The sequence below is a fragment of the Huintestinicola sp. genome (assembly GCF_051882455.1).
Lineage (GTDB): Bacteria > Bacillota > Clostridia > Oscillospirales > Ruminococcaceae > Huintestinicola.
Map to the genome: position 1 here is coordinate 1 of NZ_JBJERV010000039.1, position 43,017 is coordinate 43,017.

The 43,017-nt window shown below is 48.8% G+C and carries 39 protein-coding genes; 7 read left to right on the top strand and 32 right to left on the bottom strand.

Features of this window, described 5'->3' with window-relative positions; all coding sequences use genetic code 11:
- Window positions 1–107: 107 nt before the first annotated feature.
- From ACI4J0_RS05405 to ACI4J0_RS05450, 10 genes are all read right to left on the bottom strand, one after another.
- Window positions 108–1,121, bottom strand: a complete 1,014-nt coding sequence (locus ACI4J0_RS05405; protein WP_439764792.1) for an NAD(P)H-dependent glycerol-3-phosphate dehydrogenase — start codon at window positions 1,119–1,121, stop codon at window positions 108–110.
- A gap of 18 nt (window positions 1,122–1,139) precedes the next feature.
- The gene (gene plsY, locus ACI4J0_RS05410) at window positions 1,140–1,847 is read right to left on the bottom strand and encodes a glycerol-3-phosphate 1-O-acyltransferase PlsY (protein WP_439764793.1); all 708 of its coding nucleotides are present in this window, start codon (window positions 1,845–1,847) and stop codon (window positions 1,140–1,142) included.
- A 19-nt stretch (window positions 1,848–1,866) separates the two neighbouring features.
- Window positions 1,867–3,198 (bottom strand): ribosome biogenesis GTPase Der, encoded by a 1,332-nt coding sequence (der, locus tag ACI4J0_RS05415; RefSeq protein ID WP_439764827.1) that lies wholly within the window; start codon window positions 3,196–3,198, stop codon window positions 1,867–1,869.
- A 31-nt stretch (window positions 3,199–3,229) separates the two neighbouring features.
- Window positions 3,230–4,525 (bottom strand): DUF512 domain-containing protein, encoded by a 1,296-nt coding sequence (locus ACI4J0_RS05420; protein ID WP_439764794.1) that lies wholly within the window; start codon window positions 4,523–4,525, stop codon window positions 3,230–3,232.
- A 76-nt stretch (window positions 4,526–4,601) separates the two neighbouring features.
- Window positions 4,602–4,784 (bottom strand): 50S ribosomal protein L32, encoded by a 183-nt coding sequence (rpmF, locus tag ACI4J0_RS05425; protein ID WP_178724691.1) that lies wholly within the window; start codon window positions 4,782–4,784, stop codon window positions 4,602–4,604.
- A 100-nt stretch (window positions 4,785–4,884) separates the two neighbouring features.
- Complete coding sequence (locus tag ACI4J0_RS05430; RefSeq protein ID WP_439764795.1) at window positions 4,885–5,328, bottom strand: YceD family protein; 444 nt, start codon at window positions 5,326–5,328, stop codon at window positions 4,885–4,887.
- An 86-nt stretch (window positions 5,329–5,414) separates the two neighbouring features.
- The gene (locus tag ACI4J0_RS05435; protein ID WP_439764796.1) at window positions 5,415–5,825 is read right to left on the bottom strand and encodes a hypothetical protein; all 411 of its coding nucleotides are present in this window, start codon (window positions 5,823–5,825) and stop codon (window positions 5,415–5,417) included.
- A 150-nt stretch (window positions 5,826–5,975) separates the two neighbouring features.
- Window positions 5,976–7,316: a glucose-6-phosphate isomerase gene (locus ACI4J0_RS05440; protein WP_439764797.1), complete on the bottom strand. Its 1,341-nt coding sequence runs from the start codon at window positions 7,314–7,316 to the stop codon at window positions 5,976–5,978.
- Window positions 7,317–7,459: 143 nt separating this feature from the next.
- On the bottom strand, window positions 7,460–8,611 hold the full coding sequence (locus ACI4J0_RS05445) for a D-alanyl-D-alanine carboxypeptidase family protein (protein WP_439764798.1): 1,152 nt from the start codon (window positions 8,609–8,611) through the stop codon (window positions 7,460–7,462).
- A gap of 128 nt (window positions 8,612–8,739) precedes the next feature.
- Window positions 8,740–8,970 carry an HPr family phosphocarrier protein gene (locus ACI4J0_RS05450; protein ID WP_439764799.1) on the bottom strand — a complete coding sequence of 77 codons (231 nt, stop codon included), beginning with the start codon at window positions 8,968–8,970 and terminating at the stop codon, window positions 8,740–8,742.
- A 221-nt stretch (window positions 8,971–9,191) separates the two neighbouring features.
- Between ACI4J0_RS05450 and mtaB the strand changes: the two genes are divergently transcribed.
- A complete protein-coding gene (gene mtaB / locus ACI4J0_RS05455) occupies window positions 9,192–10,523 on the top strand; it encodes a tRNA (N(6)-L-threonylcarbamoyladenosine(37)-C(2))-methylthiotransferase MtaB (protein ID WP_439764800.1) in 1,332 nt (443 codons plus the stop codon).
- A gap of 17 nt (window positions 10,524–10,540) precedes the next feature.
- Window positions 10,541–14,248: a phosphoribosylformylglycinamidine synthase gene (locus tag ACI4J0_RS05460; RefSeq protein WP_439764801.1), complete on the top strand. Its 3,708-nt coding sequence runs from the start codon at window positions 10,541–10,543 to the stop codon at window positions 14,246–14,248.
- A 108-nt stretch (window positions 14,249–14,356) separates the two neighbouring features.
- On the opposite strand, the gene ACI4J0_RS05465 is transcribed toward ACI4J0_RS05460, so the two are convergent.
- Genes ACI4J0_RS05465 through ACI4J0_RS05480 form a run of 4 tightly spaced genes read right to left on the bottom strand, consistent with a single transcriptional unit; the run spans window position 14,357 to window position 19,179 of the window.
- The gene (locus tag ACI4J0_RS05465) at window positions 14,357–15,424 is read right to left on the bottom strand and encodes an ABC transporter permease (RefSeq protein ID WP_439764802.1); all 1,068 of its coding nucleotides are present in this window, start codon (window positions 15,422–15,424) and stop codon (window positions 14,357–14,359) included.
- A gap of 10 nt (window positions 15,425–15,434) precedes the next feature.
- The gene (locus ACI4J0_RS05470) at window positions 15,435–17,354 is read right to left on the bottom strand and encodes an HlyD family efflux transporter periplasmic adaptor subunit (protein ID WP_439764803.1); all 1,920 of its coding nucleotides are present in this window, start codon (window positions 17,352–17,354) and stop codon (window positions 15,435–15,437) included.
- 17 nt (window positions 17,355–17,371) lie between these two features.
- Window positions 17,372–18,277 (bottom strand): carbohydrate ABC transporter permease, encoded by a 906-nt coding sequence (locus ACI4J0_RS05475; protein ID WP_439764804.1) that lies wholly within the window; start codon window positions 18,275–18,277, stop codon window positions 17,372–17,374.
- Window positions 18,274–19,179 (bottom strand): carbohydrate ABC transporter permease, encoded by a 906-nt coding sequence (locus ACI4J0_RS05480; protein WP_439764805.1) that lies wholly within the window; start codon window positions 19,177–19,179, stop codon window positions 18,274–18,276. Before ACI4J0_RS05480 ends, ACI4J0_RS05475 begins: the two co-directional genes overlap by 4 nt.
- A gap of 212 nt (window positions 19,180–19,391) precedes the next feature.
- Here ACI4J0_RS05480 and ACI4J0_RS05485 point away from each other — a divergent pair, with 212 nt between their 5' ends.
- The 3 genes from ACI4J0_RS05485 (at window position 19,392) to ACI4J0_RS05495 (ending at window position 21,663) form a co-directional block, all read left to right on the top strand.
- A complete protein-coding gene (locus tag ACI4J0_RS05485) occupies window positions 19,392–20,201 on the top strand; it encodes a helix-turn-helix domain-containing protein (RefSeq protein ID WP_439764806.1) in 810 nt (269 codons plus the stop codon).
- A 77-nt stretch (window positions 20,202–20,278) separates the two neighbouring features.
- Window positions 20,279–20,749, top strand: coding sequence for a hypothetical protein (locus tag ACI4J0_RS05490; protein WP_439764807.1), 471 nt, complete (start codon window positions 20,279–20,281; stop codon window positions 20,747–20,749).
- Between the two features lie 2 nt (window positions 20,750–20,751).
- Window positions 20,752–21,663, top strand: coding sequence for a hypothetical protein (locus ACI4J0_RS05495; protein ID WP_439764808.1), 912 nt, complete (start codon window positions 20,752–20,754; stop codon window positions 21,661–21,663).
- Window positions 21,664–21,731: 68 nt separating this feature from the next.
- On the opposite strand, the gene tsf is transcribed toward ACI4J0_RS05495, so the two are convergent.
- The 18 genes from tsf to ACI4J0_RS05585 form a co-directional block, all read right to left on the bottom strand.
- The gene (tsf, locus tag ACI4J0_RS05500; RefSeq protein ID WP_439764809.1) at window positions 21,732–22,655 is read right to left on the bottom strand and encodes a translation elongation factor Ts; all 924 of its coding nucleotides are present in this window, start codon (window positions 22,653–22,655) and stop codon (window positions 21,732–21,734) included.
- 105 nt (window positions 22,656–22,760) lie between these two features.
- The gene (rpsB, locus tag ACI4J0_RS05505; RefSeq protein ID WP_439764810.1) at window positions 22,761–23,495 is read right to left on the bottom strand and encodes a 30S ribosomal protein S2; all 735 of its coding nucleotides are present in this window, start codon (window positions 23,493–23,495) and stop codon (window positions 22,761–22,763) included.
- Between the two features lie 162 nt (window positions 23,496–23,657).
- Window positions 23,658–23,945, bottom strand: coding sequence for a YlmC/YmxH family sporulation protein (locus ACI4J0_RS05510; protein ID WP_439764811.1), 288 nt, complete (start codon window positions 23,943–23,945; stop codon window positions 23,658–23,660).
- Between the two features lie 57 nt (window positions 23,946–24,002).
- The gene (gene spoVM / locus ACI4J0_RS05515) at window positions 24,003–24,095 is read right to left on the bottom strand and encodes a stage V sporulation protein SpoVM (protein ID WP_432649392.1); all 93 of its coding nucleotides are present in this window, start codon (window positions 24,093–24,095) and stop codon (window positions 24,003–24,005) included.
- A 68-nt stretch (window positions 24,096–24,163) separates the two neighbouring features.
- Window positions 24,164–24,790, bottom strand: a complete 627-nt coding sequence (locus ACI4J0_RS05520; protein ID WP_439764812.1) for a thiamine diphosphokinase — start codon at window positions 24,788–24,790, stop codon at window positions 24,164–24,166.
- Entirely contained in the window at window positions 24,769–25,650 is an 882-nt protein-coding gene (gene rsgA, locus ACI4J0_RS05525; RefSeq protein WP_439764813.1) for a ribosome small subunit-dependent GTPase A, read from the bottom strand. The genes ACI4J0_RS05520 and rsgA overlap by 22 nt, the downstream gene beginning before the upstream one ends.
- 58 nt (window positions 25,651–25,708) lie before the next feature.
- Window positions 25,709–27,970: a Stk1 family PASTA domain-containing Ser/Thr kinase gene (pknB, locus tag ACI4J0_RS05530; RefSeq protein WP_439764814.1), complete on the bottom strand. Its 2,262-nt coding sequence runs from the start codon at window positions 27,968–27,970 to the stop codon at window positions 25,709–25,711.
- A gap of 47 nt (window positions 27,971–28,017) precedes the next feature.
- Entirely contained in the window at window positions 28,018–28,737 is a 720-nt protein-coding gene (locus ACI4J0_RS05535; RefSeq protein ID WP_439764815.1) for a Stp1/IreP family PP2C-type Ser/Thr phosphatase, read from the bottom strand.
- Window positions 28,738–28,769: 32 nt separating this feature from the next.
- Entirely contained in the window at window positions 28,770–29,804 is a 1,035-nt protein-coding gene (gene rlmN / locus ACI4J0_RS05540) for a 23S rRNA (adenine(2503)-C(2))-methyltransferase RlmN (RefSeq protein ID WP_439764816.1), read from the bottom strand.
- A complete protein-coding gene (gene rsmB / locus ACI4J0_RS05545) occupies window positions 29,794–31,122 on the bottom strand; it encodes a 16S rRNA (cytosine(967)-C(5))-methyltransferase RsmB (RefSeq protein WP_439764817.1) in 1,329 nt (442 codons plus the stop codon). The genes rlmN and rsmB overlap by 11 nt, the downstream gene beginning before the upstream one ends.
- A 21-nt stretch (window positions 31,123–31,143) precedes the next feature.
- On the bottom strand, window positions 31,144–31,824 hold the full coding sequence (locus ACI4J0_RS05550) for a zinc metallopeptidase (RefSeq protein WP_439764818.1): 681 nt from the start codon (window positions 31,822–31,824) through the stop codon (window positions 31,144–31,146).
- A 24-nt stretch (window positions 31,825–31,848) separates the two neighbouring features.
- Window positions 31,849–32,772 carry a methionyl-tRNA formyltransferase gene (gene fmt, locus ACI4J0_RS05555; RefSeq protein WP_439764819.1) on the bottom strand — a complete coding sequence of 308 codons (924 nt, stop codon included), beginning with the start codon at window positions 32,770–32,772 and terminating at the stop codon, window positions 31,849–31,851.
- Between the two features lie 91 nt (window positions 32,773–32,863).
- The gene (gene def, locus ACI4J0_RS05560; RefSeq protein WP_439764820.1) at window positions 32,864–33,403 is read right to left on the bottom strand and encodes a peptide deformylase; all 540 of its coding nucleotides are present in this window, start codon (window positions 33,401–33,403) and stop codon (window positions 32,864–32,866) included.
- A gap of 28 nt (window positions 33,404–33,431) precedes the next feature.
- Window positions 33,432–35,864: a replication restart helicase PriA gene (gene priA / locus ACI4J0_RS05565; protein WP_439764821.1), complete on the bottom strand. Its 2,433-nt coding sequence runs from the start codon at window positions 35,862–35,864 to the stop codon at window positions 33,432–33,434.
- A gap of 7 nt (window positions 35,865–35,871) precedes the next feature.
- Entirely contained in the window at window positions 35,872–36,102 is a 231-nt protein-coding gene (locus ACI4J0_RS05570) for a DNA-directed RNA polymerase subunit omega (protein ID WP_432649403.1), read from the bottom strand.
- 67 nt (window positions 36,103–36,169) lie between these two features.
- Window positions 36,170–36,772 carry a guanylate kinase gene (gmk, locus tag ACI4J0_RS05575; RefSeq protein ID WP_439764822.1) on the bottom strand — a complete coding sequence of 201 codons (603 nt, stop codon included), beginning with the start codon at window positions 36,770–36,772 and terminating at the stop codon, window positions 36,170–36,172.
- Between the two features lie 27 nt (window positions 36,773–36,799).
- Complete coding sequence (locus ACI4J0_RS05580; protein WP_439764823.1) at window positions 36,800–37,066, bottom strand: DUF370 domain-containing protein; 267 nt, start codon at window positions 37,064–37,066, stop codon at window positions 36,800–36,802.
- A 14-nt stretch (window positions 37,067–37,080) separates the two neighbouring features.
- Window positions 37,081–37,959 carry a YicC/YloC family endoribonuclease gene (locus ACI4J0_RS05585; protein ID WP_439764824.1) on the bottom strand — a complete coding sequence of 293 codons (879 nt, stop codon included), beginning with the start codon at window positions 37,957–37,959 and terminating at the stop codon, window positions 37,081–37,083.
- 282 nt (window positions 37,960–38,241) lie between these two features.
- Here ACI4J0_RS05585 and ACI4J0_RS05590 point away from each other — a divergent pair, with 282 nt between their 5' ends.
- Together ACI4J0_RS05590 and ACI4J0_RS05595 are read left to right on the top strand one after the other, a co-directional pair.
- Entirely contained in the window at window positions 38,242–40,185 is a 1,944-nt protein-coding gene (locus ACI4J0_RS05590; RefSeq protein WP_439764825.1) for an NAD(+) synthase, read from the top strand.
- A gap of 23 nt (window positions 40,186–40,208) precedes the next feature.
- Window positions 40,209–42,878, top strand: coding sequence for an ABC transporter permease (locus ACI4J0_RS05595; protein ID WP_439764826.1), 2,670 nt, complete (start codon window positions 40,209–40,211; stop codon window positions 42,876–42,878).
- Window positions 42,879–43,017: the final 139 nt, after the last annotated feature.

Here is a 43,017-nt window from a genome sequence, read left to right on the forward strand (position 1 = left end):
CGAAACTTTTACTATGACCTTATTTGTGCAACTTTTTTTATTTCTCCACTTTATCGACAAGCTAAGTGGGCTGCCGCAGTACAAGCTGCGGCAGCCCACAATAGTTATTATTTCAGATCGTAAAGTGATATCTCGCTTTCCTGGCGCTTGGGTCTGCCCATAAGCTCACGGATCGCGTCACGGGGGCTTGCTCCGTTATAAAGCACGTTGTAGCACTTTTCGGTAATGGGCAGGCATATCCCGCATTTTCTGGACAGCTCATATGCCGCCTTGGTGCAGAAATATCCTTCGACTGTTCCCACCTGCTTTACCGCTTCATCGGGGGAAACTCCCTGTCCGATAAGTATTCCCGCACGCCTGTTGCGGCTGTGCATACTGGTGCAGGTAACGATAAGGTCGCCCACTCCCGAAAGTCCCGCAAAGGTCTCCTGCCTGCCGCCCAGAGCCATTCCCAGACGGGATATCTCCCATATGCCTCTGGTCATAAGAGCCGCCTTTGTATTGTCACCAAAGCCCATTCCGTCGCATATGCCTGCGCAGAGGGCGATAACATTTTTAAGGGCTCCGCCTATCTCACAGCCGATAACATCATCGTTATTATAAATTCTGAGGGTGCTGTTTGACATTACGCTCTGGACATATTCCGCCTGCTCGGGTATTTCCGAAGCCGCTATGACGGTGGTAGGCATTCCGATAGCCACCTCCTCGGCATGGGAGGGTCCTGTGAGAACAACTATCTTCTTGCCCGTTTCCTCGAAAATTACCTGGCTTATGAATTTAAGTGAGCCGCCTTCAAGTCCCTTTCCCGTATTCACGAGAACGGTCTTTTCGTCGATAAAGGGAGCCGCCTCTTTTGCCACCGACCTTACGAAATTTACGGGTATCCCGAAAATTACCAGGTCCTTGCCCTTTACTTCGGAGATATCGTCGGTGAGCCTTATCTTTTCGCTTATCTTCACTCCGGGAAGCTTTGCCTTGTTTTCGCCGTCCCGTCTGATATCGTCAAGCTCGGTGCGGAATTTTGACCATACGGTAACATCATGTCCCATACCGTTCAGCATTACCGCAAGGCTGAGTCCGAAACCGCCTGAGCCGAGAACGAGTATATTTGCCTTATCCATTGACATATCCTCCTTGATTTATTTCACTTCGTCCGAGTCGTTCATAACGCCGGTATCCTTCTTCTTGCTGCCGAATTTATTCTCTGTGCCGTTTCTGAGACGCTGTATATTGGAGCGGTGCATATAGATAAGAAGTATGCTGGTGCAGAATACAAGCCCTGTGTGGAGAAGGGCTCTGGGCGCTCCCACATCATAGATAAAGAAATGAACGAAAAATGTGATGACGGGATAAACAGCCGCCGCAAGTATGGAGCCCAAGGAAACATACCCGGATATTGCTACCACAAGTGCAAAAAACGGGATAACGATGCAGAAGGTGACAGGGTCTATCACAAGCAGTATGGAGCAGGAAACAAGCACGCCCTTGCCGCCCTTGAAGCCGTAATAGAGGGGGAAGATGTGTCCGAGAATGGAGAAAAGTCCCGATATGTAGCCGATGGCGCGTCTGTCGATGAAATACACGCTGTCGAAATCGGCTCCGAGCAGAAGCTTTGCGATATATATGGAGACAAATGCGGCGATAACGCCCTTGGCAAGGTCTCCGATAAGGGTCATGAGTGCGGGTATCTTGCCGTAGCAGCGCAGGGTATTGGTAAGCCCTGCGTTTTTGCTGCCGTGCTCACGGATATCCTCGTGCTTTAAAAGCTTTACTGTTATGATGGCGCTGTTGCAGCTTCCGAGAAGATAGGAAATGACCGCAGTTATCAGCAATGTGACTATCAACATATATAATTTACCTCTTAAATTATTTTGTATCGCTGTTATCGCGTTCTCTGATAACAAAGCGGACGGGTGTGCCTGTAAGTCCGAAGGTCTGGCGTATCTGATTTTCGATATATCTCTGATAGGAGAAATGGAAAAGATCTGCACGGTTCACAAATACCACGAACGTAGGCGGTTTGGTGGAAGCCTGGGTCATATAGTATATCTTCAGCCTTCTGCCCTTGTCGGAGGGGGGCTGCACTCTTGTAGTGGCATAGGAAAGCACATCGTTGAGCATACCTGTGGTTATTCTCATACTGTTCTGAGAATTTACGCTGTTTATCAGGGGGTAAAGCTTGTCGATACGCTGACCTGTTTTTGCGGAAATGAAGATAAAGGGCACGTAGGACATAAAGCTGAATTTCTCTTTCAGCTCGTTTGTAAACTCGTCCATTGTGTTGGAGTCCTTTTCCACTGCGTCCCACTTGTTTACGGCAACGATACACGCCTTGCCCTGCTCGTGGGCATAGCCGGCTACCTTGGAATCCTGGTCCGTAAAGCCCACAAGTGCGTCGATAACGATAACGCATACATCGGAGCGGTCAACTGCCATATAGGCTCTGAGAACGCTGTAATGCTCTATCTTCTCTGTTACCTTGGACTTTCTTCTAATGCCTGCGGTGTCGATGAACACGTACTTGCCGTTTTCATTCTCGATGACGGTATCGGTCGCGTCACGGGTAGTGCCTGCGATATCCGAAACTATCACACGCTCCTCCCCTGCAATTCGGTTGATAAGAGAGGATTTTCCCACGTTGGGCTTGCCTATGACCGCCACCTTGATATATTCATCGTCATACTCATCGGTATCGTCTTCGGGGAAATACTTGAACACCTCGTCAAGAAGGTCTCCCGAGCCATGACCATGCTGTGCGGAAACGGCAAAGGGTTCTCCCACGCCTAAGTTGTAAAACTCGTAGAACTCGGGGGGCGGCTCTCCGATACTGTCGCACTTATTTACCGCAAGGATAACGGGCTTTCCGCTTTTCTGGAGCATTGAAGCCACTTCATAGTCATCTGCCGTAACGCCGCAGCGGATATCGGTGAGGAACACGATAACGTCTGCTTTTTCAATAGCAACCTGCGCCTGACGTCTCATCTGAGAGAGGATAATATCATCACTGGCAGGCTCGATACCTCCTGTATCGACTATCATAAATTCCCTGTTGCGCCACTCGCACTTTGAATAAATGCGGTCACGGGTAACGCCGGGAGTGTCCTCAACAATGGACAGGCGCTTGCCTGTGAGCTTGTTGAAAAGGGTGGATTTTCCCACGTTGGGGCGACCCACTATTGCAAGAATAGGCAGCATAATATTACCTTCCTTTCTTATCCAAATTAAAAATCTATCTTCCGAGAATGGCGTCAAGAAGCGAGCCGCCGTCATTTTCGGCAAAGCGGAGCTTAACGCCAAGCTTTGTTTCCACATCTGAAATTGTCAGGTCATCAAGGAACAGGTCTCCGTCATGGATAATCATTGACTTTGACAGAAGAAGCTCTGTTCCCAGCTCTTTGCCCTCAAGCTGGGAAATGATATCCCCCGCCGTGAGAAGCCCTGTGACGGTTATTGTTTCTCCGAAAAAGTAATTTATTATCTTATAAACTCTGCACCGCAGACCGAATTTTTTCTCGGCTGCACGTGCAAGCTCCGATATCATATCAAAGGGTGCCGCACCTGTGGCAATGGATATGTCACGCCGGATATTTTCATCTTTTTCAGCTTCAAGAGCGGCAAAAAATTCATCGTAAAGGGAGCGCATCATTCCCACGCCGTTCTCATACTGAGGATACTCCTCGTAAAGATCCGCTTCGGGAAGCGGACGCTCTGCTTTAAGGTAAAACTCGTCCGAGGGGAAAACAAGACGGGTGCCGTATTCACGTAAAAATTTCTGCTGAAACTCCTCTATCAAATCAATTGCCCTTCCTGCGCCCTCTTTGTCAAACATTGTAAGGGGGTAAAGTCCCTCCCTGAATTTGGTAAGTCCCACGGGCACAATTGCCACGCTGCTCACATTGGGCATAAGATCTCCCAGGTCTGTAAGGGTCCTGCGAAGCTCGTCGCCGTCATTCAGCCCCGGACAAAGGACTATCTGGCAGTTCATTGATATGCCTGCCTCGGAAAGCTGGCGGAGATAGTCTATCTTCTCCCCTGCAAAGCGGTTGTTCATCATTTTGCAGCGAAGCTCGGGATTGGTGGTATGAACGGAAATGTTGATATTCAGCTTCATTTCGATAATGCGGTCTATGTCCTCCTGCTTTAAATTGGTAAGAGTGACATAATTTCCCTGCAAAAATGACAAACGGGCGTCGTCGTCCTTGAAATACAGGGTCTCTCTCATTCCTTCGGGCATCTGGTCGATAAAGCAGAAAACGCATTTGTTGCAGCAGCTTTGCTTTTTGTCCATAAGGAAGGTATTAAATTCCAGACCGATATCGTCATACTCGCTCTTGCGTATTTTAAGCATAAGGTGTTTTTTGTCGCGCTTTAAGAGCAGTGTAACGGTATTTTCCGAGGAATAGTACATATAATCAAGCACGTCGGATATCCTATGACCGTTTATGGCTTCAAGGATATCGCCGCATTTTATCCCGCATTTGGCAGCAGGTGAATTGGCTGTTACGCCCGTAATTTCAGCAGACATAGTACCTCCGCATAGTTTCACTTTAAGAAAAAAGCAGAGAAGGATCGCTCCTGCTCTGCTTTTTGAGGAAACATGATCACGCTTCCTTCTTAATTACCTCAACGCCCTTGTAATATCCGCAGTTCTTGCAAACCTTGTGAGGAGCGGTAAGCTCGCCGCAGTGTGAGCATCTTGAAAAAGCGGGGGTGTCCAGCTTCCAGACAGCGGAACGTCTCTTGTCACGTCTTGCCTTGGATACTTTTCTCTTTGGTACTGCCATTATTCAGCACCTCCTTAACATTTAAGATAATCAAATTCCTGACAGCTTGATCTGACCTGACATATTTGCGAATATGTCAAATGTCCCTCAAGCATTTCTGTTATTCACAGTTACAGTCGGAAATGTTCAGATCGGCGCCGCACTTCGGACACAATCCCTTGCAGTCCTCCCTGCAGAGCAGCTTTGTCGGCATCTGCAGCAGAATGTCATTAACTGCAAGCTCGTCCAGATCAAGCTTGTCATTTTCGGTCACTACATACTCGTCATTATCGCTGTTAAGGCTCCTGACAAGAATATGCTCGAAATCAAATGACCTGCTTCGTTCAAACCTGCTGAGACATCTGTCACATTCGGCGCTTATTGTAAACTCGGCGGTGTAGCTGAGTGTTACCACACCTGCACGGTTATACACCGCGCCTTTCAGACTAACAGGACCGATAAAGCTATAACCATGTATTTCATCCAGCCTTTCACGGGAAACCTCAGAACATATGTCGAGCTTTTCGCCCGTGATCTCATAAAGCTGCTTTAAGCCTATAACCATAATACGCTCCTGCACCAACACACAAGCTATATTATATCATATTAAAAAAGATATGTCAATAGCCTGCAAAAATTTTTTTCAGAAAATTACTTGACAGCGTACTTTGTAACGCTCTCGGGAAGGTCTGCCTTGTCAGCGGATACTGTAAATACAACATTTACATCGTTTCCTGTGAGCTTGTCGATCTTTGCGAGGAGTGCGCCCAGAGCCTCGTAATCTGCTCCGCCGATCTTGAGGATAGAATCTACAAAGATATCCTTGATATCATAGTTTCCTGCAAGGAGACCTGCAACGAGACCGAAGAATGCCTCAAAGGAATAGATGCAGTTAACGTCGGTGTCAACAATTCTTACGCTGTGACCGATATCGTATCTGAGCTTGTCGCTCTTATCAATGCAGACAACATAGCCGTCGGTGTTCTGGGAAGCTGCATTGATCATATCAATGAGTATCTTAGTCTTACCTGAGCCCTTATTACCTGTAATAATCTTTACCATAATAACTCCAATCTCAGCGGCGGAAAATTATTTTGCGGAATATCGGTGCAAGACCCCCGGAGCGCCGCTGTGCAGCTCCGGGTGCTGACGAAATTACGTCAAAGCGCCGTATTCCATATATCATCACCCTTATAAGGGTTGAAGCCTGTCTTATCTGCCAAGCTTTGCTTCAAGAGCAGATCTCTGATCCTCATAGCCGGGCTTTCCGAGAAGCGCGAACATATTCTTCTTGTAGCTCTCAACGCCGGGCTGATTAAAGGGATTGATGCCCAGCATATAGCCGCTTACGGCACAAGCCTTCTCAAAGAAGTATACCATATATCCGAAGCTCTTTTCGGTAGTATCCTCAAGCTCGAGAACGATGTTGGGAACGCCGCCCTCGGTGTGTGCGAGGATAGTTCCCTCAAATGCGCATCTGTTTACAACGGACATATTCTGATTTGTGAGGAAGTTCAGACCGTCAAGGTTCTGAGCGTCGTCCTCGAGGAAGAAGTCCTGCTTGGGCTTCTTGATGTCAACAACGGTCTCAAACATTACTCTTGAGCCGTCCTGAATGAACTGACCCATAGAGTGAAGGTCGGTGGAGAAGATGCAGGAGGAGGGATAAATGCCCCTGTTGTCCTTGCCCTCGCTCTCGCCGAAGAGCTGCTTGAACCATTCTGCCATCATTGCAAAGGAGGGGTCGTAAGCCTCGAGTATCTCGATGGACTTGCCCTTTCTGTAAAGGATATTTCTGATAGCTGCGTATTTGTAGCAGTCGTTATTGTCAAAGCCTGCTTTGAGCTCCTCTCTTGCCTGAGCTGCGCCTGCCATTACAGCGTCGATATCGCAGCCTGAAACGGCGATGGGAAGAAGTCCGACAGCGGTGAGAACGGAATATCTGCCTCCTACATCATCGGCAATAACGAAGGTCTCATAGCCCTCCTTGTCGGAAAGCTCCTTGAGGGTCCCTCTTGCCTTGTCGGTGGTGGCGAAGATCCTTTCCTTTGCGCCGTCCTTGCCGTACTTCTTTTCGACCAGATCTCTGAATACTCTGAATGCAAGCGCAGGCTCGGTAGTTGTTCCCGACTTGGAAATAACGTTTACCGAGAGATCCTTGCCCTCGCAGATGGAAAGTATCTCATTGAGGTATGTGGGGGAAATGTTGTTGCCCACATAGTAGATGTCGGGGGTATCCTTTTTAAGGTTATTGTAAAGGGGCGACTTCATAAGCTCAATAGCTGCTCTTGCGCCCAGATAGGAACCGCCGATGCCGATAACGATAAGGATATCGGAATTGGACTGTATCTTCTTTGCGGCAGCCTTGATCCTTGCAAACTCGTCCTTGTCATAGTTCACGGGGAGGTCGAGCCAGCCCAGGAAGTCATTTCCTGCGCCTGTTCTTTCCTCAAGGGTCTTTGCCGCAAGCTCTGCCTGAGCCTTGACAGCTTCCATCTCGTGAGGAGCGATATAGCTTTCAAGATATTTGGTATTAAGTTTAAAAGGTGCCATTTTTTGTATCCTCCTAAAATTTCACATTTCTCTCCAAATGTGACAATCAATCCATATACAAATATTATATTACTATATTTTCAGAGAATTTGCAAGATTTTTTGGAAACATTAACTCAATAATCGCAAAATTAGTTGATTTAACTAAAATTGAACGATATATTTCAGCATATCTGACAACGTATTTAGAATACTTTTTTTCGGGATATCCTCAGCCGCTTTCAGCTCCACGGTCTTTAAAAGCCTGTCTTTGCAGTAAAATCTAAGCTCCCCTATCTTGTCTCCCCGACTGACTGGAGCGTACACATATGACGGCAGTATGATACGTGCCTCCACATCGCCTTCCGAGCCCTTGCTTATCAGAGCATTCCCCGTCTGCCTTGCAGATATGGCTGCTTCCGTATCGCAGCCGTTTTTTACCCTGACCGCATCGGGCATTTCTTCGGGTATTTCGAGGGGTATGACCGTATATCCCCCGAAGCCGGTGTCAAGAAGCTCCTTTGCAAGCCCCAGAGCTCTGTCCTCGTCCCTGCAGTCCATTACGGCGCAGACAAGGGTAAAGCCGTCGCGGCAGGCTCCCTCGGCGGCAAAATATCCCGAGGAGGGCCCTGTGCCGCATTTAAAGCCCACGGAGCCTTTGTATCTGTGTCCCATGGGATTTGAGGTAACAAGCTGGACCTTTCCGTCCTTTATCTCCTCAAGCCTTGTGACAAACATTTCCGTCAGCTCCTCATGCTTTGACAGCTCGCAGAGGAGCAGAGCGGCGTCATAGGCTGTGGTGTGCTGCAGCTCGTCATTGTAATAGCCCGTACATTCGGTAAAAAGGGTGTCTTTCATACCAAGCTCAGCTGCCCTGGCGTTCATAAGCTCTGTGAATTTCTCCTCGGAGCCGCCGATCTTTTCGGCAATAACGCAGGCGGCGTCGTTGGCATTTCCGATAATGACTCCTTTGAGGAGCTCCGACATTGTAGATCTTTCTCCCGGCATGAGCCATATCTGGGCGCCCTGCTTGGAATTGGCATTCTCGCTTGCTGAAAGCACCATATCAAGGTCAAGCTCTCCCCTGTCCATCGCTTCCGCCGCCAGCAGGACGGTCATAAGCTTATTGAATGACCCCATTTTCACAGGCACATCGCCGTTTTTCTCACGTATGACCGTCTTTGTATCGGGCTCCATAAGGACGTAGCTCTCCGTAAAATCCGAAGGCTTATCCTCCGCGGATATCCCCGATGTGCAGTTAATTATCATTATGGCACTGATAAATATTGCAGAAAATTTTATAAATGCTTTTTTCATTCTATCACCCGTACATTTTATGCCGCAGACGGGATAATTAGGACAAACATAAAGCATAAGAAAACGGCTGCCCCGAAATAACGGAACAGCCGCCTTGAACCTATTTAGCTTCAAGCCTGTTTATCAGATCATTCTACAATGAACTGCTTGATGTTCTCAAAGAACTCGGAAGCGTCATCGGTGTGTGCCTCAAGAGAGATGGGCTTTGAAAGATCGAGGCTGAAAATACCCATAATAGACTTAGCGTCAACAGCGTATCTTCCGGAAAGAAGATCAACGTCATAATCGCACAGAGAAACCTCGGAAACAAAGTTCTTGACATCATTGATAGTTGCAAGCATAATAGTAGTCTTTTTCATAACGACCCATCCTTTCATGGTGTTCATTAAATTAGGTTATTCCCTGAGAAACCGCCTGATTTGTCTTTCTTGCAGTTTCCTTAGTATTAAGAATAGCAGTTTTTTCCGATTAAGTCAAGAGGATTTGCAATTTTTTTTATTTTATTGTATAATAGCATATAGTTAAAAAAAACTGAAAGGTTTTCAGTGTACATTTTGCACAAGTTTTTACGGAGGATTTTATGTATATTCACTTTATCACCTTCGGCTGCAAGGTCAACACATACGAAACTGCCTGTATGACAGCCGCTTTCGAAGCCGAAGGTTTTACGCCGACTGTCGAAAAAAAGCTTGCGGATATTTTTGTCATAAACTCCTGCACAGTCACCTCCGAAAGCGACAGCAAGCTCAGGCAGACACTCCGGGGGCTCAGACGCGATCACCCGAATGCGGTCATAGTTTTAACAGGCTGCTTTCCCCAGGCATTTCCCGAGGAAGCCGCTGCCGAAGGCTGCGCCGATATCGTGACCGGCACCAAAAACAGGAGCGATATCGTCAGACTCGTAAAGGAATATCTTGAGGACAGAAAAAGGGTATGCTCCGTTGCCCCCTACTCCCCTCACGACAGCTTCGAGGCAATGTCCGCCGAACATCTTGAGGGGCATACCCGTGCATTTATGAAAATTCAGGACGGCTGCAACGCCTTCTGCACATACTGCATTATCCCCTATTCAAGAGGCAGGATAAGGTCTAAGCCGCTTAGTGACATTGTTTCCGAGGCAAAAAGGCTTGCCGCAAACGGCTACAGGGAAATTGTCCTTGTGGGGATAAATCTGGCGTTTTACGGCGCGGAGCTTGGTATAGGGCTCGCGGACGCTGTTGAAGCAATAAGCGGTATAAAGGGCATTGACAGGATAAGGCTCGGTTCTCTTGAGCCCGAAAAGATGACCAATGATGTCCTTAACAGGCTGGCAGCTGTGCCCGAATTTTGTCCCTCATTCCATCTGTCACTGCAGAGCGGCTGCGACAGGACGCTAAAGGCAATGAACAGGCGCTATACAGCAGATGAATACGCCGCACTTGTACAGCGCATACGGAGCATTTTCCCCGACTGCGGCATTACTGCGGACGTTATGGCGGGCTTTCCCGGAGAGACCGAGGAGGATCACAGGGAGTCGGTGGAATTTATAAGGAAAATCGGCTTTTCAGATATCCACGTGTTCCCCTATTCCCGAAGGAAGGGCACTAAGGCTGACCTTATGGAGGGTCAGGTTCAAAGTGACATAAAAAAGCGCAGAGCAAGGGAGCTTGCCAGCGCGGGAGCCGAATGTCGGAGAAAATTCCTGCAAAGCCTTGTGGGAAAAGAGTTTCCCGTGCTTTTTGAAAGGGAAAAATCCGACGGCGTTCATCACGGATATGCTCCGAATTACGCCCATATAAAAATTTTAACAAAAAATTCAGAAAAAAGTTTGCGTAAAATGATTTTTTATGTTAAAATAGATAAGATAGGAGATAATTGCTGTTTCGGTGAAATTATTCAGAACGGCGGCGATCTCGACACCAACATACAATAAAGGGGAGTATTTTACTTATGCCAGTTTACCGAATTTATGTTGAAAAGAAACCTGAATTTGCCGCTTCGGCAAAAACGCTTCTTTCGGATGTGAAAACAGCCCTCAGACTGGATTCCCTCCGCTCGCTGCGTGTTCTGAACCGCTACGACGCTGAGAATATTTCCGAGGAAAACTTTGACTACGCGGCAGGAAACGTATTCTCCGAGCCTGCGGTAGACGTTACCTACAGAACGCTGCCCGAGCTTGCTCCCGATGAGAGAGTTTTCGCTGTTGAATATCTCCCCGGTCAGTTCGACCAGAGAGCCGACTCCTGCGAGCAGTGTATCCAGATACTTACTCAGGGCGAACGCTGCAAGGTGCGCAATGCCCGCGTTTATATCACCAAGGGCATTATCTCGGACGATGAATTTGAGGCTCTGAAAAAATATATCATCAACCCTGTGGAGAGCCGCGAGGCTTCCCTTGCAGAGGTGGACACACTCGCCGTAAAGTATGATATCCCCGAGTCTGTCGAGACCCTCACAGGCTTTATAACCATGGACGACCTGGGTCTTGCGGATTTTGTCACCAAGTACAGACTTGCTATGGATTTTGACGATCTCAAGTTCTGTCAGAGCTATTTCCGCGACACCGAAAAGCGCGACCCCACCATTACCGAGATACGTATGATAGACACTTACTGGTCCGACCACTGCCGTCATACCACATTCTCTACCATTATCGACAACGCAAATATCGACGCTGATTATATCAGAAAGACCTACAACGAATACATCGACGCAAGAAAAGAGCTGGGCAGAGAGGACAAGCCCATCACTCTGATGGACATTGCCACCATCGCCGCAAAGAAGCTGAAAAAGGACGGCATACTCAAGGACCTTGACGAGTCCGAGGAGATAAATGCTTGTTCCGTAAAGATAAAGGTGGACGTGGACGGAGAGCTGCAGGACTGGCTCCTTATGTTCAAGAACGAGACCCATAACCACCCCACCGAGATAGAGCCCTTCGGCGGTGCGGCTACCTGTCTTGGCGGCGCTATCAGAGATCCCCTTTCGGGACGTTCCTATGTATATCAGGCAATGCGTGTAACAGGCGCATCAAATCCCCTTGTTCCCGTTGAGGACACCATTCACGGAAAGCTCCCTCAGAGAAAGATAACCGTGGGCGCCGCAAACGGCTACAGCTCCTACGGAAATCAGATAGGTCTTGCCACAGGTCACGTTTCCGAGGTATATCACCCCGGCTATGTGGCTAAGAGACTTGAGATAGGCGCTGTTGTAGGCGCTGCTCCCGTGGAAAATGTTATTAGAGAAACTCCCGAGCCCGGCGATGTGATCATTCTTCTCGGCGGACGTACGGGACGTGACGGCTGCGGCGGCGCAACAGGCTCCTCCAAGTCCCACACAGAGCAGTCTCTCGAAAGCTGCGGCGCGGAAGTACAGAAGGGTAATCCTCCCGAGGAAAGAAAGCTCCAGAGGCTTTTCAGAGACCCTGAGGTCACTCATATGATAAGACGCTGCAACGACTTCGGCGCAGGCGGCGTTTCCGTTGCCATAGGCGAGCTTACCGACGGTCTTATCATCGACCTGAATGCCGTTCCCAAGAAGTATGACGGTCTTGACGGAACCGAGCTTGCTATTTCCGAAAGCCAGGAAAGAATGGCTGTTGTTGTAAGAAAGTCCGATATGAAGAAATTTATGGCTGCTGCCGCTAAGGAGAACCTTGAGGCGACAAAGGTTGCGGACGTTACTGAGGAACCCCGTCTCAGAATGAAGTGGAACGGCAAGGTCATTGTGGATCTTTCAAGAGAGTTCTTAAATTCAAACGGCGCTGAGAAGCATACAAGTGTCCAGGTACATCTTCCTGTTACCTTACAGCCCAAGTCCTACACCGACTGCCCCGACAGCTGGTATACACTTATGACAAACCTCAACATATGCTCTCAGAAGGGTCTTGTTGAGCGCTTCGACTCCACCATCGGCGCAGGAACCGTTTTAATGCCCTACGGCGGCAAATATCAGCTCACTCCAACTCAGGCAATGGCTGCAAAGATACCTGTTCTCAAGGGTCAGACTACCACCTGCTCGATCATGGGCTGGGGATATAACCCTTACGTAAGCGACAAGAGCCCTTATCACGGCGCTATCGCAGCTGTTATCGAGTCTATCTCAAAGGTCATCGCCGCAGGCGGAAGCTACAAGAACTGCTGGCTCACCTTCCAGGAATATTTCGAGAGAACTCAGAATAATCCCACCAGATGGGGCAAGCCCTTCGCCGCTCTCCTCGGCGCATACAAGGCTCAGATAGAGCTGGGCTGCGGCGCTATCGGCGGAAAGGATTCCATGTCGGGTACATTCGAGAATATCGATGTTCCCGCTACCCTCGTTTCCTTTGCAGTTTCCACCGCAAGCAGCAAGAAGATAATCTCCCCCGAATTCAAGAAGGCAGGAAACAAGGTAATTTACATCACTCCCGATTACGATGAGAACGGTCTGCCCAAGTGGGACAGCGTAAGAAGCGTATTCGAGCGTGTTGAGGCTCTTATCGCAGAGGGCAAGGCTCTCTCCGTATGGTCAGTAGGCTTCGGAGGCATTGCCGAGGCTGTTGCAAAGATGTCCCTCGGAAACAGAGTGGGCTTCAAGTTTGAAAAGAAGATAGATGAAAATCTTATGTTCTATTCAAGATACGGCTCATTCGTTATCGAGCTCGACGGCGACCCCTTCACCGCCGAAAAGGTCATCGGCACAACTACCGACTCCTATACCATCGACTGCCGTGACTATGTCATTGATATGGCAGACCTGCAGAAGGCATGGGAGGACAAGCTTGAGCCCGTATTCCCCTGCAACATCAAGAATGAGAGCAAGCCAGCAAAGATTTACACCTACACCTCTCACGACACCGTTCAGCACGCTTCCTCCTTTGCAAAGCCCAAGGTGCTTATCCCCGTATTCCCCGGCACAAACTGCGAGTATGATACCGCACGTGTATTTGAGAGAGCGGGCGCTGTTCCCGAGATAGTTGTAATCAAAAATCTTTCCGCTTCCGCACTTGAGGACAGCGTAAAATACGTTCAGAAGGCTATCAAGAAATCTCAGATAATTATGATACCCGGCGGCTTCTCGGGCGGTGACGAGCCTGACGGTTCGGGCAAGTTCATCACAGCATTCTTCCGCAATCCCTCCATCAAGGAGGCTGTTACCGACCTTCTCGATAACAGAGACGGTCTTATGCTTGGTATATGCAACGGCTTCCAGGCTCTTATCAAGCTGGGTCTGGTGCCCTTCGGCAAAATAGTTGATATGGAGGACAATTCCCCTACCCTCACATTCAACACCATTGCCCGTCACCAGTCTATGATGGTTTCCACAAGGATAGCTTCCAACAAGTCTCCCTGGCTTGCAGGCTGCGAGGTGGGCGATATCCACAAGATCGCCATCTCTCACGGCGAAGGACGCTTCATCGCTTCTCCCGAGCTTATCAAGCAGCTTGCGGATAACGGTCAGATAGCTACTCAGTACGTTGATCTTGACGGTGCGCCTTCTATGGATATCCGCTTCAATCCCAACAACTCCTTTGACGCTATCGAGGGTATCACATCTCCCGACGGTCGTGTTCTCGGAAAGATGGGTCACAGCGAGCGTATCGGCACAGACATCTGCAAGAACGTTCCCGGCAACAAGGACCAGAAGATATTTGAAAGCGGCGTGGCTTATTTCAAATAATTAACTGCCATAAATACGAACTGCCTGCACGGTTTTGAGCTGTGCAGGCAGTTTTTTTGATATGAAATAAATATGCCGCAGAATTTTTTCTCTGCGGCATATTGTGAATTATTTCTCATTGTGCTTCTTATAATATATCTCCGATATCTTTTTCTGATACCTTGCCTCCGCCTTGTTCTTTATCGCCCTTGCACCCCTGCCTGCAAGCTTTGTAAGCATAAACAGTGCGTAGACCAGCGATATGGCAGGTATTATCATCAGGTACGGAACGGGCGCCGCCGCAAGCCTTGCGGAAAGCTCGGCGCTTCTCAGGCGGTTTTCATACCAGGGCAGAGCCATTTTCGTTTTTATCATTACGCTTTCGGATATCTCAGACCTGCCCTTTATAAGCTTTATAAGCCCGAAGCGTCCGCTCTGGTCAACTACCATAGCGTTCTCACCTGCGGGATTTATCTCATTTATAACAGTGTACGCATAGTCCTTCACCACATTTGGGAGACAAGCCTCATAGGTCGTGAGGGCAGTGGCTTCGTTCATGGCTTTCAGTGACTCGAAGGGCATATACGCTCTGGGGATATTGCCGTAAGCCGCCTTGTCAGCCTTGCTGTCGGGCGACTCCACCACTCCCGCTACATAAAAGACCTTGTTTCCGATATTTACGGGCATACCTACCGTATCCATAGAGCCGAAAAGCTGCCAGGAGCATTCCCTGTCAAGTATTATCCTGTCAATATTGATGTCGTCCTCGGTATAGTAGCTGCCGCTCATAAGCTTTTCGGGGTGGAAAATGAAATAGTCTCCGAAGGTCCCCGTGACCTCAGCTGTGCAGCTGCCAAGCTTTCCCGTCATTGACAGAGAGCTTTCGCCGCCGGCACAGTCTATCCACAGCCTGCCCCCGGGATTATCCTTATCGGCAGTCACAGAAGCTTCTTTAAGCTTTTCCTCCACAGATTGTCTCAGCGAATAAACGCCTAAAACATCAAGAGCGCTATCCGTGGGAAGAAACAGGGATATCTGCGAGTAGCTGTATTTTTCCCCGTCCCACGCCTGCTTTGCGCTGTCAGAGGAATACTCGTTTTTAAGCGAGACCGTTTTTCCTGTCAGAAATCCTGCCGTGATAAGCAGTACGCCGTTTACAGCGGCAAGGATAATATTGATTTTTTTCAGCCTGCTCATAAGTCCTCCATCACTCTGCGGGACGAACCTGCTCGCCTGCGGAAATAGGCTTTGTAGATGTGGTGATAACAAATTCGCTGCCCGAAAGACCGTTCACAGCCGAATTGTTATCGTCCTTCACGATTACCTCCACATCGTATCTCACAGCCTTGTAGCGGTTTCCGAGAGGACTGCTCTTTGCCTCCATAACGAGGACGAATTTACCGTTGGAATCCTCTCTAACAGCCGAATTGGGAACAACTGCGCTGTAGCTCTGTCCCTTGCTTCCCATAGAAAGTGTAATGGTCTGACCTGTGGAAATATCCGAACCGGATACCTTGAAAACAAGGATCTTCTGCGACTGAGGATTTGAGGTATCGGGACGTATCTCCGAAAGCTCTGCGGAGAAATTGTCTCCCCAGTACCAGCTTGTTATCTCAGCCTTATCGCCCACCCTGACCTTTTTCGCCTGCTCGGTCTTTACGGCAAATTCCACCACATAGCCCATATCGGATACATTGATGACGGCAGCTACAGTTCCTGCCTCCGCCTTGCTTCCCGCAGTCACGGAAATGCTCTCCACAACACCGCCCATTTTTGCCTTTACAACAGCGTCATAGGAACTGCCCTTCAGCTTCTCCACCTTTTCCTTCTGCTGCTCGATAGCCTTTGCCTTTGCCTCAAGGTCAAGCTTTGCTGTCTCGTTCTCCACGTTTGAAGATGACTGCTTCACCTCAAGATCGGCTCTCAGCTTTGCTATCTCGTCTTCCTTTTCGGTGATCTTGGCTGTAAGCTGCGCCGCAGACAGAAGTCCCTGAGCCTCCGCCTCGGACTTATCCTCCTCAGCCGCAGCCATTCTGTCGGAAGCAGCAAAGAGCTTGTCATTTATCTCGTCAAGCTTTGCCTTTATCTCAAGCTTTACTGCTCTGGTGACCTCGCTCAGCTTATCCTTTGCGTCTGTAAGCTTGTTCTGCGCTTTCTTTGAGGCATCCTCAGCATTTTTGAGCTTTGTCTTGGAAACAGAGCTGGTCGATGCCTTTGCCATAAGATTTGAAAGCTCTCTTTCCAGCTTGTTTATCTCAATTTTCTGTGAGTCGATCTGCAGAGTAATGGCAGAGGTGTCCTCATCGGGCTTGAGATTGTAAAGAGAGATGTAATACTCGTTAAGAAGATTTCTTGCTGACTCTATCTCAGCCTGCTTTGATGTGATAGCTTCATTGTAATCTGTATCGTCGCCGATATCCTTCACAAGATCGTCATATGTATTTTTTGCCTTTTCCGCCTTTTTCTCGGCATCTGCAACGCTGTCCTTTGCGGCTCTCATACGGTCATAATACTCACCCGTAAGGTCAAGCATATCATCGGTATCAACGGAAGCAAGAGCGGCGTTCAGTTCCTCCTTTTCTCTCGTAAGCTTATCCGAAAGCGCCTTTGCCTCCTTATACTCTGCCGAAGCCACGCTCAGAGCGTCAGTACCGCTTTGTGCCGATGTAAGCTGACTTTTGAGCTTCTTCAGCTCGTCCTCTGCGCGGGAAATTGTAAGATAATCGGTCTCATAGCCCGAACCCGCCGCAAGAGTAAGCTCGGCTTTTTTGTACTCAAGCTCAAGTGAGTCGAGAGTATTCTGAGCCTCCGTAAGCTCTGCTGAATCCTCGTCGGCAAGCTCAAAGAGAACATCTCCTGCATTTACAGTCTGTCCCGTTTTTACAGCCACGCTCTTTATCTCTCTTGTTTCCTCAAACTTTACCTCATAGCTCTCGGCAGCCTCCACTGTACCGCTTCCCCGTATCTGCTCGGAAATAGTGCCCTGATTAACATAAACAGCAGACACCTGCGGCAGGGAGTAATTCATGATCGTATTTGAGAAAAAGGTCAGCACCAGGAGCACCGCCAGAAAAATTATGGCAATATTCTTGATGATCTCCTTTCTGGGTGTTCTTTCGTTGTTCATAATCGTTATATCCTTTCTTACCCTTTAATTCCGCCGGAATATGTAATGCCCTCCACCAGATATTCCTCGCCGTAGAGGAACATCAGCAGTGACGGGGTCATATAGATAACAGCCACCGCAAAGGCAAGTCCCGTATCACCCGTATTTATCTTCGACAGGAAGATGGAAAGGGGGTGCATCTGCTCGTCATTCAAAAGAATAAGGGGCTGCTCGACCATATTCCAGTAGTCGATAAACACCAGCATAAGCACCGAGAAAACAGCGCTCCGCACCATCGGGAAGCATATATTCGTAAATATCTGCAGTTCGCTTGCCCCGTCCAGCATTGCCGCTTCGAAATATGTTTTCGGTATCCTCTTCATCGCCTTTGTCAGCAGGAATACCGCAAAGGGCGAGAAAATTCCGGGAAGTATTATCGCCCATCTCGTGTTTAAAAGTCCCAGCTTATCGGCAACAAGGTAATTGGGCACCAGCGTTACCTGATAAGGCATAAGCATGAGCACGATGTAGAAAAAGAAGAGTATTTCCTTCAGTTTCCCCGTAAGTCTGGCAAAGCCGTAGGAGGCAAACAGCGCCACCGCAGTCTGGAATATGACCACAGGCACCGTAAGTATCACCGAGTTCCAGAATTTCAGCAGATAATCGGGCGTCTTGAAAAGCACCGAAAAATACTGGCTGAAGCTTACGATATCGGGGATAAACTTGAGATTTACCTTTTCCGAGATAAATGTCTTGCTGCCGCCGCTCACAGATGAGAATACCACGCCGTAATTTGCGTTTATCTCCGACTGAGCCATAAAGGAATTGGTTATGGTAAGCACCGTCGGCAGGAGAAATATCACCGAAGCCACAGCCGCAAACAGGGTCATTACCGCAAGGAGGAGCTTCTCAGCGGTTTTCTGGGGAGAACGTATCCTTTTCATTCCTCAACGTCACCCCCGAACTTGTTTTCCGCAATAAACATTGCGCCGATAATTACCACCATAACAAGGGACATTATCATTGCCGCCGCCGACAGCTTCTGATAATCGAGAGACCTGAAGGTGTTATTCATAAAATGCTGGAGCAGGTAGAGATCCTCAAAGGGATAATCCCCCGTCAGCAGATAAACCTCTCTGAAAAGCTTGAAGGAATTTATGAGGGACAGGATAGTCACAAAGAGAATTGTGGGAGATAAATATCTGAGCTTAATGTGGAGCAGCCTGTAAAGCCTGCCTGCTCCCTCAAGCTCCGCCACCTCAAGAAGGTCCTTAGGGATATTATTGAGCGCCGCCAGAAACAGTATCATATTATATCCCAGATTTTTCCATAAAAACAGCAGGACCACAACTATCATACATTTGCTTGATTTCATCCAGTCCACAGGAGCCGCCTGAAACCATTCCCCAAGCACCGCATTGAGGGTACCGTGATAGTGGAAGACCACCTGCCATATGAGCACCACCGAAGCCACGGGGACCATCATCGGGCAGAGGAAAAATGTCCTGAACAGGCTCTTGCAGGGTATTTTCGAGTCCAGAAGAGAAGCAAGTCCCAATGACAATACCACCGCCAGCGGCACCGCCACAGCCGACAGCAGCAAAGTGTTCTTAGCCGCCGTAAGAAATGCGTTATTCTTAAAAAGTATCTCGTAATTCTTAAAGAATACAAACTCCTTGTTTATGGGATTGTCGAGAAACGAGTACCAGATGATTATGATAAACGGGATTATAAAGAAAACCGAAACGCCAAGAAAGCTCGGAAGCAATGACAGCCTTGCAAAAACCGTATTGGTGTCCGTAAGCTTTGACGGTCTGATCTTCTCCTCCCTTATTTTCTTTTTCATATGTACAGTGCCTTCCTTTTGTCAGAAAATGGTATATTTTTCTGGAGACATCGCTCCATAATCTCATTATAGCCTATATGCAGAAAAAATGCTATAGCTGTACCAAACTGTAATCAAATCTTAACCATTTATGTCATTTGTAAAAAATCCGTTGCCGCCGCTGTCAAAATATGCTATAATGTGAATATAAAGCCAAAAGGAGACCGAAAAAAATGACCGATCTCAGCAGAATTTATATGCCCATAACCGCCGACCCATTTGAGAAAAGTGACAGCTATACCGAAATAATGCCCTCTGCTCCCCTGAGTCCCTATATCCGCTGCTTCTGGGGAACAAAACGCCCGGTAAATCAAAAGTCCCGGGGAATTGTTATCCCCGACACCTGTATGGATATAATTTTTCATTTTTACGAAAACCGCAGCACAAGCTTTTTCTGTCACATAGATGAGACGGCACATTCCCCCTCGAGTAACTCAGATACTGCAGAATATTCCACATTTGCAGTCCGCTTTTACCCCTGGTCAGCTGCCGCATTTGCGGAATATCCCGATATGAGCGTACCCACCGACCGCCCCGAGGATATTTTCCCGAAGCTCACCCGAAGGCTTTATGAAGCGGTCTCACGGGAAACCACCCTTACGGGACGTTCAAAAGCTGCCGAGGCTGTGCTGTATGACTCCCTCATACCCGAAAATCAAAGCAGCGATGTAATGAACGCCCTTTATCTGGCAATTATTTCGGGCGGCAATGTAAAAATATCCGACCTTGCCGCCTACACAGCCATTTCACCCAGAACTCTCCAAAGAAAATTTGCCGTTCAGACGGGAATTTCGCCCAAGACCCTGTGTGAGCTTGTCAGATACCAGCTTCTATGGCAGGAAACAGCCTTGGGAACGGGAATATCCATACTTGACGCTGTGGAAAAATACGGCTATTACGACCAGTCCCATTTGCTGGGCGATTTCAGAAAGCGTCACCTTATGACCCCTGCGGAAGCTGTAAAAAATCTTCACCGAAGGTAATATAATGTCGCATTTTTCCAATACAAATCCCGGAGCTTGCAGTATAATAAAAGAAAACCGGAAAGGAATGTCAGAATATGGTCCATCTCGTTTATTGCGACGATAAAGAAAAGGTGCTGAGCAAAATTATGAGCGGCACAAAAACAATGATCATCCGCAGTGCCGCAGGGCGGAAGATACCTCACAGCAGGGTATCTGAAAATGAGACCCTTTACTTTATGGAAAAGGGTTCGGCAAAAATATCCGCCAAAGCAAGAGTAAAAAGTGTCCAAAATTATGTCAAGCTGTCCGAGGAGGAAATTGATAAGGTTCTGAGCGATAACGCCGAAAAGCTTGCTCTTTCCGAAAAGCAGCGTCAGCGCTGGCATAAGAAGTGCATATGTCTCACAGAATTTGACAGCGTCTCCCCCATCGACCCTCCCCTCTGCTTTGAAAAACAGAACAATATGGACGATTGGCTCATAATCGAGAAGATCGAGGACGTTCTGGCAGGGACAAGCATTCCCTATAATTACGAAAAATCACGGCTTACAGGAAAGGAAAAATAATTATGACCGTATTTGAAAAAGCACGCACCTTTGTTTACCGAAATGCACGGTCCTTAGACCTTGCCCTCTGGCAGTACCACTTTGAAAACGGTTCAAAAGAAGCGGTAATGCACGCCCTATCCGCCTATCAGAACCCCGACGGGGGCTTCGGTCACGGGCTTGAAGCGGACAACTTCAATCCCAATTCAGCTCCTATGCAGACCTGGAAGGCGGCAAATATCATTGACGGGATCGGCTTTGAAGGCGAGCACCCCGTAATTTCGGGAATGCTCCGATATCTTGAAAGCGGAGCGGACTTCGACAATGACCGCCGCCAATGGCTGAACACCGTCCCCACGAACAATGACTATCCCCACGCAATATGGTGGGAATACAGCGGCAGCAGCCTTTTTAACTACAATCCCACAGCCGCACTTGCCGCATTTATCCTTCTTCACAGCCCGAAAAACAGTCCCCTGTACAATAAAGGCATTGACATTACGGGTGAAGCGCTTGAGTATTATTACTCCCCCGATACCGAACCGGAACAGCACGTCACCTCCTGCTATATTGAGCTTTACAATGCTCTTAAAAAATCCGATATCACAACATTTGACCTTGACAAACTGAAAGCGGCAATATCCGCAAATATAGATAAGCTTATCTGTCGGGACACATCAAAATGGGGCAAGGAATACGTTTCCCTCCCTTCCACATTCATAAGCGGGGCAGACAGCGAATTTATATCGGGCTATGAAGACCTCTGCCTTGCAGAATGTGAGTTTATAACAAAAAATCAGCTTCCCGACGGCTCCTACAATGTTCCCTGGCAATGGTGCACCGATTACAGAGAATTTACCCTTGCAGAAAATTGGTGGAAGTCCATTATCACCACAAACAATATGCTCTTTCTAAGAAATATGAACAAGCTCTAATGCGCAAAAACTCCTCCCTGCCGCTTAGCAGAGAGGAGTTGTTTTGATTTATAGTGTTATTGCAAAAATCAGTTGTTGCCCTTTGCCATTGCTGCAACTTCCTCAGCGAAGTTATCAGCCTTCTTCTCGATGCCCTCGCCTCTTTCAAAGCGAACATACTCAGCAACAGTGATCTTGCCGCCGAGAGCCTTTGCGGAGTTCTCAACGTACTTGCCAACGGAGATCTTGTCGTCCTTAACAAAAGCCTGCTCGAGGAGGCAGTTTTCGGTGTAGTACTTGCCAACCTTGCCTTCAGCGATCTTAGCTCTAACCTGCTCGGGCTTGGAAGCCATCTTGGGATCCTCAGCCATCTGAGCCATAATGATAGTCTTTTCGTTCTCGAGAACTTCAGCGGGAACAGACTCTCTGTTGAGGTAAGCGGGGTTCATAGCTGCAACCTGAAGCGCGCAGTCCTTACCTGTCTCAAATACCTTGTCAGCAGGGAGATCGGTGTCAAGCTTAACCATAACGCCGATGCTTCCGCCGCCGTGAACGTAAGGAACGAGAACGCCCTCAAGTCTCTTGAAACGACGGATAACCATATTCTCTCTGATCTTGATGAAGAGATCCTGGAGAGCCTCTTCAACGCTCTTGTCGCCGCCGCTGATAGTAGCAGCCTTGAGTGCGTCAACATCAGCAGGATCCTTCTCGATAACAGTCTTGGCAACTGCAGCAACGAAAGCCTTGAATTCGTCATTGTTAGCAGCGAAGTCGGTCTCGATGTTTACCTCAACAACAGCACCTACATTGCCCTCAACTACAGCGGTAACGATACCCTCTGCAGCAACTCTGCCGCTCTTCTTAGCCTGTGTAGCAAGACCCTTCTCACGGAGAATGGTAACAGCCTTTTCAGTATCGCCGTCAGCTTCCTCAAGAGCCTTCTTGCAGTCCATCATGCCAACGCCTGTTGCTTTCATAAGTTCTTTGATCTCGGAAGGTGAAACCTTTGCCATATTAAATTCCTCCTGTATTATTTTAAAATCAAGTTCATACCGAAATTTGGGCAGACATTATTATTATAAAGTCTGCCCGAAATCTGTAATAATTATTTATTATAATTACTCAGCTGCTTCTTCCTCGACAGCTTCCTCTGCCTGTGCAGCCTGCTGCTCGCCCTGTCTGCCCTCGATGATAGCGTCAGCCATAGCGCCTGCGATAAGCTTTACAGCTCTGATAGCGTCATCGTTGCCGGGGATTACATAATCAGCGTCATCGGGATCGCAGTTTGTATCTACGATAGCAACAACGGGGATACCGAGCTTCTTAGCCTCGGAAACAGCGATCTTCTCCTTGCGGGGGTCAACGATAAAGAGAGCGCCGGGGAGCTTCTTCATATCCTTGATACCGCCGAGGTACTTTTCAAGCTTCTCTATTTCAAGCTCAAGCTTAACAACTTCCTTCTTGGGAAGAAGGTTGAAGGTGCCGTCCTCCTGCATTGTGTGGAGCTGCTCGAGTCTTGCGATTCTTCTCTGAATGGTCTTGAAGTTGGTCATCATACCGCCGAGCCATCTTGCGTTTACATAGTAAGCGCCTGCACGGAGAGCCTCTTCCTTAACGGAATCGCCGGCCTGCTTCTTTGTGCCTACGAAAAGAACATTGTCGCCGTTTGCAGCAACGCTCTTAACGAATGCATATGCCTCGTCAAGCTTCTTTACAGTCTTCTGAAGGTCGATAATGTAGATACCGTTTCTTTCTGTAAAGATGTAAGGTGCCATTTTGGGGTTCCATCTTCTTGTCTGGTGACCGAAGTGTACGCCTGCTTCAAGAAGCTGCTTCATTGATACTACGCCCATTTTAAATTTCCTCCTGGTTAATAAAAATAAAATTTTCCTCCGCCGTGTTTAGCTCGGCTTTTATTTCCATTTTACGGAAACACCACCGCCGAAAACTCCGACGTGCGAATTGCTTTAATATTATACCATACATTCCGCCATTTTTCAAGTGGCATTTTCACATTATTCAAACAAATTATTTCGCCTGTCTTTATTCACTCTGCACAAAACATCATCATCTGCCGAAACAAGCACCGTATCGGTCCCTATCTTTTCTATATCCGAGCAGGCTATGACCACATCGTCCTCCCTGCCCATGATGCCCATCATACGTGACCTGCCGTAGATGATAAGTGAAAGTATCTTCCCCGTTTCGGTGTCTATCAGCAGGTCGTCGATAAACCCGATACGCGCTCCGGTCGATGTACTTATGACTTCCCTTTCCCTGAGCTCAGAAAATGTGCATTTCATACCGATACCCCCAAAAACAAAACTGCTTCACACATACATATGAAGCAGTTATGGAGATTATTCCGAATCGGCAGATTCTTTTTTTATCCTGAAAATAATCCTGAAAAGACCTGCAAGGAGCTTGGGGCTCTTGACCACTACCATTTTCATAAAAGCACCTCCGTTTGATATGACCGAGTGTATAGTTCATATTATTCGGATAACGGCGTTTTGACACACTATTTTTCAAGAATAACAAGAATTTGCCCCGACTTCACTTCAATTTCCGCAGAGCTGCCCGTAAACTCGTTGCTGACCCCCAGCGGAAAATCCGATGTAAGAGCGATATCCCCGCCGTATTTCAGCCCCTTTGCGAAAATCTCGGAACGCTCCGAAAGAGAAAACAGGGAAACATATTTGTATCCGTCATTGTATAAGCTGATATTTTCCTTGCCGCACACCCGCATAACAAAGCCATTACCGTGAAGAATTCCCTCTCCGCCGTGACTGTCGATGTAAGCTAAGGTCTGAACAGAAGCAAAGGTGTGACCCATTCTGCCCCCGTCCGCTCCGTAAATGTGAAACACCCTTATATGCTCATCAAAAGCAGCCTTGACAGCCATCATAAGGTCGGTGTCGTCCTTTTCCCTGGGGGCGGTAATTATCTCGCAGTCCTCGGGAAGCGCTTCCTCATTGCTGTCCAGGTCACCGATAATGCAGTCCGGCTTTATCCCAAGCCTAACGCAATGACCATATCCTCCGTCCGCAGCGATAACAACAGCTCCCTCGGGAATATGGATATTGCTGTAGTCCTCAATGTCCGCACCGCCGAAAATAACGCACATCATCTGCCGTTTATCTCCCATTCCTTGATATTCTTAGCCTCCTCATACATCTGGCAATAGCTTTCGTGCCTTGAGCGGGCAATGTCTCCCCTCTTTACCGCTTCAAGCACCTCGCAGCCCTTTTCCTTGATATGACTGCAGTCTGCAAAGCGGCATTTGCCCTCGTACTCTTCAAACTCTCTGAAACAGTTTTTAAGCTCGTCCTTTAAGATAACGGCGTACTGCATCGTGTCAAAGCTGGAAAAGCCCGGGGTATCGGCAGCATATCCGTCAAAAAGCTTGTACAGCCTTGAAACCCTCGTGGTATGCCGTCCTCTGCCAAGCTTGTGGCTTATCTCCGCAGTTTTTATCTCAAGCTCGGGAGCAAGATGATTTAAAAGAGTGGACTTGCCCGCACCCGTATTTCCCGTAAATGCGCATATCCTGCCCCTTATCTTCTCCCTGATGATATCAAGTCCCTCGCTGCTGCCATAGTCGCAGACCACAACGGAAATGCCTATCTTCCCGTAGATCTCGGGTATCATCTCATTGGCTTTCAGATCCACCTTTGTAACGGCGATAACGGGCTCGATGGATTTATATTCACATACGGCAATGAACTTGTCCAGCAGGGTAAGATTTGGCGCAGGCTCGCAGGTGGATACCACGAACACCATAACGTCAAGATTTGCCAGTGGCGGACGGATAATGCTGTTTTTCCGCTCTTCTATCCCGCTGATAACGCCCTCTCTGACAACGCAGCGGTCGCCTGCGCAGGGAGACAGACCGTCCTTTCGGAAAATCCCTCTCGCTTTAAGCTTCAGAAGCTCCCCGTCCTCGGTCTCGACAGTATAAAGTCCTCCCAGGGACTCAAGTATCAGACCCTTAATGCCGTTATCCATACCATCTCTCCCATATCAAACAGGCAGGCAAGACATCTGCCTTACCCGCCCGTAAAAATCAATAGCTGTTGATAATGCTGTTCCACCAGTCCTCATAATCGTTGTTGTCGATGATATCCGCGTCAGCGCCCGGGTCATAGAAATCCGTAAGCTGTCCGCCGGGCTGAGAAGGCTCGGCAGGCGGCTGAGTTTCGGTAGGCTCGGGAACGCCGAACATAGTCACAAGGACATTCTTATCAAATCTGACCTCGGAAACAGTCATAGTATTAAAGTCAACGTTGTATTCACCCAGAATTTCGGTGTTGCCCTTGTCATCAGCGACCTCAACAACGGTTTTCTGAGTTTCGCTGCCCTCAACGGGAATGGAGATAGTGGAAACATATCCGATATTGTCAACGGAGATGGTTCCTGCCATATTTCCGCCCACATAAGCGTTGAACACAGCCTTGCCCTTTAAGCCGTCGGGCACCGCAAAGGTGATATTCACCGCCTGCTTGGGAGCCTTGCCCGAGCTGTAGGTGAGCACAACGGTCTGATTGGGGCTTACGATATTGGACTTGCCCTCAGCGTCAAGAGCGGGAATGCTCTGCGCGATGACCGTATCTGCCGCCTCGGCGGAATCCTCCATCTGGAGCTGGACAGTAAAGCCCTGGGCTTCAAGCTTGGACTTGGCCGTATCCTTGTTCTCGCCCACCAGATTAGGCATAATTACGTCATATATCTCGGGACCGAGACTTACATACATAATAACGGTGGAATCGATCTGGACCTCCATATTTCTCTCGGGCTCGGTCTTGATAACGGTGTTCTTTTCAGCGTCGCTGTTCTGCATTACGATGCTTACTTTAAGCTTGCTGCCGTTTATCATTCTCTCCGCAGTATCGGCAGGGAGAGAATAAACATTGGGGACAGTGACCATCTGAGGTCCCTTGCTGACAACAGCCTTGACCTCGGTGCTGCCTCTTACGATAGGCGCGCCCTCCTTGGGAGTATGGGAAATGATATATCCCTTGGGTATCTCGGAATCATATCTCTCCTCGCCCACCACAAGAGTGAAGTACTCGGAATAGTAGGTCTTGCAGTACTGATACTCGTGACCCACCAGATTTACCATAGGCTCGGTCTTTTTGTCATCAAGGAACGTATTCATGATAACAACGGTGATAAACACCATTGCAATGATGACTACCGCAGCCGCAATGGCAGTAAGTGCAACAACAAAGTAGGAGGACTTTGATACCTCGCCGTCGTCCTCGTCATCGTCGTCGTAATCATCTATATCCTCGTTTTCGTAAACTTCCTCTTTGGATTTTTTGGGCTTCGTTTTTCTCACCTCGTCCTTATGGGCCTTTTTCGGTGTCTCTTCCTTGAATCTGTGAGCGGGAGCCGCATTGCCGCTGTCTCCGCCCGAGGCTTCGGGTCTGCGGAAATACTGGGTCTTTTCGGAATCTCCCGATGATGTGTCAAGGTAGTTATATTCAAAAACAATGCTGGGGTTCTGCTTAAATTCCTCAATATCCTTTATCATTTCCGAAGCGGACTGATACCGCTTGGAAGCGTCTCTCTGCATTGCCCTCATAACAATGCTCTCAAGCCCCTCGGGAATGGTGTTGTTGATAGCTCTGGGCGGCTTGGGATTATTCTGCATATGCATAAGCGCGACCGCAATGGGCGTATCTGCGTCAAAGGGCTTTACTCCCGTAAGCATTTCGTAGAGCATTACGCCCACGGAGTAAATATCGCTCTTTTCGTCGGTAATATCTCCCCTTGCCTGCTCGGGACTGATATAATGAACGCTGCCGATAGCCTTGTCGGAAATGGTCTTGCCCTCCTCGCGGGCAAATCTTGCAATTCCGAAGTCCATGACCTTGATGGTGCCGTCGGGAAAAAGCATGATATTCTGAGGCTTGATATCGCGGTGAACGATCCCCCTGTCATGAGCGTGCTGCAAAGCTCTCAGTATCTGAATGATGAAATGAACGGAGTCCTTCCATTTCAGAACTCCCTGCTGCTCCATAAACTCCTTGAGGGTTATACCGTCGATATACTCCATAACGATGAACTGTATGCGGTCGCTGAAGCCAACGTCGTATATCCTTACGATATTGGGGTGACTGAGCACGGCGATCGCCTTAGATTCATTTCTGAACCGTCTTACAAAATCGTCATTGTCTGCAAATTCATTTTTCAGAATTTTAACGGCAACAGTTCTGTTTTCAACCAGATCCACAGCCTTGTAAACGTCCGCCATTCCGCCAATGCCGATAAGCTCAGTTATCTCATAGCGGCCGTCCAGCTTCTTGCCGATATTCTTATCCATCTGATCCACTCCGTTTGATCTCGGAAATTCCGATTATTATGGGAAATTTATCTTATAACAGCTGCGGTGATATTATCGCCGCCGCCGTTGTCAAGCGCAGTCTGCACAAGAGCCCCCGGAAGCTCCTCGGGAGGCATATCCTTTGTCATTCTGAACATGGCGCCCTCGTCGCAGTAATTTGACAGACCGTCGGTGCAGAGAATGACCGCACCGTTTGCGGGAAGCTCATTTTCAAAATAATCGGGCTCCACATTTTCGGAAACACCCACCGCACGGGTAATAACATTGCGTTTCGGGTGATTTTTCAGCTCTTCCTTGGTAATGTCGCCCCGCTCGTACAGGTTCATTACCATAGAATGGTCTCGTGTAATCTGTTTTATCTCGTGGGTGACAAGGTAAGCGCGGGAATCTCCCACATTTACCGTATGTACAAGCCCGTTTCTCACAAGGGAGGCAACGCAGGTCGTGCCCATACCGTTCCATTCGGGGACAGCCGAGCCCAGATCGTATACAACAGCATTAGCAGTCTTGACAGCCGCTACAAGAAGGTTTCTTATCCTGTTGCTGTCGTAATCGCTGCGATAGCTCTTGACGATACGCTCCTTTATGATGGCAACTGCCCTGCTGCTGGCTTCCCTGCCCGCATTTGAGCCGCCCATTCCGTCGCACACCACAGCAAACACAGCGTCCTCAAGCAGCGCAAAGTCCACGCTGTCCTGATTTTCGGAGCGTCCGTGCCCGATATCGGTGTGAGTATAAACCATCATACTGTCTCAGTCCTTTCCAAAGGCTTCACTGCCTATATTTCATATTCCCGTCTGAGCTGACCGCAGGCGGCGTTTATATCCGCGCCGAGAGTCCTTCTGACGGTAACGTTCATTCCCAGTCTCTCAAGGCGCTTCGAAAACTGTTCCACAGACCTTCTGTCGGCGCTGTAGCTTCGTTCCTTTATCTTGTTAACGGGTATAAGATTTATGTGACAATTCATACCGCGAAGAAGTGCTGCCAGAGCCTCGGCGTCGCGGGGTGAATCATTCACGCCGCTTATCACGGCGTATTCAAAGGAAATGCGTCTGCCCGTTTCCTTTATATACTCCCTGCAGGCGGCGATAAGCTCGTTTATATCCCAGGAGCGGTTCACGGGCATTATCTCGCTTCTGCGCTCATTGTCCGCCGAATGGAGCGATACCGACAGAGTAAGCCCTGTTTTAAGCTTTGCCAGATCGTTTATCCTCGGAGCAATACCGCAGGTGGAAAGTGACACGTGTCTCAGGCTCATATTCCGCCCCTTGGGGGAACTGAGCAGCTCCAGAAATCTTATCACATTATTATAATTATCCAGCGGCTCGCCTATGCCCATCAGCACAAGGCTGTCAACGTGCCGTCCGCTGTCCTTTTCCGCAAGGTATATCTGCATGAGCATTTCGGAGGGCGTAAGGTTTCTTCTGAAGCCTGCGATGGTGGACGCGCAGAAATTGCAGCCCATTCTGCACCCCACCTGAGTGGATATGCATATGCTGTTTCCGTGCTTGTAATCCATCAGAACAGACTCGATATGATTGCCGTCTTCAAGCCCATAAAGATATTTTATCGTATTATCTACACAAGATTCAAGTCTTTTGACAATATTTAGTCGCTTTATATAAAATTTTTCAGATAATTTTGTGCGAAGTTCCAACGAAATGTTAGACATTTCTGAAAAATCGGTTACTTTTTTTACATGAAGCCAGTTAAAGATCTGCTCGGCGCGGAATTTTTTCTCCCCCATGGAGTCAAGCTCCATTATGATCTCATCCAAGGAGAGCGATAAAATATCAAGCTTTTCAGTCTCCATGAGACCCATCCTTCCTTAAACGGCAGATGAAAAAACCGTCCCCGCCGAAATCCTTTGCAAAAACCGCAGTCATAAATTTCCCCTTGAAAAAGTCACCCATCTCCTCGGGAAAATCCTCTCCCGAAAAGTCCTTCCGCTTCTCAAGGAAAGCCTCAATAACGCGCTCGTTTTCATTTATATTCACCGTACAGGTGGAATAGACAAGCAGACCGCCGTCCTTTACATATTCCGCAGCCGCCAGAAGTATCTCAAGCTGTACCCTCGGAAGTCCGTCAGCGTCGGATAAAGGCTTGTAGCGTATCTCGGGCTTTCCCCTGATAACGCCGTATCCGCTGCATGGCACATCGCAGAGAACTCTGTCCGCAAGTGGCAGCTTCGGGTCATGTACCCTTGCGTCATTGGTCACAGCCTCAACAATTCCAAGCCCCAGACGCTCAGCGCCCTGTCTGATAAGCCCCGTCCGCTTCTCGTGAAGCTCGCAGGCGATGATCCTGCCCTTGTTTTCCATCATCTCAGCCATAGTGAAGGTCTTTCCACCCGGGGCGGCACAAAGGTCAATGACCGTCTCCCCCGGCACGGGAGAAACCGCCTTGCAGCAAAGCTGAGAGGAATGATCCTGTGCGTGGTAATTTCCCTTTATAAAATCCTCGTCCTTTTCCACGTCCCGAAGATTTTCGCATATGACCGTATTTTCGTCAAGAGCGCTTACAGCAGCTTTGACTCCCCTGCCCGAAAGACTATCCGCAAGGGCGCTGCCGCTTGTTTTAAGGGTGTTTGCCCTCAGAGTGCATATTGATGGCAGAAGAGCATTTTCCAGAAGAGAGCGTGTATTTTCCTCGCCGTAGCCCTCGCATATCCTCCTGATAAGCTCCTCGGGGCAGGAATACTCCACAGACATTTTCTTAAATCTGTCACCCTTCACCTCGGGAAGCTTCTTTCCGTCCCTGATGATATTTCTGAGAACAGCGTTCACCATTCCCGAAGCCGAAGCCTTTTTCAGCTTCTTCACAAGCTCTACCGACTCGCTTACAGCAGCATTATCGGGAACATTGTCCATATACAGAAGCTGATATGCGCCCATCATAAGAGTGATGCGGACCTGCTTGTCAAGCTTGTTTATCGGCTTTGTTACGTATGCTGAAAGAAGGTGCTCAAGGGTAATGCGCCTTTCGGTAACGCCGTAGAAAAGCCTTGCCGCAAACGCCTTGTCCCGCTCGGAAAGAGAGCTGTCCTTAAAGGCGCTGTCAAGAGCAATATTTGAATATGCGCTGCCCTCGACCCTTTCAATGAGCTTATAAGCGGCAAGCCTTGCGGACATAAAATCACTCCCGGGAAAAAATTATCTTCTTCGTCTGCCCGAAATCACCAGCAGACGTACAAGGCTCAGCAGAGCGGATACCATAGCGGCAACATAGGTCATAGCCGCCGCAGTAAGGACCTTCTTTGCGTCATTTAATTCATCGTCCTCAAGAAAATGAGCCGAGCGAAGGGATCTTATTGCCCTGCCGCTTGCGTCAAATTCAACGGGGAGAGTTACCGCCTGAAAAAGCACCACTGCGCAGAAAAGCAGTATTCCCGCAGTGATGAGAAAATCCCAGGAAAAAATAATTCCCAGAAGGACCAGCGGAGTTGAGAGGCTTGAGCCGAAGCGTGTAACGGGGATTATGGCGTTTCTCAGCTTGATGGGAGCATAGCCCGTTGCATACTGAACAGCATGACCTGCCTCGTGAGCCGCAACGCCCACAGCCGCAACGGTCGCACTGCCGTAAACATCGTCCGAAAGCCTTATGACATTTGCTCTCGGGTCAAAATGGTCGGTAAGGCTGCCGCTTATGCGCTCTATCCTTACATTTGTAAGGCCGTTGCTGTCAAGTATCGCTCTTGCAGCGTCCGCACCGGTAAGTCCTCTGCTGTTTCTTTCCTTGCTGTACTTTGAAAAAGCAGATTTGACCATAAGCTGAGCAATAAGACTGAATATTATTGCAGGGATAAGTATTATTATCGTGCTGTCCCAATACATAGCAAACTCTCCTTATACTAAAGATCAGTATACAAGCTTATTTCCTCTCAGATAATCGGCTGTTTTCATTCTCTTTCCGCCCTCTGCCTGGACCTCGGTAAAGGTAATGCCGAAGCCGTCTCCGCAGATGACGGTAAATTTATCCTTGTCGCATATCTCCCCAGCAGAGCCGTTATGATGAACTCCGTCAAGCTCGCTGCGGTATATTTTAAGACGTCTGCCTGCTATTTCAGCCACAGCGCAGGGCCAGGAAGACAGACCTCTTATCTGATCGTGTATCTCCTGTGCGGATTTTGAAAAATCAATGGGGCAAAGCTCCTTGGTAAGTCTGGGAGCGTAATTGGAAAGGCTGTCGTCCTGCTTTTCGGGGTGAACATCGCCCGACTTTATGGCACTTACCGTATCAAGAAGCACCTTTGCGCCAAGCTCGGAAAGCCTGTCATGAAGCTCGTCGGCAGTCTCATTCTCGCCTATCTCAAGGGAAGCCTTGAGGAGCATATCGCCTGTGTCAAGTCCCTCCGCCATTATCATAGAGGTAACGCCCGTGACCTTCTCGCCGTTTAAAATGCACCACTGTATAGGTCCTGCGCCACGATATGCGGGAAGCAGCGAAGCGTGGATATTTATGCAATAGGTTTTAGGAATGTCAAGTATCCTTTTGGGAAGTATCTGACCGTAAGCCACGACCACGATAAGGTCGGGAGCAAGCTCTTTCAGCAGCTCATAGGACTTATCTGCGTCCTCCCCCTTTTTCATGCTCAAAGGCTGATAAACGGGGATACCCTTTGAAACGGCATATTCCTTGACGGGGGGCGGAGCCAGCTTGTAGCCCCTGCCCTTGGGCTTGTCGGGCTGAGTGAATACCGCCTTCACATTCTCGCCGCTTTCAACAAGGGCTTTAAGGCAGGGAACAGCAAAATCGGGCGTTCCCATAAAAACAATATCCATTATAATGATCACCCTTTAATAGAGAGTTTTGTGGTTTTCGTCAGAAAATTTCGGAAGGCAGTCTGAAAAAACAAACTTATTCCTCACAGCTTTACTTCTGATCCTGATTTTTTACCCTGACCTTTATCTTCTTTCTTCTGCCACTGTTTTCCCGGACGTCCTCGGGACGGACAAATTCCTCAACAACGTCAACGAAAAGCTGACCGTCAAGATGAGCGTTCTCGTGGCATACGCACTGTGCGCCCAGATCGTCAAAGCTTTCCTCGAACCATTCGCCGTTTCTGTCCTGAGCCTTCAGCACAACGTGCTTGGGTCGGGTAACATATCCCCACTTGTCGGGGCAGGAAAGACAGCCTTCCATAACACGCTGCTTTCCGCTCTGCTCCTTTATTTCGGGGTTTATGGCTTCAATGCGGCGGGTCTGATTTGTTTCCGGGTCATCAAGGTGCATAATGAAAAGCCGTCTGCACATACCCACCTGAGGACCTGCCAGACCAACGCCCTCCGCCTTGTCAAGGGTCTCGTGCATATCGTCAAGGAGAATGTGGAGCTTCTCGTCAAACTTCTCAACGGGTCTGCATTTTTTTCTGAGTATGGGGTCGCCGTCTATATATATATTGCGAAGTGCCATTGCAATTATTCCTTTCTTGATTTTGTATTCAAAGCGAAATATCGCCGTTCATATCAATAAAGACCGATATCCCCCGAAACTCGGGGAGCCGCGCCGTCTCCGTCCTCACACCGCTTATAAAGCTTCTGAACAAAGAATTGTTGCGGCATTTTATTATCAGCCTGTATCTGAATTTGCCGTTTATCTTTTCAAAAACGCATTTTGACGGACCGAGCACACGTACGGGCATTTTTTCGGGAATGCTTTTTATCCCCTCGGCTATCCTATCAGCGAAAATATCCGCAGCCGCTCCCGTCTTTTTGTCGTCCTCCCCCGAAAATCCCACTGCGCAGATATCGCAGAAGGGCGGATATATAAGGGCTCGGCGCATTGCTATCTCCTGCTCGTAAAAGGCGGTATAATTCTGCTCTGCGGCAAGATTTATCACATAATGGTCGGGGGCAAAGGTCTGGATTATCGCCCGTCCCCTTGAATTTCCCCGTCCGCTTCTTCCCACCACCTGGGTGATGAGCGAAAAAGTCCGTTCATAGCTTCTGAAATCCCCCGAATACAGGGATTTATCCGCATTGAGCACGCCTACCAGCGTAACGTTCGGGAAATCAAGTCCCTTGGCTATCATCTGAGTGCCCACCATTATGTCATATTCCCCGTTTCCGAAGGCGGTAAAGCGCTTGTCGTAGGCATACCTGGAATATGTGGTGTCAGCGTCCATTCTGAGTATCCGTGCCCCGGGGAAAAATTCCGCAAGCTCGTCCTCAAGCCGCTGGGTACCCATACCCGTCAGCCTTAGCTTCGTGCTGCCGCATTTGGGGCATTTGTCCGTATAGTCCCTGCTGTACCCGCAGTAGTGGCATATCAGGCGGTCGTTCACCTTGTGATATGTAAGAGGTATGCTGCAGTTGGGGCAGGATATAGGTTCTCTGCACTCGGAGCAGGTTATGAAGGTATGATAGCCTCTGCGGTTAAGGAGGAGTATGGACTGCTCCCCTCTCGACAGATTATCGTTTATGCCGCTTACAAGCTCCTCGCTGAGCACACGTCCCGTGCCTGTCATATCGATTATCTCAGCCCTTGGCATTGCCGCCTTTTCATTCGGGTCGGGGCTGTATCGTTCGGGCATAACAAACAGCTTTGTCCTGCCCTTTTCGGCGCTGTAATAGCTTTCTACAGAGGGTGTGGCAGAAGCGGTGAGCAGCAGTGCATTATGATAGAGACACCTCTGCGCCGCCGCGTCCTTTGCGTGATATCTGGGGCTTGACTCGGATTTATAGGTGCGCTCCCCCTCCTCGTCCATAATGATGAGACCGATATTGTCAAGAGGAGCGAAAACTGCGCTTCTTGTGCCCACAACTATCCTGCACTGCCCCGATTTTACGCGCTTGTATTCATTCGAGCGCATTGAAAGGGACAAGCCGCTGTGAAGCACAGCCACCGTTTCACCGAACAGCCTGCGGAAACGGTTAAGGGTCTGCGGTGTCAGGGATATTTCGGGAATGAGCATTATCACATTCCTGCCCATACGGAGAGTGTGGTCGATAAGCTTTGCGAAAACAGGGGTCTTGCCGCTTCCCGTAACGCCGAAAAGCAGTGCCGCCGCCGCTTTTTTCTCGGATATCATCGCGGAGATACCGTCAAAAGCCGCCTGCTGACTGCCGTTCAGGGTAATATCGTCAACATTGTCCCGTTCTATTGCTTCGGGAGCCTTGAGCACCTCGTAATCGAAAAGCTCCGCAGCCCCGCTCTTCACCATATTCTTTACCACCTGAGAAGTACAGCCGCACATATAGCAAAGCTCTCTTACCGAAGCGCAGCCCTCTCTCTCAAGTATCTCAGCCGCCGCCTTCTGCTTGGGGGTGAGCTTGATATTCCTCTCCGAATACCTGTCTGTGAGCCTTACCATGCTTACGGTGTCGTCTCTCACACGCTGCTTTGCAAGGTCGATCTCCTCAAGAAAGCCCTTTTCGATAAGCTCCGAAGCAGATCTCCCGTCCTCGGATATCATCATGGCAAGCTCGCCGCCGTCATCGGTCTCCGAAGCCGAAAGATACAGCCCCATCGCCTTATCGGACAGCTCGCCCTTTTTGGGCTTTTTCGGGGAGAGCCTGTATTTCTGAATAAAGCTCACACCAAGTCCCGGAGGAATAAGTGTGCGGAATGCCTCATAATATGTGCAGAACACCGTATCCCTCAGCCACAGCAGGAGTCTCAGCTGTTCATCTCCGATAATGGGGGTCTTATCCACCACAGAGCTTACGGATTTTAAATTCTCCGTATTCTCCGTATCGGTGCATATCCCCACAATTATGCCCACCCTGCGCCTGTCCGAGCGACCAAACGGAACTATTACCCGTGAGCCGGGAACAGCCTTGTCCGCAAGGTCATCGGGAACGCTGTAGCTGTATGCCCGGTCGAAGGCGAAGGAAGTGCCGCTTACGCCCACCTGAACAGATAAGCCGTTCACTTTATTATCAGTATGTTCCCTCTGTGGACTTGCCGGGCTTTACGGAAGGATCCTCCACGATGGAGAATTTTCTTGCCGCAAACTCGTCCACAGCAGTCTTGACAGGCTTTTCCTCAAGAGTCATATTCTTCTCGGCAAGCTCGTCCGCGATCTCTCTCGCACGCTTTGCAACGCCGATAACAACGGAATAATAGCTTTCGCCGTGAGTAGCGATCTGATTCATAGCTGGTCTTAACATAATCAAAAACTCCTTTTAAAAACATATTATATTATTATACCATACATTTATGAAAAATGCAACTGTTTTATTTTCCGAGAACATCATCGATAAGCTGCTTTGAGCGTCTGACCGTGAGCTTCTCGGCTTCAACTGCCTTGATAAAATCGCTCACTGCCTCGTTCAGGTCGTCGTTAACGATAACATAGTCGTAATCATACGCCTTTTCGATCTCGCCTCTTGCCTCGGAAACACGCTTTTCGATGACCTCGGCAGTCTCCGTTCCCCGCTTTTCAAGGCGCTGCTTCAGAGTGTCCACAGAGGGAGGAAGAATGAAGATGAAAACCGCTTCGGGGCAGGCTTTCTTTATCTTCATGGCGCCCTGTACCTCGATCTCAAGGATAACGTCCCTGCCCTCGCAGAGCTTGTCCTCAACCGCTTTCTTGGGAGTTCCGTAATAATTGCCGCAGTACTGCGCATATTCTAAAACGCCGCCCTCGGCAATAAGCTCCTCGAATTTTTCTTTTGTGGTGAAATGATAATTCACTCCGTCGACCTCGCCCTCTCTGGGAGCACGGGTGGTCGCGGAAACGGAATAATAGAAATTATCGTTTTTGAGCACCTCCGCAAGGACGGTCCCCTTTCCGCAGCCCGAGGGCGCCGAAACAACGATAAGAAGTCCCTTTGACATATTTTAACATTCCTTTCGGGTGATATTTTATTCTGTGTCATTCCCCTCGTTATCCTCGGGAACGGTCTCTGCCCGTCCTGCGATGGAGGAAGGGAGCACGGCGGACAGCACTACGTGGTCGCTGTCCATAATAAGCACCGACTTGGTCTTTCTGCCGTAGGTGGCGTCAATGAGCATACCTCTGTCACGTGCGTCCTGCACGATACGCTTGATGGGTGCGGACTCGGGGCTTACAACTGCCACAAGCCGCTCTGCGGAGACTGCATTTCCGTATCCGATGGGAATAAGCTGCATAGCTTTCTCTCCTTTTATTCGATATTCTGGATCTGTTCCCTTATCTTTTCTATCTCGGATTTAAGGTCTACAACTATCTTGGTAACTGCGATATCCTGCGCCTTTGAGCCGATGGTGTTTGCCTCGCGGTTGAACTCCTGAATGAGAAAATCCAGCTTTCTGCCCACAGGCTCGTTAAGGGAAAGCATATCCCTCAGCTGTCGGATATGGCTCTTGAGCCTTACGGTCTCTTCTGCAACGGCGGTCTTGTCCGCAAATATGGCAGCCTCGGTAACAAGCCGCTGCTCGTCTATATTCTTGTCCGCAAGCACCTCGCATAAACGGGCATAGAGCTTGTTCCGGTAATTCTCCGCCGAAAGAGGTGAAAGCCTTTCCACCTCGTCCACAAGCCTTTCTATCATATCGGCACGCTCAAGAACGTCCTCCTTCATTTTCAGTCCCTCGGTCTCGCGCATTGCGATAAACCTTGACACCGCTTCATCTGCAACGGTCTTTACGCTGTTCCAGATAAGCTCCTCGTCATCTGCAGCCTTTCTCACGGTAAACACATCGGGCAGCCTTACAAGCTGGGAAAGGGTAAGGTCATCTTCAAGCCCCAGCTCCTCTCCCACGCTGCGCAGAGCGTCCACATAGCCCTTTGCAACCACTTTGTTTATCTCGATCTGAGTGTCCGCAGCTTCAATGGCGGTGATGGAAACGCTTACCTCCACCTTGCCCCGGGATATCCTGCCGTTAAGATAGCTTTTGAGCTTTTCCTCAATGTAGCCGTAGACTCTGGGTACTCTTGCGGAAAATTCGTAGTAGCGGTGATTTACCGAGCGTATCTCCACAATGATATCTCTGCCCCCGATGATCTCCTCGGCTCTGCCGAAGCCTGTCATACTTTTTATCATAAAATTCTCCTTAATGCGCTGCGGTAAAGCACTCCACAGCGCCTTGTTTTACTCGAAACGGCAAAATCCTCCGCATATTGCGTATGCTTTGCCATAGCTTATATTATTATACCATACTCTGCCATATAAATCAAGCTTTTGATACCAATTGTTCATAAAAACATTACAAACAGGCAATACATTTATTTGCTCTCTGAGTTAAAATTAAACTGTATAATTATATTTATAAAATTCTTTACAAATTTACCGAAATGTCTGATACATGAAAGGATACTATTTTTTATGAAAGACGGATTTATCAGATGCGGCTGTGCAGTGCCCGACCTGAAGGTGGCAGACTGCGAATACAATGCCGGACAGATAATAAATGCTGTAAAGGAAGCCGCCGCAAATGACTGCTCCCTGCTCACCCTGCCCGAGCTTTGCATTACGGGCTACACCTGCGGCGACCTGTTCCTGTCGAAAACTCTTATCGAAGGCGCAGAAAAGGCTCTCCTGCATATTCTTGAGGAGACAAAGGACCTTGAGATGATTTTTATTGTGGGTCTCCCACTGTCTCATGCGGGCAAGCTTTATAACTGCGCTGCTGTATGCTTAAAGGGAAAGGTTTATGGATTTGTCCCCAAAAGAAATATACCGAATTACTCCGAATTTTACGAGGCAAGGCATTTTACTCCCTGGGACAGCAGCAGCAGACCTGTTTCAATAATACGTTTCCACACCGTTATGGGTGAAATGGTTTTCAGCAGCTATGACGACCCGGATCTCGTATTCGGAGTGGAAATATGCGAGGATCTGTGGGTGCCAAGCTCTCCCTCGGAAGAGCTTGCCGAAAACGGTGCGCTTATTATCTGCAACCCCTCCGCCTCCGACGAGGTCATCGGCAAAAAGGAATACCGCCGCAAGCTGGTCGAAATGCAGAGCGCAAAGCTTGTCTGCGGATATGTATACACCGACTGCGGCTTCGGTGAGTCAACGCAGGATATGATATTCTCGGGTCACAGCCTTATCTGCGAAAACGGCACCCGTCTTTGCGAAAGCAAGCCATTTACAAGCGGCATAATTTACGGTGACATCGACCTTGAAAAGCTTTCGGGAGAGCGCCGCCGCATGAACACCTATCCCCGTGGGGCAATGAACACTTATACTCAGGCTTCGGAGGATAATTTCGTTGATGTGCGAATGTTCAGCCTGAAAACTCCCGACCTGAAGCTCTGCCGACATTTTGCGCCTATGCCCTTCGTTCCCGCCGACAGAAATGACCTTGCCGCACGCTGCGAGGAGATACTCACAATGCAGGCAACGGGTCTTGCCACAAGGCTCAGACACATTCACGGAAAGACCGCCGTTATCGGGCTGTCGGGAGGACTCGACTCCACCCTTGCCCTTATAGTCACCGTTCACGCCTTTGATATGCTGCGGCTTGACAGGAAGGGAATTATCGCCGTTACAATGCCCTGCTTCGGCACCACAAAGCGCACAAAGAGCAACGCGCTCACCCTTGCGGAGGCGTATGGGGCAACGATACGGGAGATAGACATTTCCGCTTCCGTCCGTCAGCATTTCAAGGATATCGGTCAGAGCGAGGACGTTCACGATGTTTCCTACGAAAACGGACAGGCAAGAGAGCGCACTCAGGTCATTATGGATATCGCCAATATGACAGGAGGCATCGTTATCGGAACGGGAGACCTTTCCGAGCTGGCTCTCGGCTGGGCTACCTACAACGGCGACCATATGTCCATGTACGGAGTAAACTGCTCCATTCCCAAAACTCTTGTACGGCACCTTGTTTCCTACGAGGCGGAAAGGGTCTCGGGAGAGCTTTCGGCAGTTCTTAAAGACATTCTCGATACCCCCGTATCACCCGAGCTGCTCCCCCCTGCCGAGGACGGCACAATTTCTCAGAAAACCGAGGATATCGTGGGTCCCTACGAGCTTCACGACTTTTTCCTTTACTATATGGTCCGCTGCGGATTTTCGCCGAAAAAGATATTCCGCATTGCACGCATTGCCTTTGAGGGAGCATATCCCGATGAAGTTATCCTCAAGTGGCTGAAAATTTTCGTAAGAAGATTTTTTGCCCAGCAGTTCAAGCGCTCCTGTCTCCCCGACGGTCCCAAGGTGGGTTCCGTTACCCTTTCTCCCCGCGGCGACTGGAGAATGCCCTCGGACGCTTCCTCCGCCCTGTGGCTCAAGGAGCTTGAGGGCATAAAAGCAGAGTGATACCGCTAAGAAAGGATCTTTATATGAAGCTCAGAGAAATTTCCCTGCGCTACCTGCGGGGTCAGAAAAAGCACACTATCATTACAATTATTGCCATAATCACTGCTACCGCATTTATGACGGTAATGCTTGCCGCTGTATCGGTATACCGCGCCGCCTCCCTGAATATATGCAGAGAGACGAACGGTACATATCACGTGGTATTTAACGGTCTTGACAAGGATCAGCTGGTATCCGTGCGGAGCATGGACATATTCGATGAAACACAGGTCTACAGCGTTTCCTCATACACAAGCAGCACCGATGTGGATTACGGTCAGATGAAGTCTGAGGACGCCCGTATGGAATATCTCATATTGAACAAAATGGCTGTGGACGATGTTTTCCTGCGCTTCAAGGCAGGAGAGCTTACAATGCTTCCGAGCAATATGAACAGCGTCTTTGAGGGCAGGCTTCCCGAAAAGGACGGGGAGATAGTCCTCAGCGCAAAAAGCTCCTATATGTGGGGATATCCCGAAATAGGCGACACCGTCACCGCCGAGCTTGTCACCTGTAAGGCAAAAACAGACGGGGCACAAAGCTTTGAAAATGTCCCCGCATATCTGTCGGAAGCCTTTGACATAGAAGAGGTTTCGGAAATAAGCTTTACCGTGGTGGGCTTTTCCGAGGAAAGCAATATAGTTGATTATTCGGACACACGTCTCAAGTCCTACTCGTATCTTACAGATAACGTTGTTGCGAGATTTTCCGACAAGGCAAACGACCTTTACTGGGATATGAACAACGCATTCCATAACGCAGGCTATGAGGTAGACGAATTCAGCTACGGAATAAACCAGGAGCTTTTAAACCTTGAGGGAAAGGGCGTTACGGCGAAATTCTCCCAGGCGGTATTCTTCGCTCTGGTCTATCTTGTAGTCATTTTCCTTATGTTCTGCGTAAGAATGGTCATCGACAACTCCTTCGAGCTGTCCTCAAAGGAGAGGATAAAGCAGTTCGGACTACTGAAGGCTGTGGGCGCTTCGGGCAAGCAGGTTTTTGCAATGGTGGTATGGGAGGCAGTTTATCTTGCAGTGCCCGGAGTCACCGTCGGAATACTGCTGGGAACGGGCTGCGCCGCAGGACTGTTCGGCATAGTTAAAGATCTCCCCTATCTCAGTGACAGCAGCACGGCGTTTAATATGAGAGATATGCTTGTCTTTGAGCTGAGGCCCTATGTGTTCATCTCATCGGCGCTTATAGGCATACTCTGGGTCGTGGTCTCCGCCGTTTCTACGGGTATGCGCTCCATCAAGTCCTCCCCTGTTGAGGCTATGAACTCCGCAGGAAAGAGCGAGAATATTCGGATACCAAAGCACCCCTCGGGAATTGAAAAGGGCAGAGGCTTTATCGGAGCCTATTCCTCTCTGAGCATTAAACGCAGCAGGAAAAGATACATCATCACAATGGTCTCAATGGTAATGAGCATCGTCCTCTTTGCCACATTCTCCTATGGGGCTGAGCTTGCAAACGAAAAGATCACAGCGGAATTTGAGGAAAACAGAGTTCCCAATGACTTTTCCATTCAGACCTACTCCTTTACTCCCTCGGGCATTCGCGAGGACACGGAGAAAATGATATCCTCGGGATATTTTGAAAATGTTCAGTATGACTGTGTTCTCAAATTTTATATGCCCAATGAGACGCTGAATATCAACCGTGACACCGAGGCCTATGAAAACGGCGGTCTCCCCTTCGCTATTCACCCCATAAGCCGCGAGACCTTCGATAAATACATCACCGCCGACAGCAGCATTACCTATGACGAGCTTGAGCAGTCGGGGGCAGTGCTCATCGACCCTGTGATGAAGGACAAACGCGGCAAGGAGCTTTACCGCATAGTAAACGGTGACGCTCTGCCCGAAAGCCTTACTGCTGCGCCGTTTATCGACAGCATGGTATTTTTCCTTGACCCTGTTGACATTAAAACTGCAGGTACCTTCTCCACAGAGCTGCGCACATATTTCTCCTGCGATGAAATGTGTACGGCGATCATGGCGGACTCTGCCTACGAACAGCTGGTCTCACAGCTCGGTATCGACAGCTCCTCCGCAGAAGTAGAATACAGCGGCGGAAAATACACCCTGTTCGCAAGGACCATCTATGCAGACGCTGTAACGGGTATGGAGACGGAAGCGAGAAATTTCCTTAACCGAAATTACTACAACAGCTTTACCGACAATGCCGCAGATATGTCAAAAGCAATATCAAACCTTGGCATTGTAAAGACTGTGGGCTATTTTGCGGTGCTTATCATCGCGCTTATAGCCGCTGTAAACATCGTCAACATCATTTCGGCAAACGTTCTCGGCAGGACCTCCGAGCTTGCAATGCTCAGAGCCTGCGGAATGTCAGACAGGCAGCTTCATAAGCTCATATTGTCCGAAAGCCTTATTTATGCGGCTCTGGCAAGCTTCTCCTCTCTGCTTGTCGTGGAGGCGGCTGTACTTGTGATACAGATACCCTTCAAGAACCATTTCCATGATCTGGATATGGAGGATCTGGGAATTACGCTGTCCGCCGCCGCACCTCTCAAATATATTCTCATTGCCGCGGCTGTTTCCTTTGTTATCGCCGCAGCTGCCTCCTTCGTACCTGCAAGGCGGATAATCAAAACGCCTATTGTGGAGAATATCAGAAATACGGAGAATTAATTTTTTCCGATGAACATTGAGCTGTACGCTTTATCCCAATAAAATCAGCCTGAGAAGAGATCATCACATCTTCTCAGGCTGAATTTTTTATACTAATTCTAAATCGTTCTATAGACAAAGCCGACAGATAGAATAAGTC

What these genes read in the sequence shown, in the direction of transcription:
- ACI4J0_RS05405 (WP_439764792.1), bottom strand. Translation starts at nt 1,121, where the DNA reads ATGGATAAGGCAAATATACTCGTTCTCGGCTCAGGCGGTTTCGGACTC.
- plsY (WP_439764793.1), bottom strand. Translation starts at nt 1,847, where the DNA reads ATGTTGATAGTCACATTGCTGATAACTGCGGTCATTTCCTATCTTCTC.
- ACI4J0_RS05420 (WP_439764794.1), bottom strand. Translation starts at nt 4,525, where the DNA reads ATGTCTGCTGAAATTACGGGCGTAACAGCCAATTCACCTGCTGCCAAA.
- rpmF (WP_178724691.1), bottom strand. Translation starts at nt 4,784, where the DNA reads ATGGCAGTACCAAAGAGAAAAGTATCCAAGGCAAGACGTGACAAGAGA.
- ACI4J0_RS05430 (WP_439764795.1), bottom strand. Translation starts at nt 5,328, where the DNA reads ATGGTTATAGGCTTAAAGCAGCTTTATGAGATCACGGGCGAAAAGCTC.
- ACI4J0_RS05435 (WP_439764796.1), bottom strand. Translation starts at nt 5,825, where the DNA reads ATGGTAAAGATTATTACAGGTAATAAGGGCTCAGGTAAGACTAAGATA.
- ACI4J0_RS05440 (WP_439764797.1), bottom strand. Translation starts at nt 7,316, where the DNA reads ATGGCACCTTTTAAACTTAATACCAAATATCTTGAAAGCTATATCGCT.
- ACI4J0_RS05445 (WP_439764798.1), bottom strand. Translation starts at nt 8,611, where the DNA reads ATGAAAAAAGCATTTATAAAATTTTCTGCAATATTTATCAGTGCCATA.
- ACI4J0_RS05450 (WP_439764799.1), bottom strand. Translation starts at nt 8,970, where the DNA reads ATGAAAAAGACTACTATTATGCTTGCAACTATCAATGATGTCAAGAAC.
- mtaB (WP_439764800.1), top strand. Translation starts at nt 9,192, where the DNA reads ATGTATATTCACTTTATCACCTTCGGCTGCAAGGTCAACACATACGAA.
- ACI4J0_RS05460 (WP_439764801.1), top strand. Translation starts at nt 10,541, where the DNA reads ATGCCAGTTTACCGAATTTATGTTGAAAAGAAACCTGAATTTGCCGCT.
- ACI4J0_RS05465 (WP_439764802.1), bottom strand. Translation starts at nt 15,424, where the DNA reads ATGAGCAGGCTGAAAAAAATCAATATTATCCTTGCCGCTGTAAACGGC.
- ACI4J0_RS05470 (WP_439764803.1), bottom strand. Translation starts at nt 17,354, where the DNA reads ATGAACAACGAAAGAACACCCAGAAAGGAGATCATCAAGAATATTGCC.
- ACI4J0_RS05475 (WP_439764804.1), bottom strand. Translation starts at nt 18,277, where the DNA reads ATGAAAAGGATACGTTCTCCCCAGAAAACCGCTGAGAAGCTCCTCCTT.
- ACI4J0_RS05480 (WP_439764805.1), bottom strand. Translation starts at nt 19,179, where the DNA reads ATGAAAAAGAAAATAAGGGAGGAGAAGATCAGACCGTCAAAGCTTACG.
- ACI4J0_RS05485 (WP_439764806.1), top strand. Translation starts at nt 19,392, where the DNA reads ATGACCGATCTCAGCAGAATTTATATGCCCATAACCGCCGACCCATTT.
- ACI4J0_RS05490 (WP_439764807.1), top strand. Translation starts at nt 20,279, where the DNA reads ATGGTCCATCTCGTTTATTGCGACGATAAAGAAAAGGTGCTGAGCAAA.
- ACI4J0_RS05495 (WP_439764808.1), top strand. Translation starts at nt 20,752, where the DNA reads ATGACCGTATTTGAAAAAGCACGCACCTTTGTTTACCGAAATGCACGG.
- tsf (WP_439764809.1), bottom strand. Translation starts at nt 22,655, where the DNA reads ATGGCAAAGGTTTCACCTTCCGAGATCAAAGAACTTATGAAAGCAACA.
- rpsB (WP_439764810.1), bottom strand. Translation starts at nt 23,495, where the DNA reads ATGGGCGTAGTATCAATGAAGCAGCTTCTTGAAGCAGGCGTACACTTC.
- ACI4J0_RS05510 (WP_439764811.1), bottom strand. Translation starts at nt 23,945, where the DNA reads ATGAAATGCACATTTTCTGAGCTCAGGGAAAGGGAAGTCATAAGTACA.
- spoVM (WP_432649392.1), bottom strand. Translation starts at nt 24,095, where the DNA reads ATGAAAATGGTAGTGGTCAAGAGCCCCAAGCTCCTTGCAGGTCTTTTC.
- ACI4J0_RS05520 (WP_439764812.1), bottom strand. Translation starts at nt 24,790, where the DNA reads ATGGGAGATAAACGGCAGATGATGTGCGTTATTTTCGGCGGTGCGGAC.
- rsgA (WP_439764813.1), bottom strand. Translation starts at nt 25,650, where the DNA reads ATGGATAACGGCATTAAGGGTCTGATACTTGAGTCCCTGGGAGGACTT.
- pknB (WP_439764814.1), bottom strand. Translation starts at nt 27,970, where the DNA reads ATGGATAAGAATATCGGCAAGAAGCTGGACGGCCGCTATGAGATAACT.
- ACI4J0_RS05535 (WP_439764815.1), bottom strand. Translation starts at nt 28,737, where the DNA reads ATGATGGTTTATACTCACACCGATATCGGGCACGGACGCTCCGAAAAT.
- rlmN (WP_439764816.1), bottom strand. Translation starts at nt 29,804, where the DNA reads ATGGAGACTGAAAAGCTTGATATTTTATCGCTCTCCTTGGATGAGATC.
- rsmB (WP_439764817.1), bottom strand. Translation starts at nt 31,122, where the DNA reads ATGTCCGCAAGGCTTGCCGCTTATAAGCTCATTGAAAGGGTCGAGGGC.
- ACI4J0_RS05550 (WP_439764818.1), bottom strand. Translation starts at nt 31,824, where the DNA reads ATGTATTGGGACAGCACGATAATAATACTTATCCCTGCAATAATATTC.
- fmt (WP_439764819.1), bottom strand. Translation starts at nt 32,772, where the DNA reads ATGGATATTGTTTTTATGGGAACGCCCGATTTTGCTGTTCCCTGCCTT.
- def (WP_439764820.1), bottom strand. Translation starts at nt 33,403, where the DNA reads ATGGCACTTCGCAATATATATATAGACGGCGACCCCATACTCAGAAAA.
- ACI4J0_RS05570 (WP_432649403.1), bottom strand. Translation starts at nt 36,102, where the DNA reads ATGTTAAGACCAGCTATGAATCAGATCGCTACTCACGGCGAAAGCTAT.
- gmk (WP_439764822.1), bottom strand. Translation starts at nt 36,772, where the DNA reads ATGTCAAAGGGACTTCTTATCGTTGTTTCGGCGCCCTCGGGCTGCGGA.
- ACI4J0_RS05580 (WP_439764823.1), bottom strand. Translation starts at nt 37,066, where the DNA reads ATGCAGCTTATTCCCATCGGATACGGAAATGCAGTCTCCGCAGAGCGG.
- ACI4J0_RS05585 (WP_439764824.1), bottom strand. Translation starts at nt 37,959, where the DNA reads ATGATAAAAAGTATGACAGGCTTCGGCAGAGCCGAGGAGATCATCGGG.
- ACI4J0_RS05590 (WP_439764825.1), top strand. Translation starts at nt 38,242, where the DNA reads ATGAAAGACGGATTTATCAGATGCGGCTGTGCAGTGCCCGACCTGAAG.
- ACI4J0_RS05595 (WP_439764826.1), top strand. Translation starts at nt 40,209, where the DNA reads ATGAAGCTCAGAGAAATTTCCCTGCGCTACCTGCGGGGTCAGAAAAAG.